The organism is Phenylobacterium sp., from assembly GCF_041913825.1.
Lineage (GTDB): Bacteria > Pseudomonadota > Alphaproteobacteria > Caulobacterales > Caulobacteraceae > Phenylobacterium.
The window spans coordinates 55,681-110,934 of the sequence record NZ_JAYSEO010000016.1; the positions used below are offsets into that span (position 1 = coordinate 55,681).

Below are 55,254 nucleotides of genomic sequence, written 5' to 3' on the forward strand. Positions count from 1 at the left end.
GCGGCGCGATCAACATCAACAGCAAGGGGCCGACGCCGGACAACGACGGCAGCCTCAGCGTCACCGTCGGCAACCGGTCCCGCGTGGGCGTCCGCGGGCACCTCAACCGCGCGTTCTCGGACCAGCTCGCCGGCCGGCTGTCGTTCCAGCGCGAGGAGGCCGACGGCTGGCTGAACAACGCCTTCCTCGGCAAGCGCAACGACGACACCGACATCGCCGAGGTGCGCGGCCAACTGCTGTTCACCCCGACCGACACCTTCAGCCTTCGAGGCCTCGTCGACTATACCCGCGACCGCAGCGATCCGGGCTTTGCCCAGATCCTCGGGCGCGCCGACCCGGCCCGCCCCACGGTCCCGGAAACCCCCGGCTACATCTACCCGCGGAACGACCCGGAGAACCTCACCTTCTACTTCAACGAGCCGAACCGCCGGGACGTGGAAAGCCTCCGCGCCACCGCCGTGGCGACCTGGGCCATCACCCCGGATGTCACCCTGACCTCCACCACGGGCTTCATCGATCACGAGATCGACCTGACCGACCTGGATGTCGACGCGACGCCCGCCAACACCTCTCGGTTCGACCTGATCGGCATCTATGCCCGGCAGGTGACGCAGGAACTCACCCTGACCGCCGACCTGGGGTCCAGGGCCGACCTCGTCGCCGGCGCCTTCTACATGCGCGGAGAGTCCAGCGAGCCCCTCTACCTGAGCCTCGCGACGTTCCGGAACTACCTGGTCTACCTGCCGGAAGAGAGGCTGGACTCCTACGCCGCCTACGCACAGTTCCGGTACCAGATCACCGACAAGCTTCGGGCCACGGTGGGGGCGCGGCACACCACCGACGACAAGTCCTACCAGATGGACTCCTCGGTCGGCGGCGCAGCCCGCCTGACCTCGGACTCCGGCAAGTTCAGCGCCTTCACCCCCCGCTTCGTGCTCGACTACACGCCCACCGACGAGACCCTGGTCTACGCCAGTGTCTCGCGGGGCTTCAAATCCGGCGGCTTCAACACGCTCGGCGACGTCAGCCTGCCCGTGAACCGGTTCAATCCGGAGTATGTCTGGAACTACGAGGTCGGGCTGAAGGCGATGATGCTCGATCGCCGGCTGCGCATGGGCCTAACCGGCTTCTACGCCGACTGCACCAACCTCCAGCAGACGGTGTTCCGGCTGAACGAGGCCACCCAGGTGCGCTTCCCACGGGTGGAGAACTCGACCGCCGCCACCATCAAAGGCGTGGAGTTCGAGGCCGAGGCGACACCGATCAGCGGCCTGCGGCTCACCGGCGCCCTGACCTGGCTGGACGCCGAGTTCGGCTTCTTCTGCAACAACGACCCGCTGTACCCGACCGCGCCCACGTCGCCGTCGTGCGTCGGGGTGAGCCGTGACGGCCAGCCGTTGCCCGCCGGCGCCGTGCAGTTGGAGGGCAATACCCTTACCCAGGCGCCACGCTGGCAGTACAACGTCTCGGCCCAGTACACCGTGCCGGTGTCGGATCGGCTGAACCTGACGGCGCGGGCCGACTACAAGTGGCAGAGCCGGACCTACTTCGACATCTACAACAATCCGCAAAATTCCCAGGGCGCCTACGGGCTGCTGAACGGCTCCCTCGAACTCGCCTCGCGGGACCGCGCCTGGGCGTTGCTGGCCTGGGTCCGGAACGCCACGGACAAGCGGTACGTCAGCCAGGGCTCGGCCGGATCCGGCGCCAACGCCGCGGTAACCGGCTCGCTGGGCCTGCCCCGGATGTATGGGGTCACCCTCAGTCACCAGTTCTGACGGCCGACGACACGGCTCAGCGACCTCCCGGCTGAGCTTCGGCCCCCCGGTCGGGGGCCGCTCGTGCGGGTGCGGGGCGACCCGCGCCCGCACCTCCTCGCCCGCCGCTGTCCGCCGGACGCTTCACAGGACCTCGCCATGCAAAGCCGCGACAGGGCCGACAATACACCCCAGTTCGCCCTCTATCGGACGTGGCTGGCCGAAACCTACGGGCTGCGGTTCCGCGACTACGCGGAGCTGTGGACCTGGTCGACCACCGAGCTCGAGCGGTTCTGGGAGAGCCTTTGGGCCTATGGCGCGCTGCAATCGCCTACGCCCTATGCGGCGGTCCTGCGCGGGGGCATGCCGGGCGCGGTGTGGTTCGAAGGCGCGCAGGTCAATTACGCCCGTCAGGTCTTCCGCCACGCCGAGGCGGCGGAGGCGGCTGGGCAGCCCGCTATCATCGCCGAAGACGAGCGCGGGCGGGTGGCGGAGGTCGGCTGGCGCGAGCTCCGGCGGCGGACCGCCTCCCTGGCGCTAGAACTCCGGCGGGCCGGCGTCGGGCGCGGGGACCGGGTTGCGGCCTACCTGCCGAACGCCCCGGAGGCCGTGGTCGCCCTGCTGGCCTGCGCCAGCCTGGGGGCGATCTGGACGCTCTGCTCGCCGGACATGGGCACGCCCGCCGTGCTCGACCGCTTCCGGCAGGTGACGCCGAAGGCGCTCATCGCCGTGGACGGCGTCCACTATGGCGGCCGGCCGCGCGACCGCAGCGCGGTGGTGCGGGAGATCCGCCGCGGCCTACCCAGCCTGCAGGCCGTCCTGGTGCTCCGCACCGGATATGGCGACCACCCGGTGGACGAGGCGATCGACCTCCTGTCCGCCCAGGCGCGGGACGACGACGAGGTCGCCGCCTTCGAGCCGGAGTGGCTGCCCTTCGATCACCCCCTGTGGATCCTCTATTCCAGCGGTACGACCGGCCTGCCGAAGGCGATCGTCCATGGTCATGGCGGCGTGGTGCTCGCCGGCTGCGCCGGCGCCCTGCATCTCGACCTCGGCCCAAGTTACGCGCCGAACACCTTCGGCGAGCGCTTCCACTGGTACAGCTCGACGGGCTGGGTGATGTGGAACGTGCAGGTCGGGGGGCTTCTGAGCGGGACCACCATCTGCCTGTTCGACGGATCTCCGGGCGGGGCACGACAGTCGGCCGACTGGGGAACCCTCTGGCGCTTCGCCGCCCGGCGCCGGGTGACCTGGTTCGGCGCCGGGGCGGCCTTCTTCATGAGCTGCCGCAAGGCAGGCCTGTCGCTGGCCGAGTCCGGCGACCTGGGGGCCATCCGAGCGCTGGGCAGCACCGGCTCGCCCTTGCCCGCCGAGGTGGAGGCCTGGGGCAGCCAGGCGTTCGCGCAGCTCGGCCGGCGCGACATCTGGTGGTGCAACATCTCGGGCGGCACCGACATCGCCGCCGCCTTCCTCTCCGGGAACCGGGAGCTGCCGTCCGCGCCGGGCAGGCTGCAGTGCCGACATCTCGGCGCCGCCGTCGAGGCCTGGGACGAGGATGGCCGCCCGGTCGTCGGTCGGGTCGGCGAGCTCGTCTGCACACGCCCCTTCCCGAGCATGCCGCTGTTCTTCTGGGGCGACGCGGACGGCCAGCGGTACCGGGCCTCGTACTTCGGCGAGTGGCCCGGCGTGTGGCGGCACGGCGACTGGCTGCAGATCGAGCCGGACGGGACCTGCTCGATCAGCGGGCGAAGCGACGCCACCATCAACCGGAACGGCCTTCGCATGGGTACGGCGGAACTCTACGCCGCCGTCGAGCGACTGCCGGAGGTGGCCGACAGCCTGGTGATCGACCTCGAGGACGGGCAGGGCGGGAGCCGGCTCCTGATGTTCGTGGTCCCCTCCGCCGGGCGAGCGGTCGACGAGGGGCTGCAGGCGGCGATGGCCGGGGCGATCCGGGATGCGCTGTCGCCGCGGTTCGTGCCCGACGCCTTCATCCAGGCTCCGGGCGTTCCCCGCACCCTGTCGGGCAAGAAGCAGGAGCTTCCCGTGAAGCGGCTGTTCCAGGGGTGGCCGTTGGCGAAGGTGATCAATGTCGACGGGATCGAGAACCCGGGCGTGGTCGCCTGGTACCAGGCCCAGGCGGAGGCCTGGCGGGGCGCCGATCGTGTGGCGAGCCGCGCGTCATCGGTCGGCATGGAATGAGCCGCCGCGCACCAACAAGCCCTTGGAGTCGCCGATGATTTCGCACACCCCTCGCGTGACCCGCCGCCCGGGCTCGGCCCGCCGCCCCCTCGCGTGGGCCGCCGGGCTGCTGGCCCTCGCCGTCGCCGGCCCGAGCGCGGCCTCCACCTGCGAGGCGCTGCGTGGCCTGAAACTGCCGGACACCGTGGTCACGAGCGCCGTGGTCGTCCCGGCCGGCGGCTTCGCCGAGATGGGCCCGCTCAGAGCGCCGGACCTGCCCGCCTTCTGCCGGGTGACGGCGTCGGTCCGCGCGAGGCCCGGGTCGGACGTCGGCGTCGAGGTCTGGCTGCCGCTGACTGGATGGCAGGGCGTCTTCCACGGCAACGGCAATGGCGGCTTCGGGGGCGTTCTCAGCGCCGGGTACGGCCCCATGTCCGCGGGCCTCAGGCGCGGCTACGCCACCGCCGTCACCGACACCGGGACGGCTCCGGCGACGCCCTTGGACGGGGATCCTCTGATCGGCCAGCCCGAGAAGTGGCGCGACTGGGGGCGCCGCTCGACCCACGCCATGACTGTCGCCGGGAAGGCCATCGCCCAGGCCTTCTACGGCGAGACCCCGCGGCGCGCCTACTACACCGGCTGCTCGACGGGCGGACAGGAGGGGCTGATCGAGGCGCTCTACTATCCAGACGACTACGACGGGGTGCTGGTCGGCGCGCCGGTGATCAACAGGACCTGGGGGCATGCCGCGGTCCTGTGGGACGACCTTGCCGCCCACCGCTCGCCGGGCCACCGGCTCTCCGACGCGAAGCTCCGCCTGCTCAGCCGCACGGCCCTGCGACAGTGCGGCGACAAGGGCAGCGGTCTGGCCGGCGACCCATTCATCGGCGATCCCAAGGCCTGCCGGTTCGATCCCGCGGTGCTCAGGTGTCGCGGCGCAGATCGCGCGGACTGCCTCACGGCGGCCGAGGTGGCGACGGCCCGGGCCTTCTATTCGGGCCCGACCGACCGCCGCGGCCGTGCGCTGTTCCACGGCTGGTTGCCGGGAAGCGAGGCGACGGGGTTCTTCGACTGGGCGTTCCTGCAGTCGCGTCCGAACAACGAGCCCGCGTTCGTAAGCCTCTTCAAGTGGGTGTTCGGCCGCCAATGGGACTGGTCGCGGTTCGAGCCGCAGCGTGACATGGCGAAGGTCGACGCCGCCCTCGGTCCGATCGTGAACGACGCCACGCGCGGCTCCTTGCGGGCGTTCCGGGAGCGAGGCGGCAAGCTGATCATCTATCACGGCTGGGCCGACAGCCTCGTGCCGCCGGACCAGACGGTCGCCTTCTACGATCGGGTGGCGCGGGAGGCGGGCGGCCTCGAGCAGGCCCAGGGTTTCGCGCGCCTGTTCATGGCGCCGGGGTTCTCCCACTGCGCCGGCGGTCCGGGCCCGGACGTGTTCAACTCGGCGACGGGGGCGGCCGTCCCGCCGCCGTCCTTGACCCCGCAGCACGACCTCCTGGCGGCCCTGACCCATTGGGTCGAAGGCGGGCCCCCGCCGCGCCAAGTCATCGCCACGCGGTATGTGGAGGGGACGCCCGCCAGGGGCGTGGCGATGCAGCGCCCCCTGTGCGCCTATCCGGCGAAGGCCTGGTGGCGCGGCGCCGGCGACCCCAATGCCGCGGCGAACTTCATCTGCGCGGTGTCGCGGCCGCCGCCCTCGTAGGCCGGGAAAGCGGCGCCGTCCCGAGGCTGTCACGGGGGCACGCGATCCTCCGGCCTGGGGTGGCGGGGGGGAGGGCGCTCGGCCCTTCCGCCCGCGCGTTAGGCCCCGGCTTCGGCGCGCGGCGCCGGTGACGACGGCGTGCCTTCCCGAGGTCAGCCGGCCACGGGGGCGACGTTGCGCGGCCCGCCCCGAACAGTCAGCCAGACGGCCGACACCAGGAAGTAGAAGGCGCCGAAGGCGGCGTAGGGCGCGATCGTGGTGACATCGAGGGGGATGCCAGCGGCCACACGCTTGAAGAAGAAGGCGCCCGCCAAGACCGACTGCGCGCCGCTCAGCACCATCGCCCACTGGGCGCCCGCCACCTTCCACCGGCGGATCCCCGTTGCGAACTGAAGCAGCCCGGAAAGAATCGCCCAGGCGCCGAACACCTCGATCGCGGCTGGCATGCCGATGGTGAGCGCGACCGCGACCCCTATGGCTGTGACGGCGCTGATGGCGATGTTGACGGTCTGGGTGGGGCTGGCCCGCAGGCCGCCGCTCCTGCGCGCATCGATCAAGTTCGCCAGCGCATCCCACGCGGGATAGGCCACGAACAGCAGGGCTCCGAAGACCGGCGAGCGGCTGCCGACCGCGACGGCCAGGCCGATCCAGGCGACCGAGACGCCGGCCCGCGTAAAATAATAGGTCCGCAGCCATTGCGTCTGCGGGGAGGCGGATGAGGACGGACGGCTCGACATGGCCAATCTCCTATTTGAACTACCTACTAGAAGGTAGGCTTCTACCAACTAGTAGGTAGGCGGGCGACTTGCAATGGCTTGGCTGCCGCTCGTGTCCGGGCGTGTGCGAGAGCTCTCTCGGACCCGCCTCAGCTGTGGTCGGTGCGCATCCGCGCCAGGAAGGCGTCGACGACGAAGTTGAACTTGCCAGGATCGTCGTAGGCCCGGGCCATCACCATCGCGCCGTAGATGGCGGTCTGGAAGAATTGGGCGGAGGTCGCCGGCTCGAGCTCCAGCTGGATGGCGCCCTGGCGGACGCCCAGCGCCATGACGCGCTTGAGCCACTCGCCGAGGTCGTTGAAGTGTCCACGCACGGCCACGCCCACCTCCTCGGGCAGGCCCGGCAGCTCGACCGCCAGCACGCCCGCCAGGCAAAACGGCTCCGACTGGTCCTCGATGCAGGCCTTCCAGTAGTTCACGTACGCCAGCAGCTGCGCCATGGCGTCAGGCTCATCATTCTCCAGCGCTGCAATCTGCTCGCGGATGGCGGCGCGCTGCTGTTCCACGACTGAGACCACCAGATCCACCTTGGAGGGGAAGTGATGGTGGATGCTCGCCTTACGGATGCCCAGTCGTTCCGCCAGGTGGGCGTAGCTGAACCCGTTGTACCCGGCCTTCACGATGAGGCGGCTGGCTTCATCAATCAGCTTCTCTGCAGTGTTCATGCAAAGTGATCTACCTTCTGGTAGGTCGATATAGCGTTGTCGGCTGCCGGGACAAGCCGCGCCGCCCGCACGCCGTCAGTGTCGAGGCCTTCGGATCAGAGCGGCGCGGTCGCCAGGTGATCGGTCACCGTCGCGATGAAGGCGCGCAGGCGCTGCAGTCGCCTGAGATCCCGATGGTAGCCCATCCAAATATCGCGACTGGGGGCGTCCGACGGCAGGCGCAGGCGGCGCAGCCCCGGCGCCTGGTCGCCCACGACCTGGGGCAGGACGGCGATCCCGACGCCCTGGCGGCAAAGCCACGCCTGGACGTTCCGATTGTTCGACGCCAGAACCGGACGAGCATTCGGAAAGCTATCCCGTAGCCAGGCTATATCGGGGAACTGCCCCGTCGAGGTATCCATGGTGATGAGGCGAAAGCCGGCTCCGTCGCCGAAGACGGGCTCAGGGAGGCCCGCCGCCACGTAGGCGCCGTACGCCACGCGGACCAGCCGTCGCTGAACGATGTCGGGCGCGTCGAAGGGGACGATCCGAAAGGCGATGTCGGCCTCGCGCTGCGCCAGACTGAACAGCCGCGTTCCGGTGAGAAGCTCGAGATCGACATCGGGGTAGGTCTTCACGAACTCGCTGATGATCGGTGGCAGAACATAAGCGCCGAACCAATCGGCCGACGAGATCCGCAGGCTGCCCTGGAGGTTCTGTTCGCCTCCCGCCAAGCGCCGCTCCATCGCCAGAGCGCCCTCTTCCATCTGCTCCGCCATAGAGGTGATGGCCATGCCTTCCTCAGTCGGCACCAGACCATCGGCGGTTCTCTGGAACAGCGTGTGGCCGGTGGCCTGCTCCAGTGCGCGGAGCCGGCGCCCGACCGTCGGATGACTCAGGCCCAGCGTCTTGGCCGCACCCGCAAGCGTCCCGGCGCGGGAGATCGCGAGGAATATCCTGACATCGCTCCACTCCACTTCGCCACCCGTACAATAATGAACGACGATCGATCATTACTGGCTCTTACCGAACAATTCCAACCACGTAGATTCCGTCTGCGCTTCCGGGCCGGGCCGCCTGACCGCCTGCTGCCGAACCGCACGCATGCAAACGCAAGAAGGAGTCGATGGTGAAAACTTGGCTGATCACAGGCTGCTCGAGCGGGCTGGGGAAGGCGCTTGCCGAATCCGTCGCCAACCGTGGCGATCGTCTCGTCGCGACCGCGCGATCCACCAAATCGTTGGAGACGCTGCGCGAGCGGTATCCTGACACTGTGCGCTGCGCGCGCCTCGACGTCACTCATCCTGGCGACGCCGCCGCGGCGGTCGCGCTCGCCGAGAGCGCCTTCGGCGGGTTGGACGTGCTGGTCAACAATGCCGGCTTCGGCTTCATCGGGGCGATCGAGGAGGCCGAGCCTGAGGAATACAGGCCGCTGTTCGAGGCCAACCTGTTCGGCCTCATCGAAACCACCCGCGCGGCGCTGCCCGCGCTGCGCCGGCGCCCGGGCTCGCGCGTCGTCAACCTGTCGTCGGGAGCCGGCCTCTTAGGCTCGGCGGGATTTGGCTACTACAACGCCACGAAGTTCGCGGTGGAGGGCCTGTCCGAAGCGCTCGCGGACGAGCTTCGTCCCCTGGGCGTCAAGGTCATCATCGCCGAGCCCGGCCCGTTCCGCACCGAGTTCCTCGGCCGCTCGATGGCCGCCGCGGCGCGCAGGATCGATGCCTATGCCGGCACGGCGCACGGGCGACTGCAATATCGCGACGCCAACGATGGGCGGCAGGCCGGCGATCCGGCCAAGGCCGTCGCTGTCATGCTGCGCGCGGTGGATGCGGAGAGTCCGCCTCTCCACCTCCCGCTCGGACCCGCCGCGCATGGCGTCGTCGAACGCAAATTCGCGGCGTTCCGTGCCGATGTAGCGGCCTGGCGCGACATCTCGATCGAGACCGATTTCGACGACCGACCCTGAGTGGTTTCCACGCGGCCCCGCAGCGAAACCCGATCGCTCGGGCGGCGGGCGCGACGCTCGCGCCCGCCCTCATGAGCCGCCGACCCTGGCGAAATTCACCCTGAGACTAGAAGGCGCCCCTCAGCATGAGCGGATTGCGACCCATAGGCCTTGCCCCGTCGGCGGCTACCGACCGCGCCCCGCCCGAACCCCGCCGCTGGGCGATGTTTGTCCTCCTGCTCGTCGGGGCATTCCTGCCGCCGCTGGACTTCTTCATCGTCAACGTCGCGCTTCCGTCGATCCAGAGGGACCTGGGCGCCTCGTCGTCGGCCGAACAGCTCGTCATCTCCTGCTATGCCGCCCTGTATGCGGTGACTCTGACCACCGGCGGGCGGCTTGGCGACCTCTACGGCCGCGGTCGCATGTTCTTAATCGGGCTGATTGGGTTCACGGTCGCGTCCGTGATCTGCGGGTTCGCAGGGTCGCCTTGGGCGCTGGTCGCGGGGCGCGCCTTGCAGGGCGTGACGGCGGCGATGATGGCGCCCCAGGCGCTCGCGTCGGCGCACGCGATCTTCCCCGAGCGAGAGAAGCCGCTGGCGCTCGGCGTCTACGGCGCCGTCTTCGGCTTGGCCTCAGTGATCGGCCAGGCCTTGGGGGGGCTCCTGATCTCCCTCGATCTCCTGGGGCTGGGCTGGCGGACGATCTTCCTGGTCAATGTGCCGGTGGCGGTCCTGGTCGTCTTCCTGGGCGTCCCGTTGCTGAAGGACACGCGGGCGCCCCATGCGAGCAGGCTGGATCTCGGCGGCGTGGCCTTCTCGATCGCGGCGCTCGGCGCCTTGATCCTGCCGTTGATTGAAGGACGCCAGGCCGGCTGGCCCTTGTGGGCGTGGCTGTCGCTGGCGGCATCCCCGATGCTGGCGCTGATCCTCTGGCGCCATGAGGCACGGCTCGCCCGTGCCGGCGGTGCGCCCCTTCTCGATCCGCTCGTGCTGCGAGCACCGGGACTGGGCCGCGCGCTGCTGATCGCGCTGCTGTTCTATGCGATCGGGGCCTTCTTCCTGCTGTTCTCGGTGTATCTGCAGGGCGCGCTGCACCTGACCCCGCTGCACGCGGGGGTCACGTTCCTGCCGTTCGGGGTCGGGTTCCTGTTGGGCCCGCTGTCGACGCCATTCTTCCGGCGCATCTTCGGCGACTACGTCAATCCGATCGGCCTCGGCTTGGAGACCTTAGGTTTCGCCGGGCTGGCCTGCCTCGTCGCCGTGACGCACGTCGGCGCCGCGCCCGCGCCCGCCCTGCTTTCCCCTGTCCTGTGCGCCATCGGGTTCGGCCAAGGACTGGGACTGCCGACACTGATGAGGATGGTCACCGAGCGCGTCGCCCCGGCGTTCTCGGGGATGATCGCCGGGCTCGTGAACTCCACCTTGCAGGTCGGCGCCGCCCTCAGCGTGGCGGTGATCGGTGGGATCTTCTATTCGGTCCTGGCACCGCGTCATGATCCAGCGGCGATCACGCAAGCGTTCGTCGTCGCACTGCTCTGCATCGCCGCCTGTCTCGGCGTCGGCTCGGCGCTCGGGCTCACGCTCGCGCGACCTCCTGCCTCTGCCGCGTCTCCCAAGACTCGATCGCAGCGCGGACAGCCTTAGCTCGGGATATGGACACCCTGAACCGGCAACGATGTTGGGACAACTTAAGAGTGGCCCGGGCTGCTCTCCCTGACGGGCCCGGCAACCACTTAGCAGGACGCTCGCCACCACCTACAACAGCAGACTCGCCCAAGGTCAGTTGCGGGCGGCGTCGCGAACTCCCTGTTCGGCGGCTTGGACACCGGCGCGTCACGCAGGAGCAAGGCCTATGGTGCGAACACCGCTCGCAGGCAGCCGTCTTCCTTGTGCTTGAACATGCGGTAGCCGGTTGGGCTGTCCTCGAGCGAGAAGCGATGGGTGGCCAAGGCGGCCGGGGTGAGTTCCCCGCGCTGCGCGTGCTCGAGCAGGCGCGGGACGTAGGCCTGGCCATGTTGCTGCGCCGTTCGAACCGTAACGCCCTTGTTCATCAGCAGTCCGAGCGGGAACTTGTCCATCAGCCCGTAGACGCCCAGGATCGACAGGGTGCCTCCCTTGCGGACCGCCAGCATCGCCTCCCGCAGCGCGGCGCCGCGATCCGTCTCCAGGCGGAGCGCCTGTTTCACCCGGTCGTAGGCTTCCTGAAGGCCTGTCCCGTCCGCCTCCATGCCGACCGCATCGATGCAGGCGTCGGGACCACGGCCGCCGGTGAGCTCCTTCAGGGCCTCGATTACATTGACCTTCGTATAGTCGAGCGGGATGGCGCCGAACGCCTCCGCCTTGGCCAGCCGCTCGGGATAGCGGTCGATGGCGACCACGCGTTCGGCGCCGAGGATCATGGCGCCCTGCTGCGCCATCAGGCCGACGCCGCCGCAGCCCCAGACGGCGACCACGTCGCCGCGCCGTATGTTGCAGAAGTCCGCGCCCATGAACCCCGTCGGCGCAGCGTCGGAGATGAACAGGGCGGTCTCGTCGGGGACGCCGTCGGGCACGAGGAAGCAGTCCGTCTCTGCGAAGGGCACCCGGACGTACTCCGCATGCGCGCCCGCATAGCCCCCGAAAGCATGCGAATAGGCGTAGATGCCGGCCGTGGGATAGCCGAGCATCGGTTCCTGCAACTCCGGCTTCGGGTGGCTCGTGTCGCAGAGCGAGTAGAGGTCGTGCTGGCAGTACCAGCACTGCCCACAGGAGATGAAGGAGGGGACCACGACCCGGTCGCCTCGCTTCACCTTCCGCACGTCGCGGCCCACGTCGACGATCTCGCCCATGAACTCGTGACCCATCACGTCGCCGGCCTTCATTGTCGGGATCAGGCCGTCGATCAGGTGCAGGTCCGACCCGCAGGTGGTCGAGAGCCGGACCTTGAGGATCACGTCTTGCGGATTCAGGATCTCGGGATCGGCGACGGTCTCGACGCGGAGATCGTTGACGCCGTTCCAGCAGAGTGCGCGCATCGCGTCGCTCCTAACGATCCGCGCCGTCCTGACGGGCGGCGGGCTGGGGATCTGTGGTGGGGATCTCGCCGGTCACGGCCAAGGCGCGGAAGTTGTAAAGCCCCTTGAGGACGATCTCGCGGGGCACGATGTGGAAGAGCTTGCTCACCGCCTCGCCTACGGCGCCGCCGGGCGGATCGAACCGCACGTCGAGGTGGAGTTCCGTGCCGCGCTGTCCAGGGGCGGAGCGAAATAGCAGCAAGCCCGCGTTGGCCACGTCAGCTCCCTCGAGGGTGGACCAGCGAACCTCGTTGGGGCCAATCGACTCTAAGACCGTGCGCCACCGATATTCGCGTCCCCCCGGCCCATGCGCGACCCAATCGGCGGTGCGGTCGTCCAACGCCCGCACGTCCGCGAAATGCGCCCAGATGCGGGACTGGGTGTCAGAACTCAGCCAAAGGTCCCGAAGCTCATCGGCTGGCCTGCCGATCGTGACGGACGCACGGGCGGCGGCGTCTAGCGCCGTATCGGCCTCCTGGGTCGCCATGCTGAACTCCTCCGGTCTGGGCGGCCAGACTATCCCCCCTTAGACGGAGCAGCGGGCACTCGGACGATCCCTAGGGAAGCTTCCGAGGGGAGAACCCGGCCACTGCGCGCGAGCGGCGAACCTGTGGCGTCGCACCCGCTGCACGAGCTCCCGCGGTCGCCGCGCCGAGCCCGGGGGCCCGAGGCGTCGGCAGTCCCAACGCGAGTGCGGTGATCGTGAATATCCTTAGGGATGGTCCGGATGTCCGGGTTGAGGCGCGGCGAGTTTCCCTTTGCGAACCCAAGCGCCATTAGCCCCCAAGGAGCACGCCTATGAGAGCCGTCGTCTACAACGGGCCGCGCGACGTGGCGGTGCAGGACGTGTCCGACGCGCGGATCGAGAGGCCCACCGACGTGCTCGTCCGGATCACGAGCACCAACATCTGCGGCTCCGACCTGCACATGTACGAGGGTCGAACCGATTTCCCGCAGGGCGGGGTGTTTGGGCACGAGAATCTCGGGCAGGTGGTCGAAGTCGGAGAGGCGGTGGACCGCGTGAAGGTCGGCGACTGGGTCGCTATCCCCTTCAACATCGGCTGCGGATTCTGCAAGAACTGCGAGCGCGGCCTGAGCGCGTTCTGCCTGACCTGCGCCGACCGAAGCGTGGTCCCGAACATGGCGGGCGCGGCTTACGGGTTCGCCGACATGGGCCCGTACCGTGGCGGCCAGGCCGATCTCCTGCGCGTGCCCTACGGAGACTACAATTGCCTGAAGCTGCCGCCGGACGCCGAGGAGCGGCAGAGCGACTATGTTATGCTGGCCGACATCTTCCCGACCGGCTGGCACGTGACGGAGCTGGCCGGACTGCGTCCCGGCGAGTCGGTGGTCATCTACGGCGCCGGGCCGGTCGGGCTCATGGCCGCCCACGCCGCCATGATCAAGGGCGCCTGCATGGTGTTGGTCGTCGACCGCCATCCCGACCGGCTGCGGCTTGCAGAGTCGATCGGCGCCGTGGCGATCGACGACTCGAAAGGCGATCCGGTCGAGCAGGTGATGGCCATCACGAACGGCCTCGGCACGGACCGCGGCTGCGAGTGTGTTGGCTATCAAGCGCACGACCCGGAGGGCCACGAGCACCCCAACATGACGATGAACAACCTGGTCAAGTCGGTGAAGTTCACCGGCGGCATCGGGGTGGTGGGCGTTTACGTGCCGCAAGACCCGGCTCCGCAGGACCCGCTCTACAAGCAGGGCGAAATGGTCTTCGACTACGGGATGTTCTGGTTCAAGGGTCAGGCGATCGGCACCGGGCAATGCAACGTCAAGGCGTATAACCGGCAGTTGCGCGACCTGATCTTCGCTGGGCGCGCCAAGCCGTCGTTCATCGTCTCGCACGAGTTGCCGCTGGCGCAGGCTCCGGACGCCTACCAGCACTTCGACGCGCGGGACGAGGGCTGGACCAAGGTGGTCCTCAAACCAGCTGCCTGAGCGACGCGAGCGGGCAAGCTCTGCTTGCCCGCGTCTGCGCGCCTTCTCGCACCAGTCGACTTAGTTCGAGGCCCCCATGCCCTTCTACGCCTTCGACTGCAGGATCTGCGGCCCATTCACGGCAATGCGGCCTATGGCTGAGTCCGCGGATCCGGGCGCCTGCCCGGAATGCGGCGGCTCCGCGCCACGGTCGCTCAGCGCCCCGGCGATCCTTCGCGGACCCGCCCGCGTCGCGGCCGACGCTGGAGCCGCGGCGGGGGGCGCAGAGCCGCCTCTGTCCAGGGCCGCACACCCCGCGGGCTGCGGCTGCTGCGTGCGTCGCTCGCCCGCCCTCGACAGCTTGGCGGCGGCGGGCGGACGTGTGTTCACCTCCAGCGGACCAAGGCGGGCCGAAGGGCTTTGATCCGAGGGGCAGGCGAACGGCCGCGCTCGCCGGCGTTCGCTGGCCGGTCAGCTCCGCTGGTGGGCTGGGCGAAGTCCCGCCCGCAGCGCCAGATGGAGCAGCTCGGCGAGGCTGGCCGCATTCAGCTTGGCCATGATCTGCCCCCGATGGAGCTCGACGGTCCGCGGGCTGAGCCCCAGTTGGAGCGCGATCGACTTGTTCGTCCCGCCGTCGATCAGGCCGCCCAGGACCTCGCGCTCGCGGGCGCTCAGCCGGGCCAGCCGCGCCGCGGGCTCGTCCGTCGCGGCCGGCTCGGGCGTCGCGCGCGTGTCCGCAGTCACGGCGGCGAGCTCAGTCGTCAGCGCCGCGTCCGTGAAGGGCGGCTGCAGGTAGTCCGCGGCGCCCGACTTCATCGCCTCGACCGCCACGGAGACGTCCCCGTCGCCGGAGCCGATCAGGACGGCTTTCAGGGGGATCGACCGTGCGCGCAGCTCGAGCGTGATGGCGGCGGTGTCGCGTGTGGAATGGCGCAGGTCGACCAGCACGCAGCCCGGTCCCAGGAAAGGGGCTATGTCCAGGAAGGCGTCGCTCTTGGAGAACGTCCTCGCGCGGAAACCGGCCCCGCGCAGCAGCCGCGCGAGCCGACGCTCCTCTCGCGGCGAGGCCCCCACGATGTAGACCTGCTTGCCGTCGTGACGGGTCAGGTCCTCGGCGATGCCGCCGATCCGCACCACGTCCCCAAGCGCATCGCGGATCGGGAAGCTGGTGTCGCGCAGCCAGCGCACTTCTCCGTCGCAGGGGCGGATGATCCGGTACTCGACGTGAGCCACCTCGCCGCTCTCCACCGCATGCATCGCCCGCCGCACGCGCGCCACGTCGTCGGGGTGCAGGTGGGCGTACCAGTCCTCGAGCCGTCGCGCCGCCTGCTCGCGCGGACCGCCCCAGATGCGCTCATAGGCCGGACTTCGGTATTCGATGTCGCCGGTTTGCGGGTCGGCGATCCAGAGCAGGTTGGAGCTGTGCTCTGCAAAGCTGCGGAACTGGGCTTCACGCGCCTGGATCGCCGCCTGGGCTTGGCGCAGCGCCGTCAGGTCGATCGCGGCGCCGATGAAGCTGGCAGCGCGGCCCTGGGAGAAGGTGGTCTGGCCAGAGGTGGCGATGTGGCGCGTGACGCCGTCGCCCCGCCCAATGACGCGGTACTCGATGCTGTAGCGCCCGTCTCCGGCCGGATCGACGCTGGCGGCGATGGCCTCTCGGACGCGGGGCAGGTCGCCCGGGTGGATGCCGGCCTCGAACACGGCGGTGTCGACCTCCGTCCCCGGCGGAAGGCCCCACATGGCCCGAAGGCGCTCATCCCAGTCGAAGGCCCCGGACTGCGGATCCCATGAGTAGATGCCCACGCCCACGAGCTCGGTGGCGGCGCGCAGGCGCGCCTCGCTCTGGCGCAAGGCTTCCTCGATCGCGCGGCGGGTGCTGGTGTCCCGGGACATCCCGACCACCAGCTCGACCGATCCGTCCTCGGCGCGGGCCGGACCCCAGCGGAACGCGAAATAAGCGGCCTGGCCTGTCGGGCTGCGGAAGAAGACCTCGTCATCGACCGTGACCCCCTCCTTGAAGATCAGGTCGATGTGCCGGTTGAGCTGCTCGGCGAGGCCGGGCGGGTAGTCGAGGTCGGCGAAGGTCTTGCCGATCATCTCGTCGGCCGAGAGCCCGAACAGGCCCAGCATGGCGGTGTTGACGTAGGCGAAGCGCCGCTGCCGGTCGAAGGCGTAGACGAAGTCCGGGATCGACGAGAAGTTCGCCTCCCAGAACCGCGACCGCTCAGCGAGCGCCTTGTCCGTGCTGAGCGCCGTCATCTGCGCCAACGACAGCGCCGCTGCGCGCGGCAGGGCGGCGCTCGGCAGGCCGAATGGAAGCGCGCCGGGCAAGCCGTCGGTGCTCGACGGTCGGGAGCGTCCATGGCGCGGGGCTCATTTCAGAGTGCGACCCTATGAGGTTAGCACAGCCGGCTGCGGCCCGCCCTCTCCTTTGTTAGGCGACGCCGACACTCGGCAGCCGCCCAGCGGGCCCCGGGCGCCCCCGTAATCCTCCCTAGGGATCGTCCGAGCGCTTTGGACGCGAGGACGGCGGTTTCCTGTCCACCGGCGCGGACCTGCAAGGCGAGCGGCCGGGAGTTGGCGCGAGCAGGAGACTGGCATGAGCGTAGCGGAATTCGGCGATCATCCCCGCATCAGGGCTGCGCCGCCTCCACCCGGGATGCAGACCAGGACGCCTGAAGCGTCGGCCTGGGAGAACTTCATGCGCTCGCCGCACACGGTCATCCGTGCGCCGGGCCGCCCCCCGATCCGCCTGGCGACCGACAACGTGCGAGCCAAGCCCGCGGTCACCCCCCAGGTCTCCATGATGATCGGCATGACCGCCCTTGGACTCGGCGTCTGGGGCGCTCTGTTCCCGAAGTCCGTGAAGCGAGCCTTCGGCATCAAGGCTCCGACCGCCGCTGTCGTCGGCCTGTTCGGCGCCCGGGAGCTCTGGAGCGGCTTCAGCCTGGCCGGCGACCCGACGCGGACGGACGTGCTGTGGGCCCGGGTCGGGGCGGACGTGTTCGACATCGCCGTGCTGAGCGCGCTGAACACCCCGGACAATCCCAAGCGTGGGAACGCCCGGCTGGCCTTGGGCGCCGTGCTGGCCATCACCGCCCTCGACGCCGTCACTGCGGTGCGCATGAGCGCCGTCCAACGCAACTGCGTCTGAAGGAGAACGGCGATGAAAGCGATCTGCTGGCAAGGCAAGAAGGATATGCGTTGCGAAGAAGTGCCCGATCCTCGGATCGAGCATCCCCGCGACGCCATCGTGAGGATCACGACCACCTGCATCTGCGGCTCGGACCTGCACCTCTACGATGGCCTGATCCCGACGATGTGCGCCGGCGACGTGATGGGGCACGAGCCCATGGGCGAGGTGGTGGAGGTGGGCCCCGAAGCCAGATCGCGCGGCCTCAAGGTCGGCGACCGGGTGGTCATCCCGTTCCAGATGACCTGCGGTGAATGCGAGCAGTGCCTGAAGGGCAACTTCTCCGTCTGCCAGACGACCAACCGCAACGCGGACCTCGCCAAGACCTTCTTCGGCGACACCACGGCGGGGCTGTTCGGCTACTCGCACATCACCGGCGGGTACGCCGGCGGCCAGGCCGAGTACCTGCGCGTGCCCTTCGCCGCGACCACGGCTGTGAAGCTGCCCAAGGACGGTCCGGACGAGCGCTACATCTTCCTGTCGGACATCCTGCCCACGGGATGGCAGGCGGCGGTCCAGGCCGACATTACGCCGGACGACACGGTGGCCGTCTGGGGTTGCGGGCCGGTCGGGCTCTTCGCCATCCATTCCGCCATCGTCCTGGGCGCCAAGCGCGTCATCGCCATAGACGACGTGGATGAGCGGCTGGAACGGGCCCGGAGCACGGGCGCGGAGGTGCTGGACCGCCGGAAGGTGGACAACGTGCTCGAGTACCTGCGCGCGACCACGAGGGGCCACGGACCCGACAAGTGCATCGACGCAGTCGGAATGGAGGCCCACGGACCGACCCCCGCCCTGGACTTCATCGACAAGGCCCAGACCGCGCTGAAGCTCGAGACGGAACGTCCGGCCGCGCTGCGCGAGGCGATCATGGCCTGTAAGGCGGCGGGCGTGGTGTCCGTCCCCGGCGTCTATGGCGGCCTGGCCAACATGATCCCGCTGGGCGCCCTGATGAACAAGGGGCTGACGCTGCGCACCGGCCAGACCCACGTCCGTCGCTGGACCGATGATCTCCTGCGCCGGATCGAGGAGGGGCAGATTAACTCCACCTTGCCCATCACCCACACGGTCCCGCTCGGGCGCGCGCCCGAGATGTACAAGACGTTCCGGGACAAGCAGGACGGCTGCATCAAGGTGCTGCTGAAGCCCTGACCGGAACGGCATCGTTGGACTTCATCGAATAGGTCGCCGGGGCGGCGGTCTTACCGCTCAGGCTATTGGACGTGTTCCTGACCGTCCTTTACGCCAGGGCAGGGGCCGGCGTCTTCAGCCGGGCCGTCACGGCCGGCTTCTGGCGAATGCTGCTGGCTGCATCCCGGATCGCCGGCCGGGCGCGGGGCAAGGTGTTGTCCTTCGGCGGACCTCTGAACCTCGCACTGTTCGTCTTGATCTGGGCGGCCATCCTGACGTTGGGCGCCGGCAGGATCCTTCATCCGGAGGGGGCGGGGTGCGTCTGAGCAGCGGCCCGGGCGCACAGCCTGGAGGTGGTCGACGACGCTGGGACCCAACACATCCTCCAGATGCGCGAGCCGGTTCTCCTGCCGCCGCCCCGGGCCTGGCGGCGCCGGCTTGACCGTCAGATCATCGGCAGTTCGCGGGGACGGGGACCCCGCGGGAAGGCGGCGTCGATCTGGGCGACCTCGGCCTGCGACAATCGTATGCCGGAAGCGGCGGCATTCTCTTCGGCATGCTCCACGCTGGACGCCTTGGGGATCGCGAAGACCGACGACTGGCGCGTCAGGAAGGCCAGCGCGATCTGGCGGTTGGTCGCCTGGTGCGCCTGCGCGATGCCGGCGAGCACGCGGCCGGCGGGGGTGTTCGTTGCTGGAAAATCGCCGTGCCCGAACGGACTGTAGGCCGTGACGGCGAGACCGTGCTGTTCGCACCATGGCAGGACGGCGTGTTCGATCGCGCGTTCCTGCAGATGGTAGAGTACCTGATTGCAGACGATGTCCGAGCCGCCAGCAGTGCTCCAGGCCTCCTCGAGATCCGGCGTGTCGAAGTTGCTCACGCCATAGGACAGGATTTTTCCCTCCTCGCGCAGCGCCTGGAAGGCCGCAAAGGTCTCCTCGAGCGGATGCGGTCCGCGCCAGTGCAGCAGGTAGCAATCCAGCCGATCTGTCTTGAGGTGGGTGAGCGATCGCTCGCAAGCGACCTTCGTCCCCCGCAGCGAGGCGTTCTGCGGCAGCACCTTGGAGAGCAGAAACACTTGGTCGCGCCGGCCAGCGATGGCCTGGCCGACCAGTTCTTCGGAGGCGCCGGCGCCATACATCTCGGCGGTGTCGATGTGGTTCATGCCGAGGTCGAGGCCTCGCCGCAACGCGGCGATCGCGCGGGCGCGGTCCCCTTCGTCGATGCGCCAGGTCCCCTGGCCGATGACGCCGACCTCGCACTGCAGCGGACCGAAGCGCCGCTGTTCGACGCCGGTCCGCGCCGTACGCCCGGCGTCAGGCGGCATGACGCCGCCCCCGCGCCCCGCTGAACAGCTTGATCATTTCCCGGTTGAACGCGGGGATATCGTTGGGATTTCGGCTCGTGACCAAGCCGTGGTCGACGACGGCCTCCTGGTCGACCCAGTCGGCGCCGGCGTTCCTGAGGTCGGTGGTGAGCGAGGGCCACGAGGTCATCCGGCGGCCCTGCGCCGCGCCGGTCTCAATGATGGTCCAGGGACCATGGCAGATCGCCGCCACGGGCTTTCCGGCGTCGAAGAACGCCTTGGCGAAGGCGACTGCGGCTGGCTGCATGCGAAGCGAGTCCGGGTTGATGACGCCGCCCGGCAGCAGCAACGCGTCGAAATCTTCCGGCCTGGCCTCATCGAGCGCTACGTCGACCGGCAACTCGATGCTCCAGTCGGTGAAGTTCCACGCCCTTACGCGTTCACCTTTGGGCGAAACGATCCTGGTCGTGGCGCCGGCTTCGTCCAAAGCCTTGCGCGGTTCGGTGAGTTCGACCTGCTCGAAGCCGTCGGTGACGAGGATCGCCACATGAATTCCTTGGAGAGTGTCGTTCGCCATGAGCTGGCTCCTTATGATCGAGGCGTCTTCGTGAACGCCGATTTGCGGCGGTGATTGGTCGTTTGGGGCGAGGCCTTCCGGAACTCGGCGCCGATCGAATTATTCGGGTTTGCGCCGCTGCCGCGCTCACGCGGGGTGTAAGGCTGCGGGCGCGCCGGGGGCGTGACGTTGGCCGCGCAGGCGGTAGGCCAGGACGAGCAGGCTGGCGCCGAAGACGATCGCGTAGGCGCCCAGCCACCAGGTGAGCACAAGGGCGCCGATGTTCGGGGCGATGGCGAGGAGGACGCCGCCCACCACGGAAAGGACCCCACTGAGGCCCAGCCACCAGCGGCCATGGTCCTGGCGCAGCCGCACGGCCGCAACGACCGCGAGGATCCCGCTCACGAACGCCCAGGCGGCGATCAGGTAGACGAAGGCGAGCACGGTCAGTCCGGGCGCGGCGATCGCCACGCCGGCGGCGATCAGGTCCGCGACGCCCAACAGTATGAGCGTTCCCCAGCGTTCATGGCGGCGGGCCGATCGCATCGCCGAGATGATGTTGAGGACGCCGTCCACCAGCATCAGGGCGGCGAAGACGAGCACGAGCGAGAGTAGTGTTGGGCCTGGCGTCAGCATGGCGAAGAGCCCGAACAAGATGGCCGCCGCGCCCCGAAGCGCGACAGCCCACCAGTTGCGGGCGAGGACGCCGCTCAGGGCGTCGTTGGCGACTTCGGCGGCGGTCATGTCATGTCTCCTCAGACTTCGAAAGTACGGGTGGACCAGGGATGTCCCGGGCAGCGCCGTGGCCCGCCCACGCGGGCGGATCGCTGCCGGGAAGGACTCTTCCAGGGCTTCCTCCACCGGGTTGGGCGCGGGGAGCTCCGGGGCGCGATTGGGTCTTCGCCGGGACACGGGTCAGGCTCCGGCTGCGGGCTGCGCGTCGCTGGCCGGCCGTGCAGCCGCTCTGCCTGCGTCAGCGCCATTTGGCTTGCGCGCCTCGCCCCGCCGCCGGGCGGACTTCTGCTCCGGTTCGTCCCGCTGGGGCTCCAGCACCAGCCGGTCTTCCACCGCGTCCCAGCGCGCCTGGACCCGGTCGCCGTCGTGGACCTCCCCGCCCAGCATGGCGCGGGCAAGTTCGGTTTCGAGCGTCCCACGGATCAGGCGGCGAAGTTCGCGCGCGCCGAACTCCGGCCGGTAGCCCTTGTCCGCGATATGGGCGACGAGGCTCTCGTCGATCTCCAGCTCGACGCCCTGGGCGCGCGCCGTGCGGCGCACGCGGTCCAGATTGAGCTCCACGATCTGGCGGATCTGATCGCGCCTGAGGGCGTGGAAGACGATGATCTCGTCCAGCCGGTTGATGAACTCAGGGCGGAAGTGGGCGCGGAGCGGCTCGTTCAGCTCCTCACGCAGCCTCGCGGGATCCTCCTCCGCCCCAGCGCGCAGCCGGCGCTGGATGATCTCGGAGCCGATGTTGCTTGTGGCGATGATGATGGCGTTGGTGAAGTCCACCACCCGGCCCTTGCCGTCGGTCAGCCGGCCGTCGTCGAAGACCTGCAGCAGGACGTTGTGAACGTCCGGGTGCGCCTTCTCGATCTCGTCGAGCAGCACCACGCTGAACGGCCTGCGCCGCACGCGCTCGGTGAGCTGGCCGCCTTCCTCGTAGCCCACGTACCCGGGCGGAGCGCCAATGAGCCGCGCCACGGTGTGGCGCTCCATGTACTCACTCATATCGATGCGGACCATGGCCTCCTCGGAGCCGAAAACAGAGTCGGCGAGCGCCTTGGCGAGCTCGGTCTTGCCGACGCCGGTGGGGCCGAGGAAGAGGAAGTTGGCGATGGGCCCGCGGCCTTCGCGCAGGCCCGCGCGCGCCAGCCGAACCGCGTCGGAGACCGCCTTCACCGCGTCGTCCTGACCAACCACGCGCCTGTGCAGCTGCTTTTCGAGCTGGACCAGGCGTTCCCGTTCCTCGACCGTCAGCTCCGAGACCGGCACGCCGGTGAGCTTGGAGACGATCTGGGCGATGTGCTCGACGCGGACCTCGGCCGCCCCCGTGCCGACTGTACGCCGCCAGCGCTCGGAGGCCTCCTCCAGCGCCTTGTTCTTCTCCTCGCAGCGCGCCTGGAGGTCGGTGACACGATCCTCTTGCTTGCGCGCCCGGGCGCTGTCGAGCTCGCGCTTGATCTGGCGCACCTCCTGCTCCAGCTCCATCACCTCCGGGGGGCGGGCGGTGGCGGAGATCTTCACCCGCGCCGCCGCCTGGTCGATCAGGTCGATGGCCTTGTCGGGCAGGAAGCGGTTGGTGATGTAGCGCTCGGAGAGCTCGGCCGCGGCGAGTATGGCCTCGTCCGTGATGGTGGCCTTGTGGTGCGCCTCCAGCGTGTCGCGCAGGCCGCGCAGGATCATGATGGTCTGGGCGATGGTCGGCTCAGCCACCAGCACTGGCTGGAAGCGGCGTTCGAGCGCCGCGTCCTTCTCGATGTGCTTCTGGTACTCGCTGAGGGTGGTGGCGCCGATCAGGTTCAGCTCTCCGCGGGCCAGCGCCGGCTTGAACACATTGGCGATGTCCAGTCCGCCTTCGCCGCCGCCCTGGCCCGCGCCCACGATGGTGTGGAGTTCGTCGATGAACAGGATGAGCTGGTCCTTCTGCTCGCCGACCTCCTGCAGGATCTGCTGCGCGCGCTCCTCGAATTCGCCGCGGTATTTCGAGCCGGCGACCATCGAGTTGATCGACAGCTCAACCAGCCGCTTGCCCCGCAGCGCGTCGGGCGCCTCCCCGGCGACGATGCGCTGCGCGAGGCCCTCGACAATGGCGGTCTTGCCGACGCCGGGCTCGCCGATCAGCACGGGGTTGTTCTTCTTGCGCCGGGCGAGCACCTCGATCGCGGTCTCGATCTCGTTCGCCCGGCCAATCACCGGGTCGAGCTTGCCGTCGCGGGCCAGTTGGGTGAGGTCTCGTCCGTACTTGTCGAGATTGGGCGTGTTCGTCGGCGTCTCGACGCGGCCTTCCTCAGCGCCGCGGCCGACGACCTTGACCACCTGCTGGCGCAACGCCTGGGGTGTCAGACCGTAGCGGCGCAGGACATCGCAGGCGATGCCTTCGCCCTCTTCGGCCAGGCCGACGAGCAGGTGTTCCGGCCCCACATAGGAGTGGCCGAGCTCGTGGGAGGCGGAAAAGGCCCGGCCGAGCGCGCTCTTCACCCGCGGCGTCACGCCGATTTCCCCGCCCTGGTCGCCAGCGTCGCCCCGGGGCGACTCCTGCTCGAGCTGCCGGCGAAGCTGATCGGCCGAGACCTTGAACTGCTCAAGCACGGTGCGCACGACGTCGCTCTCGGTTAGCGCGAAGAGCAGGTGCTCGGTGTCCACCTCGCGACGGCCGAACTGGACCGCCCGTTCGGCGGCTGCCCGAAGGATCTCCTTGGCGTGCTCGCTCAGGCGGTCCTCCGGTTCGCCGACCCGCCGCGCCGCCGCGCGAGCCGGCTCGCCGCCAGGAATCCGCTCCTGTCCGCCGCCACGGCGCGCGCCGAAGACGCCGCCGCTGTCGCCGAAGAAGTCGTCGAACAGGCTGCTGCGGCCGCCGAACAGCGACTCCAGCGGCGAGGAGGAGCGCTGCTGCGCCGCCAGCCGGCGATAGTCGACCTCGCACAGGTTGAGGGTTTCGCTCTTGCCGTTGCGCGTCACGCGCGCACGGACCGTAGCAGGACGCACGCCGCACAGATCGCAGAGCTCGGCCATGGTGATTGTCCTTCATGAGAATGCGCCGCCGTCGCCCGGCAGCCGGCTCGTCGTCCAGGGCAGTGTCCTGGGCCAGTGCGGCCCGTCGTCGTCATCGGCGCCGTTGGCGACGCGAAGCAGGTCCTTGCTGAGCAGCAGCACCTGGCGACCGATGTTGGATCTCCGTACGGGGCGATCCTGGGCTCCTAGGCCTCCGGCGCCATTCCGGAGCATCCCTAAGGACGAATACTCGGAACAAATTCGCAGCCCCTACTCGGGCGAGAACCTCACCGTCACGGTAATGGCCGGCTGGATCACGCTCGAGGGGGAGGCCAAGGGGGACTCTCTGCGTCAGCGCGCCGAGGGGGCGGCGCGGCGCGTCCGAGACGCGCCGGCGGACCGGCGGTTCCTGACCCGCTACGCCCACCGATTGAGCCACTCAGCTCCCACCATCAGGCGCGATCATCTGACCCAACGCCCGCCGCGTCGTTCGTAAGATCCCTAAGGGCGCCCCCGGGGCGCAGGGAGATCGGATGAAGGCCACTCACTGATCCGCGGCGGGCCGCGTGCGTCAGTCGTCGGCCCGCATGGCGAAAAGGTCGGGGTGCTGTCGCGGCTGCGAACGCAGATACTGGTCTGGTCCTCGCACGTTCGCCCCGAAGTGCGCCGCCGCGTGCCATGGCCAGCGCGGGTCGTAGAGGATGGCCCTCGCGAGAGCCACGAGGTCGGCGTCGCCCGTTCCGACGATCGCTTCCGCCTGCTCGAACCCAGTGATCAGGCCGACGCCGATCACCGGAAGGCTGGCGGCTTGCTTGACGGCGCGCGCCAGAGGGATCTGGTAACTCGGCCCCACAGGGATCTTCGCGTCCGGCGTCAGCCCGCCGCTGGAGACATGGACGGCGGCGCAGCCCCGCGCCTCGAGCATCTGCGCGAAAACGACCGTCTGCGCGATGTCCCAACCGCCGGGCGCCCAGTCCGTCGCAGACACGCGCATGGTCACCGGTCGGCTCGGGGGAAAGGCCTGCCGCACGGCGTCGAAGACTTCGAGGGGGAAGCGCATGCGGTTGTCGAGCGAGCCGCCGTAGGCGTCGTCGCGTCGGTTCGAGAGGGGCGAGAGGAACTGATGCAGCAGGTATCCGTGCGCGCCGTGCAGCTGGATCGCGTCGAGCCCGAGCCTGGCCGCCCGGCCCGCCGCCGCCACGAACGCCTCGCGCACGCGCACCAGGCCATCGCGGTCGAGGGCGATGGGCGCCTCCTCTCCCGGCGCGAAGGGCAGGGGAGAGGGCGCCTCTGTCCACCAGCCGCCTGCCGCGTCGGGCGGAATCTGGCCGCCGCCCTTCCAGGGAACCTCGGTCGAAGCCTTTCGGCCCGCGTGCGCCAGCTGGATCGCCACAGGCATGGGCGACCACCGCCGGACGCCTTCCAGCACCCGGCCCATCGCCCGTTCGCAGTCGTCCGAATAGAGGCCGACGTCGCCATAGGTGATCCGCCCCGCGGGCGTGACGGCGGTCGCCTCAATGGTCAGCAGGCCTGCGCCGGAAAGGGCGAGCTGACCCAGGTGGATCAGGTGCCAGTCGGTCATGCAGCCCTCGACGGCCGAGTACTGGCACATCGGTGCGATGACGATCCGGTTGGACAGCTTCAGCGCGCCGACTTCGCAGGAGGTAAACAGCTTGGCCGCGCTCATAGGCGCCTCCAGGGACCAGGGTCCGGGAGGTAACGCGCCGAGTGCGCTAAGGGGCGAGCTGTGCGTCAAATGAGGAGGCGCCGCCGCCATGCCCCGAACGCGACGAGAACGCCTGCTCCATGGCCCCAGCCTTGCCGTCCGCTCCTGAGCAAGGAGCCAACGTCCGCGATTGGCGCATGACTGACGGATTGCGCACATCGGATAGTGCTGGCGCCTGTTACGGTGATCCTACGGCGCGATCCCGCTCGAACGGCGGTCCCCCACTACTGAACTGCCGAGCGGCGTGAATTGAAAGGACGGCGACATGGCTTTGCTCGACGAGCTCAGAGCTGACCAACTGGCGGCCCGTAAGTTGAACGACCGTCTGAAGGCTGACCTGCTCACCACATTGATCGGCGAAGCGACGCAGATCACGACCGAAGAGTTCAAGCGCGGCGTGACGGAAGTCACTGATGAAAAGGTCGCCGCAACCCTCGCGAAGTTCCTGAAGAATACGAAACTGACGCTGGAGAACCTCGCGAGCGAGCGCGCGCGTCTGATCGAAGCCGGTAGCGATGTGTCGAAGGTCGATCAGCGCACCAAGGGCGCTGAAACCGAACTGGCGATCCTTTCCTCGTATGGCCCACAGCAGATGACGGACTCGGAATTGCGCGAGGCCATCAATGATTTCCGGGCCAACAACCCCGACGCCAACGTCGGAACCATCATGGCCCACCTGAAGGCTAGCTTCAGCGGTCGGTATGACGGCAAGGCAGCCAGCGCCTTGGCCAGGGGTTGAATATTGGGCGCCCCGCGATCGGGAGCTGAGCCCTCCGTTCGTCCGCAATGGCTGGAAGCGCCCCTTAACTGGCTTCGTGGCCAGGCTTAAGTGGTCTCGATACCCGCGTGGCGGCCCGGGAGGGAGTGCGGAAACCCTGAAGAATCCGCAGACTTAGAGTGTCAAACCCCCTCCGAACCGCTCATTGAATCCAAAGAGCTTCTAGACGGACTGTCAAACCCTTCTCCGCTGGACCGGCCCCTTGGCCTGACCCGCTTCACGAGCCGCGCCGCCCGCGAGAAACGGAAATTCCGTGTCAGCCTGCGGAACCTCGCGCCCAAGATCAAAGCACGGACTGCCGACCGGAAAGAGCGCCTTCCGTGGCTTAAGCTGGCGACCTTCGGGGACACCGCAACGCCAAAAGGAAGCCTCCGCAGCGACCGTAACGTCCGCACCATCGACGGGATTGAAGCGGACTACGACGGCGAGCGGATCACGGTCGCACAGGCCATCCGCAAGCTGCGGAAGGCGAACCTCGCGGCCCTGGTCTACACGAGCCCGAGCCACACGGCTGACGCGCCACGGTGGCGGGTTCTCTGTCCCGCTTCGAAGTCACTTCCGCCGGCCGAACGCCGCAAGCTGGTAGCCCGGCTCAACGGCGTCTTCGGCGGTGAACTGGCGCTGGAGTCCTTCACCCTCTCACAGGCCTATTACTATGGCAGCGTCGGCTACAATCCGGCTCACACCGTCGAGCTAGTTGACGGGCGCTACATCGATCAAGCCGCCGAGCTTCCCGAGGTTGGACCGCCCAGCGCCACGACGGAGCACGAGCCCGGCGATATTGCGAATGACCATAGCGCCGAAGACCCTGAGAAGCTGAGGAGCGCCCTTGAAGCGATCAGCGGCGAATGGCTGGACAGATACCAGCCGTGGCTCCGCGTCGGGATGGCACTGCACGCGGCGACGCACGGGGACGATGAGGGGCGCGAGCTTTGGGACGAGTTCTCCCGGCGCAGCGACCATTATGACCCTGACGAGATCGCGGAGAAGTGGGAGAGCTTCAGCCGAGACCGGCCGGGCGGCGTCGGCGCGGGCACGATCTATCGGGAAGCGAAAGCGCAAGGCTGGCGCGGCCTCTCCCTCGTCAAGTCGTCCGGCCGGCTCACCTTCCTGACGCCTGAGGAGTGCGCCGCTGCGCCGTCGCGCGGCTACATCATCAAGGGCTTGCTCGCGCCTCGTGACGTGGCCTGCATCTTCGGCCCGCCCGGCGCGGGGAAGTCCACCGTCGCTCCGTTCCTGGGGTACATGGTCGCTCAGGGGGAGCCCGCCTTTGCTCTCAGAACGCGCCAGGGCGGCGTCTTCTACGTCGCGGCAGAAGACGGCCACGGGCTCGCCAAGCGGGTTCAGGCGCTATCTCTGAGCCACGGCGACGCGCCCGGCTTCCTCGTGGTGCAAGGCGTCTCCGATCTCCATAGCGAGGACAGCGGCGACCTAGACGAGCTGCGGGCGGCGGTGGCTGAGCGGAAGCCGGCGCTGATCGTCATCGATACCCTCGCCGCCGCCTTTCCCGGCCTTGAGGAGAACCAATCCGACAGCATGGCCCGCGTCGTCAGCGTGGCGCGGGAGCTGACGGAGCACGGCGCGGCGGTGGTGCTCATCCACCACGGGACCAAGGCTGAAGGGACGACGCCTCGCGGTCACAGCGTGCTCAACGGTGCACTGGACGTGGCGCTCCAAGTTGAGGCTGCGGACACAGAGGGGATCGTCCGAGGCCGCCTGACCAAGAACCGGAATGGCCCGCCCACGATCGATATCGCATTCCGGATCGAGTCCTGTGTCTTGGGTGAGGACGAAGACGGCGACGCGATCACTGCCGCCCTGGTGGACGCGCTGCGACCCGGCCTAGCCCGCGAGCATCCCAAGCTCACCGCTCACGAGACCGAAGCGCTCGACGTGCTGCGAGAGGAGATCGGGCTGAAGGCGACCGTCCGCCCCAATGGGGAGCGTGCGGTCATGGAAGCCGAGTGGCGCAAGGAATGCCGGAACGAGCGGGTCTGCGCAGGCGGCACATACGAGGCCCGCAAAAAGGCGGTGAAGCGTGCTGCGGACGCCTTGATCGCGAAAGGCGTCGTGAGCGTGAAAGACGGTTGGGCGTGGATTTCGGAAGCGGGGGACAGCGGGGTCGAGTGGCCTGACTACACCGAGGAGGACGCGGAATGACCGGGACACAGGGACACGAGGGGACAAGGCGGGGACATGTCCCTTTCTGTCCCTCCCAGCAAACCGCTGAGCGATGGGGACGCAAAGGGACACACCCCTTTAGGGGTGTCCCCGTTGTCCCTCGTCGCGATGCTCCGCGCGAAGTCACTTCGGGTCCTTCCGTCAGGCGGCCGACTGCGGGGGCGCTGAGCCGCAGCTTTTCACCGGATGAGGTGAATCCGTGAGGCCTTCCGATTCTCAACTACTGGAACCGGAGAAGCTGGTCCGCGCCGTCGTACTGGCCGACGCCTTCGGGATTTCCGAGCGAGCTGTGCGCGCTCTTGCCGAAAAAGGGGTGATCAGCCGGACGCGTGGGAGTCTCTATCCGCTCAAGGAGTCGATCCGCGCTTACGCTCACCATCTGCGGGAGATCGCCGCCCGCCGGGACGGCACTGGCGCAGGATCGGCCCTGACCGTTCAGCGGGAGCGCGTGGCGCGGGAGCAAGCCGACGCACTGGCGATGAAGAACGCCGTCGCGCGCGGCGAGCTGATCCCAGCCGCCGAGGTCGAGCGTATGTGGGCCTCCATTTGCCGGGCGGTGCGCTCTCGGATGCTGGCGACGCCGGCCCGTGCCCACCAACGCCTTCCGCACCTCACTCCCCACGATCTCAGAATCTTCGATGACGAGATTCGGCGCTCGCTGACGGAGCTTGCCGATGACGAGCTTTAGTCCCGTCACGTGGCGCACTCGCGTTCGCGCCCTAGCGTCCCTCACGCCGCCGCCACGGCTCTCTCTGTCGGAGTGGATCGAGACGCACCTTCGCCTTCCTGAGGACGTGTCGGCGCTGCCCGGCGAGGTGCGTCTTTGGGCGTTTCAGCGGGGAATCGCGGACGCGATCTCTGACGCAGAGATCGAGCGCGTCACCCTCGTTAAGAGCGTGCGCGTGGGCCTTTCGACGCTGCTGACAGCGACGGTGGGGAGCTTCGTCGCGAACGAACCCTCTCCGATCCTGCTGCTACTGCCGACCGAAGCCGACTGTCGCGACTATGTGGTCAGCGATCTTGAGCCGATCTTCGCGGCGACCCCCGCGCTTCGTGGGCTGCTGTCTGCCGACAATGAGGAGGCGGGGCGCAATACCCTGCTGTCTCGGCGCTTCCCCGGCGGCTCGCTGAAGGTCATCGCGGCCAAGGCTCCTCGCAACCTGAGGCGTCACAACGTCCGCGTCCTTCTGATCGATGAGGCTGACGGCATGGAGCCCGGCCCCGAGGGGAGCCCCGTCGTCCTGGCCGAGAGGCGGACGCTGAGCTTCGCCAACCGCAAGATCGTCATGGGCTCAACGCCGACCATCGAGCAAACGTCAAACGTGCTGCGCTCGTACGAGCAAAGCGATCAGCGGGTCTTTGAAGTCCCGTGCCCCGAGTGCGGTGCGTTCACGGAGATCGCGTGGGAGCACATCGAATGGGAGCCGGATCGGCCTGAGACGGCGGCGTTCCGCTGTCCACATTGCGCGGAGCTGATCTCAGAGCGCCATAAGGCTGCGATGATGGAAGCCGGCCGATGGCGCGCGACCCGTCCTGAGGTTCGCGGCCATGCCGGGTTTCGGATCAACGCGCTCGTCTCGCCGCACGCAAACGCCGCTTGGGGCAAGCTCGCTGCTGAGTTCCTGACCGCTAAGGCTAGCCCCGACACGCTACAGGTCTTCGTCAATACGATCCTGGCGCAGGGCTGGCGGGAGTCTGCCGAGGAGGCCAATGAGCACGAGCTACAGGCCCGCGCTGAGCCGTTCAGCCTAGAGGCCATTCCGCCGGAAGTGCTGGTGATCACGGCGGGAGTGGACGTTCAGGACGACCGCGTTGAGCTGACGCTGGTCGGATGGTCGCGCGACGAAGCCCTGATCTTGGGACACACCGTCGTTTGGGGCTCGCCGGGCGACGACACGACCTGGGCTGAGGTTGACGACGTTCTGCGGACTACGTGGCCGCATCCCAAGGGCGGGACGCTGAAGGTTGACGCGGCGGTGGTCGACTCGGGCGACGGCGGCTGGACCGAGCGGGTCTATGCATTCTGCCGTCCCCGTTTCAGCCGGCGCGTCGTCGCCGGGAAGGGCGTGGCGGGCACGCGTCCGGCGATCACCGCATCGCAGGCCAAAGGCGGGAAGTTATTTCTGGTCGGCGTAGACGGATTGAAGTCGCAAATCCTGACCCGCCTCTCACGCGGGCGGACCATCCGTTTCAGCGGTCAGCTTGAGACCGCCTGGTTCGAACAGCTCGCCTCTGAGCGGCGCGTGGTACGGTACGTGCGCGGTCAGCCTGTTCGCCGGTTCGAGCGGAAGCCCGGCGTCCGCGCGGAAGCGCTGGACTGCACCGTGTACGCATTCGCCGCGCGCCACCTCGTGACCGTCAGCCTTGATCGGCGGGAGGAGGAGCTGAGCGCCGTCACCGTGCTTCCGCCGGTCGCAAGCCCCGTGATCCGATCTCGTTGGCTAGGGCGCTAGGGCTTGGGCTTCTTGCCGGAGAACTCGTAGCGCCCGACAAGCCGTCCTAGCTGCCAAAGTTCGAAGTTACCGTCAGCCTTGAGCGCCTTGGCCTGTACGATTGCGTGCGCGTCATCGTCGGCCGTGAGCACGTCAGGTGCTCCCAGCCGCGCGCCAAGCAGCGGATAGACTCGGTACTCAGGCATTCGGAATCCGGACGCTCCCGGCGGTGATAGGTGGTCTGCGCAGGTACGTTGTCAAGATCGCTCTGTCGTTTGACGGGGCGCGGCGAACGTCGCCCGCCTGCTACTTTACGGTGAGGCTTCTCCGGGCCATGCTGCCTCAGAGCTGTACGTTGGGGGACCATCATGGATTTGGCGACAAGGCTTGCTGAGCTTCAGAAGCGGACGACTGAACACCGCGAAGTGTTGCTAACAGAAGAAGCGGCGAAAACTGCTCTGGTGATGCCGTTTATTCAAGCGCTTGGGTATGACGTGTTCAATCCCTCCGAGGTGGTGCCTGAATACACCGCAGACGTAGGCACAAAGAAAGGTGAGAAGGTCGACTACGCCATCTGCGAAGGCGGCAAGGTCAAAATCCTGATCGAGTGTAAGCCCGCCTCAACGGCGCTCAATCTAAACCATGCCAGCCAGCTTTTTCGCTACTTTAGCGTTACGGACGCTCGTTTAGCCATCCTCACGAACGGCGTTGTATTCCAATTCTACTCAGACGTGGAAGCGCCGAACAAGATGGACGACAAGCCGTTCTTCACGTTCAGCATGGACGCACTGAAACCCGCTGACATAAAAACCATCGAGAAATTCTCGAAGTCTGCTTTCGACATTGAGAAGATTGTTCAGGAAGCGGGATTCCTGAAGCTTCAAAGCCTCCTCCGCAAGGAGTTGGAAAAGGAGTTCGCCGAACCCTCAGAGGAGTTCGTGCGGATGATGGCGAGCCGCGTTTATGAAGGCCGGATCACGCCGCAGGTTCGTGAGAACTTCACTAAGATGCTGGTGGCGGCGATTGCCACCTACGTCCGCGATCTCGTGAACGATCGCCTCTCCAACGCGATCAATGCCGCCTCGCCCATCCCTGAGGCTGAGCCCGCCACTCCTGAGGAGGAAGCCGAGGTCGTCACCACCGCCGAGGAAGTCTCAGGCTTCCACATCGTTCAAGCGATTGCGGCCAAGTGGGTAAACCCGAAGCGTGTAATCATGCGGGATGCGAAATCGTATTGTGCGATCCTGCTGGACGACAACAACAGAAAGAGCATCGCTCGTCTGCATTTTAACGGGCTCACGACCAAGTATTTTGGAACCTTCGTTGCGAAGGATGAGACTAAGCACGTCATCCACGAGCTGACCGATATCTACCAGTTTGCCGACCAAATCGGCGCTCGCCTTCAAGAGCTTGAAAAGCAGCTTGAGCCGGCCTGACGGAAGTTAGTTCCGAGGGAGAGCGGCAGTTATCCCGTTCTCCCTCGCGATGTCTGCGACGGCGCTTTCCTCAAGCCGGATCACGCAAGCCTCGTCGTCAGTCCATTCGAGGCTGAGCACCTTCCCGAGCTTCAGCATGTCGCGGGACCATACGTCGAATACCCGGCGCGTCCCGCCACGCTCAGCGATCTCCCAATACCAGAGCCACCAGCCTTCAAGACTTACGCGGCGGGCCTGTACGCCGAGGCGAGTGTTCCCGGCGGGGACCCCGTGTGCTCGCACGAGCGGGAGGAAGTAGGCGGCGATGGCCTGTGCGCGTGCGAGGCGGGATGCTGGCTCCACCGTGCTCTCCGCATGACGAAGACCGGGTGAGCATCAGCCCACCCGGTCCCCCGTACCGAACGACGACCAGTCTTCTCCGCCTTTGGGATCACGGAGGAGGTTTAACCGCGTGTGCCCTACGCGGCGGCAGAGCAAACATAGCAGCGTAGTTGAAACTTGCAACTAGATTCGTCGTCGCAAGTTTGTTAGGGTGATCGCGTCCAGAGGGAGAGCACCCGGAATGCGCACCTACACCTTGCGTCAGATGGCTGAGCTGATCGGAGCTGCGGATGGCCGCAATGCCGAAGGCGTCGCCTATCTCCACCAGCAGCTTAGGAACCTGCACGCCAAGGGTTTCCTGATCGCGGGTGAGCGGCGCGGCATCGGGCGGACTAGCAGCAGCCTGTTCGATGAGGTGGAGCTGTGCCGGGCCCGGCTTCTCTCGATCCTGTACGACCTGGGCTTTGACGCGCGGATGCTGCGGGAGGCGTCAGACCGTATGTCCCCGAGCGCGAGTGGTGTTCGCGTCTCGACAGGCTCCGACGGAGAACGCCGGGAAGACTACTATTGGGACGATCCGCACTCGGCTGAGCGCCACCTGGACAAACTTCCGGCGGCTGTCCGCGAAGGTGAGATTTGGACACTGCGTCTCAAGCTGATCTCTCAGCACGGACGCAAGGGGATCAGCGGCGGCTTCCATGCCGCTCAAGACCCGCAGCCTTCCGCCGAGGAGGAGCGAGCGGTTGCCGCCTTTTATGAGCACCAAGAGCTTCAGGTTCAGGCGACGCTGACTCTCCCGGCGTCCGATCTGGTCGCGCCCCTCGTGGTCGAGGAGCGCTGAGCCATGAACCTCGTTCAGCGCGGGATCGCGAAGTTGTTTCGCCTGAACACCCGGCGCTTCGAAGCGGCGAGCGGGCGGCGCTGGACGGCATCTGGCGACGTGCGGTTCGGGAGCTATGGGCCTGAGACGCTGGGCGCGACTGACGCGGTTCGCCGCCGGGCACGAGCGGCGGTTGCGAACAACGCTTGGATTGCGAATGGCGTGGCGGCCCTGGTGAGCAACATCATCGGCGCGGGGATCACGCCCACGTCACAGCACCCTGGCGCGGTCGCCAGGAAGCTTGCGCAGAAGGCCTTCGCACGTTGGGCGGTGTCCTGTGACGCGGACGGGCTGACCGACTTCTACGGGCTTCAGGCGGCCGCTGTGCGGGCCATGATCATCGATGGGGAGTCGTTCGTTCAGCTCATTGCGACCGAGGCGGGGCTAAGGTTGCGCCTTATCCCGGCTGAGCTGATCGATCTGGGCCACACCGTCGAGCTAGGCGGCGGCGCTCGTGTCGTCGCCGGGGTCGAGTTCGACTCGGCCGGCGTTCGCACCGCCTATTGGGTTAGGCCTATCGACCCCACTTCCGTTTACGAGAGCTACGGGCCGCCCGTTCGCGTTCCTGCCGCTGACATGCTCCACCTGTTCCGGCCGCTTGGCCCCGGTCAGGTGCGCGGCATCTCGTGGCTTGCGCCGATCCTGATCCGCTCGGGAGAGCTGGACCAGCTTGAGGACGCCTTGCTCGTCGGCGCGAAGGTCGCGGCCATGCACGCCGGCTTCCTGATCGATCAGAACGGCACCGCCGCGAGCGGAACGCCGTACGAGGGGATCGGGCTCGGATCGATCCTCGAGACGGGGCTTGAGCCGGGCACGCTGAAGGTTCTCCCCGGCGGCTATGACGTTCGGTTCTCGACGCCTCAGCAGGCGCAGCAGACAGTTGAGTTCGCCAAGCTTGAGCTACGCGGGATCGCGGCCGGGCTAGGTGTCCCTGAGTTCCTGCTGACTGGCGATCTCAGCGGCGCGAACTACGGCAGTCAGCGCGGCGGGCTTGTTGAGTTCCGCAAGCGCAACGAAGCCATTCAGTTTCACACGGTCATTCCGCAACTGCTGCGGCCGATCTGGGACCGCTTCGTTCTGTTCGCTGTTCTGTCGGGCGGCCTAGACGGAAGTGACTTCTCCGCGACCGTCGAGGAGCACCAAGCCTGCGAGTGGATACCGCCGGCTCAGGAGTGGATCGATCCCGCCAAAGACGCTCAGGCGACGGCTACCATGATCGGCTCAGGGCTCATGTCCCGGCGGCAGGCTGTCGCCGCGCGCGGCTACTCCGTTGAGGACTTGGACGCGGAGATCGCGGCTGACCGGGAGCGCGAAGAGGGCCTTGGACTCGCCTTCACACCGACCGGAGAACGGGAGGCCGCCAATGCCCCGGCGTAACCCGTTCGACTACTTCGGCTGTCCTGAGTTCATGGTGGTGATCACCCGGTGGGACGGTAAGGACACTAAGCCGGTCGAGGTGTTCCGGTCCTACGCGGAGGAATGCACGTGGGATGAGGCCGCGAACGGCTTCGCCAAGCAACTCCGGGAGTCCGCGAAAGAGAACAAGGGCGCTCTCCGCCCCAAGCTGAGGAGGGCGTTGCATGTCAACCCTCGCCGCTGATCTGCTTACCCGCAACCTGGCGCTCCGTCCGGAGACGCTGAACGTCAAGGACGGGACGGTTGATGTTGTTCTGACGACCGGCGCGCCCGTTCGGCGTGGCGGCTACATCGAACGGCTCGCCATCGGTCCTGAAAATGTCAGCGTTGCCGCGCGAGTCCCGCTGCTCGATGCGCACCGTCAGACCAGCATCAAGGATATCAAGGGACGCGTCGCGAACGTCCGGCACGAGGCCGGGCAAATCGTGGCGACCCTCTATGTCACCGACCCGGAAGCTCTTGCCGCCATCGAGCGCGGCGACGTGACGGGCGTGAGCGTCGGCTATCGCGTGTCGAAGTGGACGGAGTCCCGTGACCCGCGAACCGGCGAGCTAACCCGTACCGCGACGACGTGGGAGCTAATCGAAGCGTCCCTTGTGCCTGTGCCCGCAGACCCCGCCGCAATCATCAGAGGTGCAGCCTTGGACCCCGAAACTGTCGAGAACCCCACGCCGGAAGTGACTTCCGGCGATCCGCCGCCCACGCAAACGCGGGCACAGGTGAACGCCGAAATCCGGAGCATCGCCACGACGGCCGGACTCACGTCCGCCTTCGCTGACGGTCTCATCGACCGCGAAGCGACCGTGGAGCAAGCCCGCGCCGCAGCGTTCGAGGAGATGCAGCGCCGCTCGGCTCAGCCGATCACGACCAACCGAGTCGGCCCGTCCGCTGAGGACCCCGCTGAGGTGCATACCCGGATGGCCGAAGCGCTGGCCTGCCGCATGAACGGCGGCACTCCTAGCGATCAGGCCCGGCCCTACATGAGCATGGGACTCGCTGACATGGCCCGCGCGGCGCTGATCCGCCGTGGCGAGCCGGGCGTGGCGATGCTCAGCCGTGAGGAGGTGCTGACGCGTGCCATGCATACGACCAGCGACTTCCCGCTTCTGCTGCAAGGCGCGGGCAACCGCGTTCTCCTGCCGGCCTATCAGGCGGCGTCTTCGCCGCTGAAGGCGCTCGCGCGGCAGACCACGGCTGACGACTTCCGCCCGGTCTCGCTGATCCGGGTTGGCGAGTTCGGCAAGCTGAAGAAGGTGACTGAGGCGGGCGAGATCAAAGCGCTCACCACGGGCGAGGCGGCCGAAGGGTACGCCCTCGAAACCTATGGCGGCATCTTCAGCCTCAGCCGCAAGGCCATGATCAACGACGACCTGGGGGCGTTCTCCCGTTGGGCCGCCATGATGGGCCGCGCGGCTGCGGAGACGGAGGCTGATCAGCTTGTTCAGCTCCTCCGCGAGGCGAACGGGGCCGGGCCGGTCATGGGCGACGGAAAGCGTCTGTTCCATGCCGATCACGGCAACATCGCCGCCGCTGGTGCTGATCCGAGCGTGGACACCTTGTCTGAGGCTCGCCAAGCCCTACGCCGCCAAACCGGCCTGGACGGTCAGTCCCCAATCAACGCCGCGCCGAAGTACCTAGTCGTCGCCGCTGATCTTGAGACGAAGGCCGAGCAGGTGCTCGCGGAGCTTTCAGCGACGACTGTTGGAGAGACCAACCCGTTCGCCGGCAAGCTGACGCTCGCTGTTGAGCCGCGCCTCCCCGATGGGGATTGGTACGTCTTCGCAGACCCCGCGATCCTGCCGGTTCTTGAGTACGCCTACCTCAGCAGCGCTCAAGGCCCGCAGATGGCCTCACGCGACGGCTGGGACGTGCTTGGCCGTGAGTTCCGCGTGGTGCTCGACTTCGGCTGCGGCGCTGTCGATTGGCGCGGCGCTTACCGCAATCCGGGGGCGGCTGACCTGTAATGGCGACGCTGGCCCAACTTCAGGATTGGCGAGAGTCCCTCCTGGCCGCTCGGATGCGGGGCGTTCGCAGCCTCCGCGATCAGAACGGCGAGGAGGTGACGTTCTCGTCTGACCGCGAGATGGCCGCAGCCATTGCCGCTTGTGACCGCGAGATCGCCGGCCTCACGAGCACCGCTCCCAAGACAATCATCTTCCGGACCACGAAAGGTCTCTGAGAATGCGTAACTACGTTCAACGGGGAAAAACCCTGACTGTCCCGGCTCCCCGCGATGTAACTTCCGGCGAGGGCGTTGTGGTGGGTTCGATCTTCGGCGTCGCTAATGAGGACGCTGCTGAAGGTGAGCCCGTCGATCTCGATACGGTGGGCGTCTTCAACCTGCCGAAGCTTGCCGCCGACGCCTACCAAGTGGGCGAGCCCGTCTTCTGGGATGACGCCGCCCGCCTTGTGACGACGGACGGCACTGACAAGCGGATCGGCGTCGCCACCGAGGCGCGCCCTGCTCAAAGCGCGGAAGTGCCCGTCCGCCTCAACGGGACCTTCTGACTCTCCGTACCGACGACGCCATGCCCAACCCCCACGTTCTCCCTACGAGTCTGCCACCGCGCGGTTTGTCCCGCGTGATGGCGGCTCAGTATGTGAACGTGTCGCCTACGAAGTTCGATGAGATGGTGGCGGACGGCAGAATGCCGCCCCCCAAGCGAATCGACTCCCGCAAGGTTTGGGACAGAGTGGCGTTGGACCACGCTTTCGAGGCATTGCCGGATGACGGCGACACCTCAGAACCCAACCCTTGGGACTCGGTTCTCTCCAATGAGCAAAGTTGAGCTTCGCTACGTTCAGGCCTTCCGAGATCGCCACGGCAAGCGCCGATATTACTTCCGCCGCCCTGGCTTCAAACGCATCCCGCTTCCCGGCCTGCCCGGCACACCCGACTTCATGGGTGCGTATCAGGCCGCGATGGCCGGCGAGACCGCGCCAGCACGTCAGGTCGGGGAGGAGCGCACCAAGGCCGGCACGTTCGCTGCGCTCATCGTGGCCTACTATGGATCGGCGGACTTCAAGACGCTCTCAGCGAGCACCCGGCAAAGCCGGCGCGGCGTCATCGAAGGTTTCCGCGCCAAGCACGGCGACAAGCCGGTCTCACAGATGCAGGCCAAGCATATCCGCGCATTGCTAGACGAGAAGGCGGCGACCCCGGCCGCCGCGAACAACCTTCTGAAGGCGCTGCGGACGCTCATGCGCTTCGCGGTGGAGCGGGGATGGCGCGACGATGATCCCACCGTCCACGTCCGCAAGGTCAGCAACCGAACTGACGGTTTCCATAGCTGGACCGAGGAGGAGATTGCGGCCTTCGAAAAGAAGTGGCCGCTCGGCTCCCGCGCTCGTCTCGCGATGGCGTTGCTCCTCTACACGGCGCAGCGCCGATCTGACGTGGTGACGATGGGACGGCAGCACGTCCGCGACGGTTCGATTCAGGTCTGTCAGCAGAAGACGAGCACGCGCCTAGCGATCCCGATCCATCCCGAGCTGAAGAAGGCGCTCGACGCGACGCCGGCCGACAACATGACCTTCCTCGTCACCGCGTACGGGAAGCCGTTCAGCCCGGCCGGCTTCACCAACTGGTTCAGGGAGTGCGTTCGCGAGGCCGGGCTGTCGGACGAATGCTCGCCTCACGGGCTCCGGAAAGCGGCCTCCCGGCGGCTCGCTGAGGCCGGCGCATCGCCGCACCAAATCATGGCGGTGACAGGCCACAAGAGCCTCAAAGAGGTGGTGGTCTATACCGCTGCGGCCAATCAGGAACAGCTCGCCAAAGCGGCTCTTGCAACCATCACCGGAACAGAGCGGGAAGCTCACAAATGAGAGTGACTCGCAAATGTGAAGGGCTGACCGGCACGAAGATGGAACGTCGAGTGTCAAACCCTAGGAACTGGTTTGACAAAAATCGCCGAAAGGCACGTGAAAACAATGCCCGATAACAGCGCGTGGCGGCCCGGGAGGGACTCGAACCCCCGACCTTGGCTTTAGGAAAGCCCTGCTCTATCCGGCTGAGCTACCGGGCCACGCGGAGCGCGTGATAGCCTAAGCGGGCGGGCGTGCAAAACGCCGATGAGGGGAGTGGGCGTTTTGGGGATCTTCCGTCACCTGCGCGTGCTCTACGTCCAGGTGTTGATCGCGGTGGTGCTGGGCATCGCCGTGGGGGCCATGTGGCCGGTGTTCGGGGCTTCGCTGAAGCCGCTGGGCGACGCCTTCATCAAGCTGATCAAGATGGCCGTGGCGCCGGTGATCTTCTGCACCGTGGCGGCCGGCATCGCCCGCATGGGCGACATGAAGGCCTTCGGCCGGCTGGGCGCCAAGACCCTGATCTACTTCGAGGTGGTCTCGACGGTCGCCCTGTTGGTGGGCCTGATCGTCGGGCGCACCCTGCAGCCGGGGGCGGGCTTCAACGTCGACCCGGCGGCGCTCGATCCCTCCATCGCCGCGGGCTATGTGGAGAAGGCCAAGCACGGCGACACCCTGGTCGACTACCTGCTGCACCTGATCCCCGACGCCTTCTTCGGCGCCTTCGCCGAGGGCAATCTGCTGCAGGTGCTGGTGATCGCCATCCTGACCGGCTTCGCCTGCACGCGGATGGGCGACTTCGGCGACCGGGTGGCGGGCGTGCTGGAAGACGTCTCGAAGCTGTTCTTCGGGATCATCGGTGTGATCGTGAAGCTCGCGCCGGTGGGCGCCTTCGGGGCCATGGCCTTCACCATCGGCCGCTACGGCGTGGACGCCCTGATCAATCTCGGCGCCCTGATCCTGACCTTCTACGCGACCAGCCTGATCTTCGTCCTGGTGGTGCTGGGCGCCATCGCGGCCCTGGCTGGGTTCTCGATCCTGAAGTTCATCCGCTACATCCGCGAGGAGCTGCTGATCGTGCTCGGCACGTCGTCGTCGGAGAGCGTGCTGCCGCAGATGATGCTGAAGCTGCAGCGGCTCGGCGCCGGGAAAGGGACCGTCGGCCTGGTGATCCCCACGGGCTACAGCTTCAACCTCGACGGCACCAACATCTACATGACGCTCGCGACCCTGTTCCTGGCCCAGGCCACGAACACGCCGCTGACGCTGACCCAGGAGCTGACGCTGCTGGGCGTGGCCATGCTGACCTCGAAGGGCGCGAGCGGCGTGACGGGGGCGGGGTTCATCACGCTCGCCGCCACCCTGGCGGTGATCCCGGACCTGCCGATCGCGGCGCTGGCCCTGCTGGTCGGGGTCGACCGGTTCATGAGCGAGTGCCGCGCGCTCACCAACCTGGTGGGCAACGGGGTGGCGACCCTGGTCATCGCCCGCTGGGAGGGCGACCTGGATCGCGAGACCCTGCGCGCCCAGCTCGCCGCCGGGCCGGACGAGCGTCGCCCGCCGGTCCTGGCCAACGCCGAGGCGGACTAGGGCCTGAAAACCAAAACGCCCGCCGGCGGACCGGCGGGCGTCTCGGGTTCGGTCTGTCGGACCGGCTTAGGCGGCGACCGCCTTCACCAGCGACTTGTTCAGGATGCCGATGGCGGCTTCGCGGTCGATGCGCTCGATGGCGGCGACCTCGCGGGCCATGCGGTCCAGCGCCGATTCATAGAGCTGGCGCTCGGAGTAGGACTGCTCGGGCTGGTTCTCGGCGCGGTGCAGGTCACGGACGACCTCGGCGATGGAGATCAGGTCGCCCGAGTTGATCTTGGCTTCGTACTCCTGGGCGCGGCGCGACCACATGGTGCGCTTCACCCGGGCGCGGCCCTTCAGGGTGGTCAGCGCCTGGGAGACCACATTGGTCTCGGCCAGCGGACGCAGGCCGGCGGTCTTGGCCTTGGCGGTGGGCACGCGCAGCGTCATCTTCTCGTGGTCGAAGGTGATGACATAGACCTCAAGCTTCAGACCGGCGACTTCCTGGGTCTCGATCCCTTGCACCTGGCCCACGCCGTGGGCCGGGTAGACGACGTGATCGCCAACCGAGAAATCCGTACCGTTCTTGCTCATCGCGAACCCTCTCAAAAAATCCGTTCGACCCTGACGACGCCGTCGGACGCGGGCGGACCGGCAGACAACAAGACGACGCTCTCCGCGAGGGCGGCGGCGGCTTCTCGACTGACCGAAACTTTGACCTCTAGGACACCCTTCGCCTTTTCCCGGGATATCCGCCGGGACGGCTGTTCTTCAGGATGACGGGCAGGCGAAAAGCCTCATCGCCACGTCACCTGTGACGATATCATAAAATTCAGCCGAAAGAAAGGGTTGGGCTGGCGGACCTGCGGGCCGTTGTCAAGCCGGTCAGGAGCCGCGGCCTGGCTTTTCGGAGAAGTACTTCTCGAACTTGCCGCTCTCGCGCTCGTACTGCTCGGCGTCGGCGGGGGGCTCGCCCTTCACGGTGATATTCGGCCAGACGCGGCTGTACTCGGAGTTGATCCGCAGCCACTTGCCGTCCGGATCGTCCTCGGTGTCGGGCTTGATGGCGTCCACCGGGCACTCCGGCTCGCACACCCCGCAGTCGATGCATTCGTCGGGGTTGATCGCCAGGAAGTTCTCGCCCTCGTAGAAGCAGTCGACCGGGCAGACCTCCACGCAATCCATGAACTTACATTTGATGCAGGGATCGGTGACGATGTAGGTCATCGGAAGAAATGAGGCTCCGGCCCGACGCTGAAGGCGGGCGGGTTTTCGGGGGATGGCGGCGCAAAGTCAATGCCGCGAAGCCCCACGGCGGGGGCAGGAATTCTGCAAGCCCGCTCAGCGGCCGATGACCCCGCCTCTCAGGTTTCGGTCGCCTCGTCCAGGCTGGAGTAGAGCGTCCGCGCCTCTGCGGGCGGGCCACGGCGTTCGCCGAGCGCCTCGACGGTCACCGCGATCAGCCGCCCGCCGACGGCGAAGACCAGGCGGTCGCCGGGCTTCACGGGGCGCGAGGGCTTGTCGAGGCGGGTCTCTTCCAGACCGCCGCGGGTCAGGCGGACGCGGCCTTCCTCGATGAACCTCGCGGACAGCGAGCGCGTCTTGAAAAAGCGCGCGCGCCACAGCCAGACGTCGGCGCGGCAGGCGTCCTCGCTCATGCGCTGATCGCCTGGGGCTTGCGCCGGCGTCGGGGGCGGCGGCGCTGGACGGGCGGAGCGGGGGCCGCCGGGGCGGAAGCCGGCGCGGGCTGGGCCTTGAGCGCGGCGAGGGCGGCAAAGGGCGAGTGGGGGCGGACGGGCTCGGGCCGTCCCTGGGGCGTCCGCTCGCCACGGCGGCGCCAGGCGATCTGGTCGCCGTCCTTTGGCCGGTTCACGGGCGCGAAGCCCAGGCCGCGCAGGATGTCCTTGGCCTCGGCATCGCTCCAGCCTAGCTCGTTCCGGGCCTGGTCGGTGAGGACCGAGCCGCCGGCCAGCTTCGGGCCCTCGCGCAGCAGCTCGTCGAGCCGCTCGAGCTGTTCCACCGGGATGCCGCGGTCGCGGACGGCGCGCAGGCCGTAGGCCGACAGCGTGCGGGCCGGCGGCGTGGGCTGGGGCAGGCGAACCAGGCCCTCGGCCGGCCGCCAGTCCGGCGTCTCGCGCTGGGCGTAGGCCTGGGCGAGCGCCCGGGCATGGGGCTTCAGCAGCGAGGGCATGAAGATCGAAAAGGCGCCCAGCCGGACGCCCAGGCCCCGGAGCATGCGGCGCTCCACCTGGCTGAGCTGCTTCGCCTCCTGGCGCACGACGCTGCGGTCGAGCACGCCGCCGTTCTCCACCAGGCGGTAGGCGATGCCGCGCGCCAGGCCCTTCACCCGGCCGTCGGCCACGGCGGCCTCAAGCTTGCGGAGCGCGCCCAGTCGGCGGCCCGCCTCGCCGGCGGCGAAGGCCTCGAGGCGGCGCGCGGCGCGCTGGCGGGCGGCTTCCGGCCCGAGCTCGCCGAACAGGCGCACGCGTGGGCTGAACGGCTGGCCGCCACTGATCGCGCCAGCCGCTTCGCCGCGCCACAGGACGGTCCCGTCCGGGGTCAGGGCGAAGGCTTCGTCCGGCTCGGCCGCGAGCTGACCCAGGCGGCGGGCGATCTCCGGCCCCACCGCATGAGTGGCGGCGGCGCGCAGGGCCTTCTCCTCCAGCACGGACGAGCCCTGGGCCGCCTCGAAGCGCACGCCGGTCAGCTTTCCCACAAAGTGGCCTTCTACGGTCACGGAGCCGTCGCCGGCGACGCCGGCCATCATCTCCTCGCGCACCCTAAGGCCACGCATCAGCGCGCTGGTCCGCCGGTCCACGAACCGCGCCATCAGCTTCTCGTGCAGGGTGTCGGAGAGCCGGTCCTCCAGCCCGCGCGTGCGGCCCTGCCAGTCGGCGGGATCGCGGAGCCAGTCCGGGCGGTTGGCGACGTAGGCGAGGGTGCGGACACTCGCCAGCCGAGCCGCCAGCGCGTCGATCTCGCCGTCCGTGCGATCGAGGTGGGCGTACTGGCGGGCGATCCAGTCGTCGCTCATCCGGCCACCCTTGCCGGTGAGCTGGAAGAAGAAGTCCTTCACCAGGCCGACGTGCTCGTCGAGGGCCACCTTGCGGAAGTCGGGCGTCTGACAGACGTCCCACAGGCGCATCACCGTGCCGCGGCCACGGGCCCGGTCGGCCACATCAGGATCCTCGGCGAGCCGGCGGAGCGTGGTCTCGTCCAGGGCCTCCGCTGCGAGCTTCAGGCCCTCGCGCTCGGGCGGTCTGGCCAGCGACCGCAGGAGGACGGGCAGGCTGTCGAAGTCGAGTCTGTGGTTACGCCACTCCGCCCCGACGATGGGCTCGAACTGGTGGTGCTCGACGGCCTCGACGATCTCCGGGTCGATCTCCTCGGCCTCGCCGGTGACCCCGAAGGTCCCGTCGCGCATATAGCGCCCGGCGCGGCCGGCGATCTGGCCGATCTCCTGCGGGTGCAGCCAGCGGGTGCGTCGGCCGTCGAACTTGCGCAGGCCCGCGAAGGCCACATGGTCGACGTCCATGTTGAGGCCCATGCCGATGGCGTCGGTGGCCACCAGGAAGTCCACCTCACCCGATTGGTAGAGCTCCACCTGGGCATTCCGGGTGCGCGGGCTCAGCGATCCCATGACCACGGCCGCACCGCCGCGCTGGCGGCGGATCAGCTCGGCGATGGCGTAGACCTGGTCGGCCGAGAAGGCGACGATGGCCGAGCGCCTCGGCAGCCGCGTGAGCTTCTTGGACCCGGCGTAGGTCAGGTTCGAGAACCGGTCGCGGCCGACGATCTCGGCGTGCGGCAGCATGCGACGGACCAGCGGCGCCATCGTGGCGGCGCCCAGCAGCATGGTCTCGCAGGTCCCGCGCGCGTGCAGCAGGCGTTGGGTGAAGACGTGGCCGCGCTCGGGATCCGCGCAGAGCTGGATCTCGTCGATGGCCATGAACTCCACCTCGCGGGAGAGCGGCATGGCCTCCACCGTGCAGACGAAGTAGGCCGGCCGCGGTGGGATGATCTTCTCCTCGCCGGTGATCAGCGCGACCGAGCGCGCGCCCCGCAGCTTGACGATCTTGTCGTAGACCTCGCGCGCCAGGAGGCGCAGCGGCAGGCCGATCATGCCCGAGGCGTGGCCGAGCATGCGCTCCACCGCCAGGTGGGTCTTGCCGGTGTTGGTGGGGCCCAGCACCGCGACCAGCCGCGGCGGGGCCGCGCCAGAGGGACGGTCGCTCATGGTCTGAAAATGGGGTTGGGCGGGGAGTCGGACAAGCGAAGCTGCAAGCCGGGGTAGGTCTGGGCAGGAACAGCCTCGAAACCGGCCAACGCCTTCGGACTCCTACGCAATCATCTGCACCGTGAGAAAGGACGCGCGAACGGCGACGGTGTTCCGGGAGCGATCAAATGGTGGGACGGCTAGAGCCGGAACCCGAGGGGGAGGAGGGCCTCGATCGTGTGGCGTTCCTCGCCGCCGTCCGCGTCGAAGGAGATGACCTCGCAGTCTGGGGTGGCGAACTCCCAGATCTTCTGGCGGCAGCCGCCGCAGGGCCAGATGAACCCGGGGAGGCTGGAGGCCAGGTAGACCCGGCGGATCGCCTTGCCGCCGTTGGTCACCATGTCCGAGATGGCGCTCGCCTCCGCGCAGACCCCCTGCGGATAGGCGGCGTTCTCCACGTTGACCCCGAGGTGCAGCCGGCCGTCCTCGCCCTCCACGGCGGCGGCGACATGCACGCCGGAGTAGGGCGCGTGCGCATTGGAGAGCAGGCGCCGGAGCTGGTCGGCGAGGGCGGGCGCGAGCGGCGGGGTCATGCGGGAGGAGTGTCCCTGGACGTCGAAGGGACGACGGAGAGTAGCGGGCCGGCGGGCGGCGTCTACTGCCGTCTGGCGGCGAGCTCCTCCAGCAGGGGCAGGAGGTCGCCGATCCTGGGGTCGCCCTCGTCGGCGGGCTTGGCCCAGACCAGGCGATCCTCCTTGAAGGTTGCGTCCGGCGCGGCCTTCAGCTTCGTCGGCGCGCCGTCCCGGAGCGTCAGCGCCAGGGCCTTCGGTCCCGCATCGATGCGCAGGACGCCGGCGGCCTGGGCGAGTGTGCGCAGCCGGGCGCGGTCGAGGAGGGCGGCGGTCTCGGGCGGCAGGGCGCCGAACCGGTCCTCCAGTTCCTCGGCGAAGTCGTCCACCTCGGGGGGCTCGGCCATCCGGGCCAGGCGGGCGTAGAGGTTGAGCCGTGTCGTGGGATCGGGGACGTAGGCCTCGGGGATCGCGCCGGTGAGCGGCAGGTTCAGCTCCGGCTCCCAGTCGGGGCCGGTGATCTCGCCCTTGGCGACCCGCACCGCGCGGGTCAGCAGGCGCTGGTAAAGGCTGGTGCCGATCAGCTTCATGTGGCCGGCCTGCTCCTCCCCCACCAGGTCGCCGGCTCCGCGGATCTCCAGGTCACGGGCGCTGATGGCGAGGCCCGAGCCCAGTCGGTCGAAGGCGACCAGGGTGGAGAGGCGGGCGCGCGTGGTCTCGGCGATCTCCTCCTGAGGGTCGGTGAGCAGGTAGGTGATGCCCTGGGTGCGGCCGCGGCCCACGCGCCCGCGGAGCTGGTGAAGCTGCGAGAGGCCGAAGCGGTCGGCCCGCCAGACCAGCATGGTGTTGGCGCGGGGCACGTCCAGGCCGCTCTCGATGATGTTGGTGGCGAGCAGGACGTCGCCGTCGCCGGAGGCGAAGCCGACCATCACCTCGTCCACCGCGTCGGGCGGCAGCTCGCCGTGGGCGACGACGGTCTTCAGCTCGGGGGCCACCCGGGCCAGCTCCTCGGTCATCGGGCCGATGTCCTCGATCCGCGGGACGACCAGGAAGCTCTGGCCGCCGCGGCGCTTCTCCCGCAGCAGGGCGGTGCGGGCGGTGGCGGCGTCGTACGGCGACAGGAAGGTGCGCACCGGGCGTCGGCGGGCCGGCGGGGTGGCGATGACGCTGACGTCCTCCACGCCCACCATGGCGAGCTGCAGGGTGCGCGGGATCGGCGTGGCCGTCATGGTCAGCAGGTGGACGCCCGGGGCGAGGTCCTTGAGCTGCTGCTTGAGCTTGGCCCCGAACCGCTGCTCCTCGTCGATGATCAGCAGGCCGAGGTCGGCGAAGGCGACGTCCTTGCCGGCCAGCGCGTGGGTGCCGACCACGACGCGGATCGAGCCGTCGGCGAGGCCCGCCTTCACCCGCTTGGCTTCGGCGGGGGAGACCAGGCGGGAGAGCCGCCCGACCTCGATGTCGAAGCCGGCGAAGCGGCGGCGGAAGCTCTCGTAGTGCTGGGGGGCCAGCACGGTGGTGGGGGCGACCACGGCCACCTGCTTGCCGGCCAGGGCGGCCGCGGCGGCGGCCCGCAGCGCCACTTCCGTCTTGCCGAAGCCGACGTCGCCGCAGACCAGCCGGTTCATGACGCGCCCCGAGGCCATGTCGCCCAGCACCGCCTCGATGGCGGCGGCCTGGTCGGGAGTCTCGGGATAGGGGAAGCGGGCGGCGAACCGGGCATAGGCGGCCTTTGGCGGCTCCAGAGCCTCACCCTTCAGCTCGCCGCGGGTGCGGGCGACCTGCACCAGGTGCTCGGCCACGCGGTCGATGTCGGCGGAGAGCTCGACGCGGCGCCTGGCCCAGGCGTCGGTGTGCAGCCGGTCGAGGGTGACGGCCTCGGCCTCGCCACCGTAGCGCCACAGCCGGCCGAACTCCTCCACGGGGACGAGGAGGCCCGCGCCGCCGTGGTACTCGAGCCGGACCGCGTCGCGCGCTTCGCCCGCGACCTCGACGGTCTCCAACGCCTGCAGCACCCCCAGGCCGTGGTCCTCGTGGATGACCACGTCGCCCACCCGCAGGTCCGGGTCCGCCAGCAGGCTCTCGGCGCTCTGGCCGCCGCGGGTCGCCACCCGCCCGCCGAGCACGTCCGAGGCGGTGACCACCACGAGGCCGCGGGCGGCGTCCTCGAAGCCCCCCTCTAGGTCGGCCGCCAGCGACAGCAGCGCGCCCGCGGGGGAGCCCCGCGCGCTCGACCAGTCCTGGACGGGCTCGGGCCCGCGGCCGAGGCCGCGCTGGACGGCGCGCGAGAGCGAGCGCAGCTCATGCGGCAGGCCGGCCAGCACCACACGGGCGCCGCCCTCCAGCCGGTCCTTCACGAAGTCGGAGAACGCCCGGCCAGGGTTGCGTTCGAGCGCGAACCTGGGAACCCGCGGCGCCTCGCCCTCGAGCGTCACCGCCTCCAGCTTGCGCACCGCGCGGTCGAAGTCCTTTGCAGTCAGGTAGAGGGCGTCAGGCGCCGGCAGGGCGGCCTCGCCGAGCGACCGGTTGGCCTCGTAGGCCTCGGCGATCTGGTCGGTGAGGTCGTCCACGCGGCGCGCGACCTTGGCGTCGATGGCGCACGCGGCCTCCCCCAGCAGGGCGAAGACGGTCTGCATCCGTCCGTAGAGGGCCGGGGCGCGGTGCTCGATGCCGGGCGTGCGCTCGGTCTCGGGGTCGTCGAGGATCGCCTCCGAGGCGGGGCCCAGCAGGACCTCGGGGATCTCGTCCTCGCTGCGCTGGCTGAGCGGGTCGTAGCGGCGGATCGCGCCCACCACCTCGTCCTCGCCCAGGCTGAAGCGGACCGGGGCGTCGGCGGCGGCGGGGAAGACGTCCACGACCTCGCCCAGGATGGCGATCTCGCCGGGTTCGTCGATGCGATCGTCGGTGACGTAGCCGGTGCGCCGGGCGAAGGCCTCCAGCGCCTCGCGGGACAGGCGCTCGCCGTCGCGCACGCAGAGAAAGGCGTTCTTCAGCGCCTTCTTCGGGGGGACCTTCTGCAGCAGGGCCTCGGCGCTCGCCACCAGCACGCGGGGCGCCTCGGCCGGTTCGGCGAGCCTCGCCAGCACCGCCATGCGCCGGCCCATGGCCTCGCGGGACGGCGAGGCGCGGTCGTAGGGCAGGCAGTCCCAGGGCGGCAGGACGAGCACCTCAACCTGCGGCGCGAACTGGCGCAGCGCCCGGCCGATCTCGTCCGCGCGCCGCTCGCTGGAGGCGACGTAGAGCAGGGTCCCGTGCGCAGGCGCGGCGTCGGCCAGACGGTCGGCGACCCAGGCGGTCGGCGGCTGCGGGCTTTCGCCCTGGGCCTCCTCACGTTCGGGGGGCGCGGCCGGCGCTGGCGCAAGCTGGGCGTCGGCGTGCGCCGGGTGGTGGTCGTTGAAGGAGGTCGCGTCGTCCATGGGGTCCCCCGCCGCTGGCGGAACGCCAACTCACGGACGGGGCGGGCGTTCCCCGCTTACCGGACGGCGATGATCTCCACCTCGGCGCCGTTGACCTCGGCCGTGTCGCCGACGGACTTCCCGAGCAGCGCCTTGGCCAGGGGCGAAGCGTAGAAGATGGTCCCCCTGGCCGGATCGGCCTCGTCCTCGCCGACGATGCGGAAGGCCTGCCGGCGCCCCTCCTCGCGCTCGATTTCGACGGTGCGGCCGAACTGGACCTTGCCGGCCTCCGGGGCCGGTTCGGTGAGCTGGGCGGTTGACCGGCGGGCGGACCAGTAGCGCAGGTCGCGGGTGGCGCGCGCCATGGCGGTGCGGTCGGCGCTCACGTCGCCCTGGGCCTGCGCAGCCTGGTAGGCCGCGCGCGCGGCGGCGAGCTCGGCCTCGAGGGCCGCCAGGCCCGAGGCGGTGACGAGGTTCGGATGCGACGAGATCGGCCGGTCCGGCAGGTCCGCGGCCTGGCTCTCGTAGTCTTCTTCCTTGGTGAATGCGACGGCCATGGGTTCCTACCTAGGGGCTGAATGGCCAAGGCGGAAGGCGCGTTCCCTAGTCCAGCGTGCGGCGGTAGCGGGCCATGGCGAGGGCGGTGACGATGCAGACGAAGGCGGTGAGCGCCGCGAGCTCGCGCCACATGTCGCCGAAGCCCTGCCCCTTCAGCAGGGTGCCGCGGACCACGCGCAGGAAGTGGGTGACGGGGATCGCCTCGCCGACCGCCTGGGCCCAGGCCGGCATGCCGCGGAAAGGGAACATGAAGCCGGACAGCAGGATCGAGGGCAGGATGTAGAAGACGCTCATCTGCATCGCCTGGAGCTGCGAGCGGGCGGCGGTGGAGATCAGGAAGCCGAGCGCCAGCGAGCCCACGATGAACAGGGCGACGCCGATCGAGAGCCCCGCCCAGCCGCCCTGGAACGGCACGCCGAACAGCAGGCGGGCGAGCGTCAGGATGAGGGTGGTCTGGACGACGCCGATCAGCACATAGGGCGCGAGCTTGCCGACCATCACCTCAAGCGGTTCGACGGGAGTGGCGAGCAGGCTCTCCATGGTGCCGCGCTCGGTCTCGCGGGTGACGGACAGCGCGGTCATCATCACCAGCGTCATGGACAGGATCACGCCCAAGAGCCCCGGCACGATGTTGTAGGCCGTGACGGCCTCTGGATTGTAGCGGCGGTGCACGACGACCTCGAAGGGCGGGAGCGCCTGGGCACGGGCGGCGAGGCCGCCCTTGAGGTCGTGGGCCAGCGCTTGCTGTGGGAGGGCGGCCAGCGCGGCCACCGCGCCGCCGGTGGCCGAGGGGTCGGTGGCGTCGGCCTCCACCAGCACCTGGGCGCGGTCCCCGCGCGCCACGCGGCGCGTGAAGTCGCCGGGCACGATCACCGCGAACTGCACGTCGCCGCGGCGGATCATGTCGTCGAGCTCGGCTGTCGAGCGGGCCTGGGCCTTGAGGTCGAAGAAGGCGCTGCGCTGGAGCGCGCCCACCAGCGAACGGGCGAACACCGAATCCTCGTGCACCAGCACCGCCGTCGGCAGGTGGCGCGGCTCGGCGTTGATGGCGTAGCCGAACAGCAGGAGTTGGATCACCGGGATCGCCAGCATCATGGCGTAGGTGAGCCGGTCGCGGGTGAGCTGCTTGAACTCCTTGATCATCACCGCTGCGACACGCGTCGCGGAGAAGCCGGCGCTCATCGGAAGTTGTCCTGCGAGCGACCCATGAGCTGGATGAACACGTCCTCCAGCGTAGGCTCGACCTCGGACCAACGGAACGGCGGCCGTCGCCACGGGGCGAGGGCGGCCTCCAGCGCCGCGCGGTCCGTGCCGCTCACGTGCAGGGCGGCGCCGAACGGGGCGGCGGTCTCGACCCCGGGCAGGCCGGCGATCTCGCCCGAGAGTCGGTCGACGCCGGGCCCCTCGCCGCGCAGGGTGACAAGCCTGGAGCCCTTCACCACCTCCTCGGCCGTGCCCCGGGCGATCAATCGGCCATAGCTGATGTAGGCGATCTCGTGGCAGCGCTCGGCCTCGTCCATGTAGTGGGTGGAGACCAGGACGGTCAGGCCCTCGGCAGACAGCGCGTGGATCTCGTCCCAGAAGGTGCGCCGGGCCTTCGGATCGACCCCGGCGGTGGGCTCGTCGAGCAGCAGGAGGCGGGGCTCGTGCAGGGTGGCGGACGCCAGCGCCAGCCGCTGCTTCCAGCCGCCGGAGAGCGTGCCGGCGAGCTGGCCGCGCCGTTCCTTCAGGCCCAGGCGCTCGATGGCGCGGTCGACGCGCTCGCGCCGGCGATCCAGCTCGTGGACGCGGGCGGCGAACTCAAGGTTCTCGGCGATGGTCAGGTCCTCGTAGAGCGAGAACCGCTGGGTCATGTAGCCGGTGCGCCGCTTGATCTCGCCGGCCTCGCGGATGATGTCGAAGCCGAGCGCCGTGCCTTCGCCGCTGTCGGGGGTAAGCAGGCCGCAGAGCATCCGGAGCGTGGTGGTCTTGCCCGAGCCATTGGGCCCGAGGAAGCCGCAGATCCGACCTTCCTCCACGGCCATGTCCACGTCCTGCACGACGTGCTTGTCGCCGAAGCTCTTGTTCAGCCCGCGCACGTCGATGGCGAGCGTCATCTCAGCGGCTCCACGTCCACGGGCTGGCCAGGGTTGAGCTGCGCGGAAGGGTGGGCCTCGACGAGGTAGACGAGCCGGTCGCGAGCGTCCTTCGAGTAGATCACTGGCGGGGTGAACTCGGGCCTCGGGCTCACGTACACGATGCGGGCGGTGAGACCCCTGGCGCAGCCGTCGCAGCCGAAGCGGACGACCGCGCCCGGTCGATAGGCGGCCAGGTTCCGCTCTGGCACGAAGAAGCGCAGCTTGATCCTGTCGTGCGGCAGCAGCGAGACGATCGGCTGGTTCGCCCCCGCCCACTCGCCCTGCTGGAAGAACACCTCCTCCACGCGAGCCGCGGAGGGGGCCACAGGCGAGGTGTCGGCGAGCCGGGCCTCCGCGCCCGCCAACGCCGCGCGGGCCTGGGCGACCCGGCTGTCGGCGGCGCGTATCAGGTCGTCCCGGGCGCCCAATGTCGCGGCCTCGCGCTGGCGCCGCGAGGCCGCGAGCTGAGCCTCAGCGGCCTGGGCGGCGGCGCGGGCGTCGTCCATCCGGGCCGGGGCGTAGATACCGCGCCGGACCAGGGGCTCGATGCGGCGCAGGTCGGCGCGGGCGTCGCGGGCGCGCGCCTCGGCGGCGGCGATGTTGGCCTCGTAGACGGCCAGCTCGGTCGGCCTGAGGCCCTTGCGGGCGTCGGCGGCCTGGGCCTCGGCAGCGGCCATCTCGGCGCGGGCCTGATCGCGTTGGGCGGCGGGCTGGGCCGGATCGACCACGAACAGGCGCTGGCCGGCGGTGACCTCCTGGCCGCGGACGACGGACATCTGCGCCACGCGGCCGGAGACCGGGGCGGCGAGGTAGAGCGGCTCGCCCTCAACATAGCCGGTCAGGGTCTCGTGCGCCGCGATCCGGGGCAGGACGACCAGCAGGGCGACGATGGCCAGGCCCGCGAGGGCGAGGGCGGCGACGAGCGTCCGCTGCGGGCTCATGGCGCAATCCCCCTAAGGTAGGTCTCCACGTGCTGATCGATGAGGCGCGGGATGTCGAAACCGGGCGCGCCCACTGGCACGAAGGTCTCGCGCCAGATCACGGCGATCAGCAGGGGGGCGATGAGCTGCAGGGCGTAGGCGCGCGGGTCGCCCGCTCGGACCTCGCCGCGGCCTTGGGCTTGTTCCACGGAGGCGGCGAAGGCGCCGAGCATGTGGGCCACCAGCTCGTCGTGCCAGATCCGGGCGAGCTCGGGGAAGTTGCGCGCTTCGCCGATGACCATCTTGGCCACCCCGCCGATGGCGGTGGTCTGGATGAGACCGCCGACCACGCCGGCCAGGGTGCGCACGAGATCCGGGAACGGGCCAGGATGGGCGGCCAGCATGGCTCGGGCCGATTGCATGTTGGGCGCGATGGCCTGCTCGACCACCGCCCGGAAGATGTCCTCCTTGGTGTCGAAGTAGAGATAGAGCCCGCCCTTGGAGACCCGGGCCCGGGCGGCGATGTCGTCGAGCCTGGCGGCGGCGAAGCCCTTCTCGGCGAACACATGCATGGCCGCCTGCACGATCTCGGCAGGACGCTCCGCCTTGCGGCGTCGGAACTTGGGCTCGCCGGGCGGCAGCATGCGGGCTCCTGATAACTGACTGGTCAGTCATATACTCCGCTTGGGCACAGCTTGGCAAGACGCCGGTATGCGGGTGGCGGCGTGTCGCATCGCAAGCCGTTGAAAAGCGCCCATATTCCGCCCGGATGCTCCGGTAGCGATCGGAGCGTCCCCAAGCGGACCCGCGGCGCAGGCCGCCGCGATGAAGACCAGAAAGCATCACGCGAGCCACGAAACCGGCGTTCCGTCCGGTGCGGCCGCATCGTTCGAGAGAGAAGGGCGGACCACATGCTGCGCATGCGCTTGCGCGCCGCGGAGACGGCGAAGGAACGGCTGGCCCAGGCCGTGGCGGTTGCGGCGGTGCTGGCCGGCACGGCGGCGCTGGCCATGCCCATGGCGCGCGACGCCGGGGTGCGGGTGACCAAGGCCTCGGTGGGCGCGGTCCAGCAGATCGACCTGCGCCAGTCGCTGTTCCCCGCCGTCCAGCCCACGCGGCTGGTGTGGGACGGTCAGGATGTGGACGGCGACGGGCAGGCCGACTTCGCCAACCCGACCGGGCAGGCGCCGCGCACCCACGACGCCTATGGCTATGGCGAGTTCGGCGCCTCGCGCGACGGCGGCTCGCGCCGCCACGAGGGCGTCGACTTCATGGCCGACGCCGGTCAGACGGTGGTGGCGCCGCTCTCCGGCTACGTGACCAAGATCGGCTACGCCTATGCTGGCGACCACGACCTGAAGTTCGTGGAGATCACCAACCCGGCGCTGCGTTTTGCGGCGCGGGTGTTCTATGTGAACCCGAGCGTGGAGGTCGGCGAGACCGTCGCCGTCGGGCGCCCGATCGGCGCGGCCCACAGCCTGCAGCAGAAGTACCCGGGCGGCATGACCGACCACGTGCACCTGGAGGTCCTGGAGAAGGGCCGGCGCATCGACGCCAGCGAGGTGCTGGTCGCTCGCTACGAGCCGGCGGCCGATAGCCTGGCCGCCGACTGAGGCGCCGAGGGGGCGGGGCCGACGCCGTCGGCCCGCCCCTGATCGATCAGTGGTCCTTATCGACCTGACGGTGCATGGCGTCCGACTGGCCGTCAGCGGCGTTCTCGACCGCATCCGCCTGGCGGTTCAGGGCGGTCTCCTGCGCCTCGTTGTCGGTGGCCGCGGCCTGCCGCTCCAACGCGTCGGCCTGGCGTTCGCCGGCCGCGTCCACGGCGTCGGCCCGTTCGTGAGCGGCGTCCTCGGCCGGGCCGCTGCAGGCGGCGAGCGAGGCGGCGGCGGCGAGGGCGATGGCGGAAACGATGGCGCGCATGGGATCTCCTGAGTGGCGTTTCCGACTGCAACGCTTTGGCCGAAGAAAGGTCCCACGAACTCGGCCGCGGGCCCGGACCGCCGGAGATGAAGGCGACGCGGGAACTTGAGGAACGGGCGCAAAACGAATCAGGACCGAATCGCTGACTCCCCAGGATTCGATCTTTGTTCCCTACTAGCTATTGTAGTCGAGTCGCAGCGAGCCACAACGAGGGTGGCGGGCCGGTGCGGCGGCATGCTCGGACGGAACGGGCGCGGGAGATGTCATGCTGGAAGGGTCTTGTCACTGCGGGGCGGCGGGCTGGAGCCTGAGTGGCGATCCCGGGTCGATCACCGCCTGCAACTGCACGCTCTGCCGCCGCTACGGGGCGCTGTGGGCCTACGACTACGAGGGCGAGCGGATCGCGATCCGCGGCGCGCCGGCGGCCTATCGGCGGCCGGGCAAGGCCGACCCGGCGCTGGAGATGCTGTTCTGTCCCGCCTGCGCCTGCGTGCTGAGCTGGCGCGGGCTGCGGCTGGAGGCCGACGGGCGGCGGCGGATGGCGGTCAACCTGCGGCTCGCGCCGCCCGACGCGGTGGCCGACCTGCCCATCGATCATTTCGACGGCCTGGACACGTTCGAGGACCTGCCGCCGAGCGGCCGTTGCGTGCGCGACCTATGGGCCTAGGCGTGCTGCGGCCCCTCGCCCTCCTGGCCGGGCTGGCGATGGCCGGTTGCCAGACGCAGACGCCGGTCGGCCACGTTGCAGCGCGAGGCGCACGGCTCATCCGCCGATCCAAGCCGGGGCAGACCCGCGTCCTGGCGGCCTACCACTAGGCCGGACCAGGCGACGCCTCGTCCTCCGCCGGCTCGATCATCGCCACCCGAGCCGCGTGGCGACCGCCGTCGAAGGCGGCGGCGAGGAAGGCGTCGACGACGTCGAGCGCCAGGCCCGCGCCGACCACGCGGGCGCCGAGGGCCAGCATGTTGGCGTCGTTGTGCTGGCGGATCATCCGGGCCGAGAAGGTGTCGGCGCAGACGCCGCAGCGGATCCCCGCGACCTTGTTGGCCGCCATCATGATCCCCTGGCCTGTGCCGCACAGGACGACGCCGAAGCGGCAGTCGCCGGACGCCACCAGGCGGGC

Annotated in this window: 50 protein-coding genes and 1 tRNA gene (2 of these 51 cut by a window edge); 25 read left to right on the top strand and 26 right to left on the bottom strand. The window is 68.9% G+C overall.

All coding sequences use genetic code 11. The features are described from left to right. From ACE3Q8_RS14640 to ACE3Q8_RS14650, 3 genes are all read left to right on the top strand, one after another. Positions 1-1,778, top strand: partial view of a TonB-dependent receptor gene (locus ACE3Q8_RS14640; protein ID WP_374471022.1) — the 3' portion only. The gene continues 472 nt to the left of window position 1, outside the view; the window shows 1,778 of its 2,250 coding nt (coding positions 473-2,250); the start codon falls outside the window, past its left edge; the stop codon is at positions 1,776-1,778. A 138-nt stretch (positions 1,779-1,916) separates the two neighbouring features. Beyond that, entirely contained in the window at positions 1,917-3,959 is a 2,043-nt protein-coding gene (locus ACE3Q8_RS14645) for an acetoacetate--CoA ligase (RefSeq protein ID WP_374471023.1), read from the top strand. A gap of 34 nt (positions 3,960-3,993) precedes the next feature. Next, positions 3,994-5,643 carry a tannase/feruloyl esterase family alpha/beta hydrolase gene (locus tag ACE3Q8_RS14650; protein WP_374471024.1) on the top strand — a complete coding sequence of 550 codons (1,650 nt, stop codon included), beginning with the start codon at positions 3,994-3,996 and terminating at the stop codon, positions 5,641-5,643. A gap of 152 nt (positions 5,644-5,795) precedes the next feature. Here ACE3Q8_RS14650 and ACE3Q8_RS14655 read toward each other — a convergent pair whose 3' ends face one another. The 3 genes from ACE3Q8_RS14655 to ACE3Q8_RS14665 form a co-directional block, all read right to left on the bottom strand. After that, positions 5,796-6,380, bottom strand: a complete 585-nt coding sequence (locus ACE3Q8_RS14655; RefSeq protein WP_374471072.1) for a DUF308 domain-containing protein — start codon at positions 6,378-6,380, stop codon at positions 5,796-5,798. Positions 6,381-6,508: 128 nt separating this feature from the next. Next, positions 6,509-7,084, bottom strand: coding sequence for a TetR/AcrR family transcriptional regulator (locus tag ACE3Q8_RS14660; RefSeq protein WP_374471025.1), 576 nt, complete (start codon positions 7,082-7,084; stop codon positions 6,509-6,511). A gap of 95 nt (positions 7,085-7,179) precedes the next feature. Then, positions 7,180-8,040, bottom strand: coding sequence for a LysR family transcriptional regulator (locus ACE3Q8_RS14665; protein WP_374471026.1), 861 nt, complete (start codon positions 8,038-8,040; stop codon positions 7,180-7,182). Between the two features lie 149 nt (positions 8,041-8,189). On the opposite strand from ACE3Q8_RS14665, the gene ACE3Q8_RS14670 reads away from it, so the two are divergent. Both ACE3Q8_RS14670 and ACE3Q8_RS14675 read left to right on the top strand, forming a co-directional pair. Beyond that, positions 8,190-9,029: an oxidoreductase gene (locus tag ACE3Q8_RS14670; RefSeq protein ID WP_374471027.1), complete on the top strand. Its 840-nt coding sequence runs from the start codon at positions 8,190-8,192 to the stop codon at positions 9,027-9,029. Positions 9,030-9,232: 203 nt separating this feature from the next. Next, positions 9,233-10,651, top strand: coding sequence for an MFS transporter (locus ACE3Q8_RS14675; protein WP_374471028.1), 1,419 nt, complete (start codon positions 9,233-9,235; stop codon positions 10,649-10,651). A gap of 206 nt (positions 10,652-10,857) precedes the next feature. On the opposite strand, the gene ACE3Q8_RS14680 is transcribed toward ACE3Q8_RS14675, so the two are convergent. Then, positions 10,858-12,021: a zinc-dependent alcohol dehydrogenase gene (locus ACE3Q8_RS14680; protein ID WP_374471029.1), complete on the bottom strand. Its 1,164-nt coding sequence runs from the start codon at positions 12,019-12,021 to the stop codon at positions 10,858-10,860. A gap of 10 nt (positions 12,022-12,031) precedes the next feature. After that, positions 12,032-12,547, bottom strand: coding sequence for a hypothetical protein (locus ACE3Q8_RS14685; protein WP_374471030.1), 516 nt, complete (start codon positions 12,545-12,547; stop codon positions 12,032-12,034). Positions 12,548-12,858: 311 nt separating this feature from the next. Here ACE3Q8_RS14685 and ACE3Q8_RS14690 point away from each other — a divergent pair, with 311 nt between their 5' ends. Continuing rightward, positions 12,859-14,013, top strand: coding sequence for a glutathione-independent formaldehyde dehydrogenase (locus ACE3Q8_RS14690; protein WP_374471031.1), 1,155 nt, complete (start codon positions 12,859-12,861; stop codon positions 14,011-14,013). 76 nt (positions 14,014-14,089) lie between these two features. Further along, positions 14,090-14,416, top strand: coding sequence for an FmdB family zinc ribbon protein (locus ACE3Q8_RS14695; protein WP_374471032.1), 327 nt, complete (start codon positions 14,090-14,092; stop codon positions 14,414-14,416). Between the two features lie 47 nt (positions 14,417-14,463). Here the strand turns inward: ACE3Q8_RS14695 and ACE3Q8_RS14700 are convergent, their stop codons facing one another. Continuing rightward, positions 14,464-16,323, bottom strand: a complete 1,860-nt coding sequence (locus ACE3Q8_RS14700) for a PAS domain S-box protein (RefSeq protein WP_374471033.1) — start codon at positions 16,321-16,323, stop codon at positions 14,464-14,466. A gap of 268 nt (positions 16,324-16,591) precedes the next feature. On the opposite strand from ACE3Q8_RS14700, the gene ACE3Q8_RS14705 reads away from it, so the two are divergent. The 3 genes from ACE3Q8_RS14705 (at position 16,592) to ACE3Q8_RS14715 (ending at position 18,642) form a co-directional block, all read left to right on the top strand. Further along, positions 16,592-17,146, top strand: coding sequence for a hypothetical protein (locus ACE3Q8_RS14705; RefSeq protein ID WP_374471034.1), 555 nt, complete (start codon positions 16,592-16,594; stop codon positions 17,144-17,146). A 12-nt stretch (positions 17,147-17,158) separates the two neighbouring features. Next, the gene (locus ACE3Q8_RS14710) at positions 17,159-18,337 is read left to right on the top strand and encodes a zinc-dependent alcohol dehydrogenase (protein WP_374471035.1); all 1,179 of its coding nucleotides are present in this window, start codon (positions 17,159-17,161) and stop codon (positions 18,335-18,337) included. A 71-nt stretch (positions 18,338-18,408) separates the two neighbouring features. Beyond that, the gene (locus tag ACE3Q8_RS14715) at positions 18,409-18,642 is read left to right on the top strand and encodes a hypothetical protein (protein WP_374471036.1); all 234 of its coding nucleotides are present in this window, start codon (positions 18,409-18,411) and stop codon (positions 18,640-18,642) included. A 119-nt stretch (positions 18,643-18,761) separates the two neighbouring features. On the opposite strand, the gene ACE3Q8_RS14720 is transcribed toward ACE3Q8_RS14715, so the two are convergent. From ACE3Q8_RS14720 to ACE3Q8_RS14740, 5 genes are all read right to left on the bottom strand, one after another. Continuing rightward, positions 18,762-19,643: an aldo/keto reductase gene (locus ACE3Q8_RS14720; protein ID WP_374471037.1), complete on the bottom strand. Its 882-nt coding sequence runs from the start codon at positions 19,641-19,643 to the stop codon at positions 18,762-18,764. Then, a complete protein-coding gene (locus ACE3Q8_RS14725) occupies positions 19,633-20,199 on the bottom strand; it encodes a type 1 glutamine amidotransferase domain-containing protein (RefSeq protein WP_374471038.1) in 567 nt (188 codons plus the stop codon). Before ACE3Q8_RS14725 ends, ACE3Q8_RS14720 begins: the two co-directional genes overlap by 11 nt. Before the next feature lie 126 nt (positions 20,200-20,325). After that, a complete protein-coding gene (locus tag ACE3Q8_RS14730; RefSeq protein WP_374471039.1) occupies positions 20,326-20,922 on the bottom strand; it encodes an HdeD family acid-resistance protein in 597 nt (198 codons plus the stop codon). Between the two features lie 171 nt (positions 20,923-21,093). Further along, the gene (locus ACE3Q8_RS14735; RefSeq protein WP_374471040.1) at positions 21,094-23,910 is read right to left on the bottom strand and encodes an AAA family ATPase; all 2,817 of its coding nucleotides are present in this window, start codon (positions 23,908-23,910) and stop codon (positions 21,094-21,096) included. Positions 23,911-24,460: 550 nt separating this feature from the next. Then, positions 24,461-25,576, bottom strand: coding sequence for an NADH:flavin oxidoreductase/NADH oxidase (locus tag ACE3Q8_RS14740; protein ID WP_374471041.1), 1,116 nt, complete (start codon positions 25,574-25,576; stop codon positions 24,461-24,463). Positions 25,577-25,880: 304 nt separating this feature from the next. Here ACE3Q8_RS14740 and ACE3Q8_RS14745 point away from each other — a divergent pair, with 304 nt between their 5' ends. The 4 genes from ACE3Q8_RS14745 to ACE3Q8_RS14760 all read left to right on the top strand — a co-directional run bounded on the left by ACE3Q8_RS14745 (position 25,881) and on the right by ACE3Q8_RS14760 (position 31,027). Then, on the top strand, positions 25,881-26,354 hold the full coding sequence (locus tag ACE3Q8_RS14745) for a GatB/YqeY domain-containing protein (protein WP_374471042.1): 474 nt from the start codon (positions 25,881-25,883) through the stop codon (positions 26,352-26,354). 90 nt (positions 26,355-26,444) lie between these two features. Further along, positions 26,445-28,553, top strand: a complete 2,109-nt coding sequence (locus ACE3Q8_RS14750; protein ID WP_374471043.1) for an AAA family ATPase — start codon at positions 26,445-26,447, stop codon at positions 28,551-28,553. Positions 28,554-28,773: 220 nt separating this feature from the next. Next, the gene (locus ACE3Q8_RS14755; RefSeq protein WP_374471044.1) at positions 28,774-29,262 is read left to right on the top strand and encodes a hypothetical protein; all 489 of its coding nucleotides are present in this window, start codon (positions 28,774-28,776) and stop codon (positions 29,260-29,262) included. Positions 29,263-29,368: 106 nt separating this feature from the next. Then, positions 29,369-31,027 (top strand): phage terminase large subunit family protein, encoded by a 1,659-nt coding sequence (locus ACE3Q8_RS14760; RefSeq protein WP_374471045.1) that lies wholly within the window; start codon positions 29,369-29,371, stop codon positions 31,025-31,027. Here ACE3Q8_RS14760 and ACE3Q8_RS14765 read toward each other — a convergent pair. Then, positions 31,024-31,212 (bottom strand): hypothetical protein, encoded by a 189-nt coding sequence (locus ACE3Q8_RS14765; protein WP_374471046.1) that lies wholly within the window; start codon positions 31,210-31,212, stop codon positions 31,024-31,026. The two genes, ACE3Q8_RS14760 and ACE3Q8_RS14765, sit on opposite strands and share 4 nt — an antisense overlap. 162 nt (positions 31,213-31,374) lie before the next feature. On the opposite strand from ACE3Q8_RS14765, the gene ACE3Q8_RS14770 reads away from it, so the two are divergent. From ACE3Q8_RS14770 to ACE3Q8_RS14805, 8 genes are all read left to right on the top strand, one after another. Beyond that, positions 31,375-32,442 carry a type I restriction endonuclease gene (locus tag ACE3Q8_RS14770; RefSeq protein ID WP_374471047.1) on the top strand — a complete coding sequence of 356 codons (1,068 nt, stop codon included), beginning with the start codon at positions 31,375-31,377 and terminating at the stop codon, positions 32,440-32,442. Positions 32,443-33,004: 562 nt separating this feature from the next. Next, positions 33,005-33,604: a hypothetical protein gene (locus ACE3Q8_RS14775; protein WP_374471048.1), complete on the top strand. Its 600-nt coding sequence runs from the start codon at positions 33,005-33,007 to the stop codon at positions 33,602-33,604. A 3-nt stretch (positions 33,605-33,607) separates the two neighbouring features. Then, positions 33,608-35,020, top strand: coding sequence for a phage portal protein (locus ACE3Q8_RS14780; RefSeq protein ID WP_374471049.1), 1,413 nt, complete (start codon positions 33,608-33,610; stop codon positions 35,018-35,020). Continuing rightward, positions 35,007-35,243: a hypothetical protein gene (locus ACE3Q8_RS14785; protein WP_374471050.1), complete on the top strand. Its 237-nt coding sequence runs from the start codon at positions 35,007-35,009 to the stop codon at positions 35,241-35,243. The genes ACE3Q8_RS14780 and ACE3Q8_RS14785 overlap by 14 nt, the downstream gene beginning before the upstream one ends. Continuing rightward, on the top strand, positions 35,224-37,023 hold the full coding sequence (locus tag ACE3Q8_RS14790; protein ID WP_374471051.1) for a prohead protease/major capsid protein fusion protein: 1,800 nt from the start codon (positions 35,224-35,226) through the stop codon (positions 37,021-37,023). The genes ACE3Q8_RS14785 and ACE3Q8_RS14790 overlap by 20 nt, the downstream gene beginning before the upstream one ends. After that, positions 37,023-37,238 (top strand): phage head-tail joining protein, encoded by a 216-nt coding sequence (locus tag ACE3Q8_RS14795; protein ID WP_374471052.1) that lies wholly within the window; start codon positions 37,023-37,025, stop codon positions 37,236-37,238. The genes ACE3Q8_RS14790 and ACE3Q8_RS14795 overlap by 1 nt, the downstream gene beginning before the upstream one ends. Positions 37,239-37,240: 2 nt before the next feature. After that, a complete protein-coding gene (locus tag ACE3Q8_RS14800; RefSeq protein ID WP_374471053.1) occupies positions 37,241-37,567 on the top strand; it encodes a DUF2190 family protein in 327 nt (108 codons plus the stop codon). 267 nt (positions 37,568-37,834) lie between these two features. Beyond that, entirely contained in the window at positions 37,835-38,884 is a 1,050-nt protein-coding gene (locus ACE3Q8_RS14805; RefSeq protein ID WP_374471054.1) for a tyrosine-type recombinase/integrase, read from the top strand. A 123-nt stretch (positions 38,885-39,007) separates the two neighbouring features. Here the strand turns inward: ACE3Q8_RS14805 and ACE3Q8_RS14810 are convergent. Further along, a tRNA-Arg gene (locus ACE3Q8_RS14810) sits at positions 39,008-39,084 on the bottom strand. Positions 39,085-39,166: 82 nt separating this feature from the next. Here ACE3Q8_RS14810 and ACE3Q8_RS14815 point away from each other — a divergent pair. Further along, positions 39,167-40,453 carry a dicarboxylate/amino acid:cation symporter gene (locus ACE3Q8_RS14815; RefSeq protein WP_374471073.1) on the top strand — a complete coding sequence of 429 codons (1,287 nt, stop codon included), beginning with the start codon at positions 39,167-39,169 and terminating at the stop codon, positions 40,451-40,453. Between the two features lie 66 nt (positions 40,454-40,519). Here ACE3Q8_RS14815 and ACE3Q8_RS14820 read toward each other — a convergent pair whose 3' ends face one another. From ACE3Q8_RS14820 to ACE3Q8_RS14870, 11 genes are all read right to left on the bottom strand, one after another. Then, positions 40,520-41,029, bottom strand: a complete 510-nt coding sequence (locus tag ACE3Q8_RS14820; RefSeq protein WP_332048711.1) for a CarD family transcriptional regulator — start codon at positions 41,027-41,029, stop codon at positions 40,520-40,522. 291 nt (positions 41,030-41,320) lie between these two features. Beyond that, positions 41,321-41,662 carry a ferredoxin FdxA gene (gene fdxA, locus ACE3Q8_RS14825; protein WP_374471055.1) on the bottom strand — a complete coding sequence of 114 codons (342 nt, stop codon included), beginning with the start codon at positions 41,660-41,662 and terminating at the stop codon, positions 41,321-41,323. A 137-nt stretch (positions 41,663-41,799) separates the two neighbouring features. Further along, entirely contained in the window at positions 41,800-42,093 is a 294-nt protein-coding gene (locus ACE3Q8_RS14830; protein ID WP_374471056.1) for an RNA-binding S4 domain-containing protein, read from the bottom strand. Further along, a complete protein-coding gene (locus ACE3Q8_RS14835) occupies positions 42,090-44,672 on the bottom strand; it encodes a helicase-related protein (protein WP_374471057.1) in 2,583 nt (860 codons plus the stop codon). Before ACE3Q8_RS14835 ends, ACE3Q8_RS14830 begins: the two co-directional genes overlap by 4 nt. Positions 44,673-44,851: 179 nt before the next feature. Then, positions 44,852-45,244: a cytidine deaminase gene (cdd, locus tag ACE3Q8_RS14840; protein ID WP_374471058.1), complete on the bottom strand. Its 393-nt coding sequence runs from the start codon at positions 45,242-45,244 to the stop codon at positions 44,852-44,854. 62 nt (positions 45,245-45,306) lie between these two features. Then, positions 45,307-48,633, bottom strand: a complete 3,327-nt coding sequence (locus tag ACE3Q8_RS14845) for a transcription-repair coupling factor (protein ID WP_374471059.1) — start codon at positions 48,631-48,633, stop codon at positions 45,307-45,309. Between the two features lie 56 nt (positions 48,634-48,689). Continuing rightward, complete coding sequence (gene greA / locus ACE3Q8_RS14850) at positions 48,690-49,169, bottom strand: transcription elongation factor GreA (protein WP_374471060.1); 480 nt, start codon at positions 49,167-49,169, stop codon at positions 48,690-48,692. 46 nt (positions 49,170-49,215) lie between these two features. Continuing rightward, positions 49,216-50,352, bottom strand: a complete 1,137-nt coding sequence (locus ACE3Q8_RS14855; protein ID WP_374471061.1) for an ABC transporter permease — start codon at positions 50,350-50,352, stop codon at positions 49,216-49,218. Then, on the bottom strand, positions 50,349-51,266 hold the full coding sequence (locus ACE3Q8_RS14860; protein ID WP_374471062.1) for an ABC transporter ATP-binding protein: 918 nt from the start codon (positions 51,264-51,266) through the stop codon (positions 50,349-50,351). Before ACE3Q8_RS14860 ends, ACE3Q8_RS14855 begins: the two co-directional genes overlap by 4 nt. Continuing rightward, entirely contained in the window at positions 51,263-52,228 is a 966-nt protein-coding gene (locus ACE3Q8_RS14865; protein WP_374471063.1) for an HlyD family secretion protein, read from the bottom strand. Before ACE3Q8_RS14865 ends, ACE3Q8_RS14860 begins: the two co-directional genes overlap by 4 nt. Next, complete coding sequence (locus tag ACE3Q8_RS14870) at positions 52,225-52,851, bottom strand: TetR/AcrR family transcriptional regulator (protein ID WP_374471064.1); 627 nt, start codon at positions 52,849-52,851, stop codon at positions 52,225-52,227. Before ACE3Q8_RS14870 ends, ACE3Q8_RS14865 begins: the two co-directional genes overlap by 4 nt. A gap of 267 nt (positions 52,852-53,118) precedes the next feature. Between ACE3Q8_RS14870 and ACE3Q8_RS14875 the strand changes: the two genes are divergently transcribed. Continuing rightward, positions 53,119-53,820 carry a M23 family metallopeptidase gene (locus ACE3Q8_RS14875; protein WP_374471065.1) on the top strand — a complete coding sequence of 234 codons (702 nt, stop codon included), beginning with the start codon at positions 53,119-53,121 and terminating at the stop codon, positions 53,818-53,820. Positions 53,821-53,866: 46 nt separating this feature from the next. Here ACE3Q8_RS14875 and ACE3Q8_RS14880 read toward each other — a convergent pair whose 3' ends face one another. After that, a complete protein-coding gene (locus ACE3Q8_RS14880; protein ID WP_374471066.1) occupies positions 53,867-54,130 on the bottom strand; it encodes a hypothetical protein in 264 nt (87 codons plus the stop codon). 265 nt (positions 54,131-54,395) lie between these two features. Here ACE3Q8_RS14880 and ACE3Q8_RS14885 point away from each other — a divergent pair, with 265 nt between their 5' ends. Then, positions 54,396-54,797: a GFA family protein gene (locus ACE3Q8_RS14885; protein ID WP_374471067.1), complete on the top strand. Its 402-nt coding sequence runs from the start codon at positions 54,396-54,398 to the stop codon at positions 54,795-54,797. Positions 54,798-54,942: 145 nt separating this feature from the next. On the opposite strand, the gene rpiB is transcribed toward ACE3Q8_RS14885, so the two are convergent. Next, positions 54,943-55,254, bottom strand: the 3' portion of a protein-coding gene (gene rpiB, locus ACE3Q8_RS14890) for a ribose 5-phosphate isomerase B (protein ID WP_374471068.1). Its footprint extends 159 nt past the window's final position; 312 of the gene's 471 nt are visible here — the last part of the coding sequence; its start codon lies beyond the right edge, outside the window — the gene reads right to left on this strand; it ends in the stop codon at positions 54,943-54,945.

What these genes read in the sequence shown, in the direction of transcription:
- ACE3Q8_RS14645 (WP_374471023.1), top strand. Translation starts at nt 1,917, where the DNA reads ATGCAAAGCCGCGACAGGGCCGACAATACACCCCAGTTCGCCCTCTAT.
- ACE3Q8_RS14680 (WP_374471029.1), bottom strand. Translation starts at nt 12,021, where the DNA reads ATGCGCGCACTCTGCTGGAACGGCGTCAACGATCTCCGCGTCGAGACC.
- fdxA (WP_374471055.1), bottom strand. Translation starts at nt 41,662, where the DNA reads ATGACCTACATCGTCACCGATCCCTGCATCAAATGTAAGTTCATGGAT.
- ACE3Q8_RS14650 (WP_374471024.1), top strand. Translation starts at nt 3,994, where the DNA reads ATGATTTCGCACACCCCTCGCGTGACCCGCCGCCCGGGCTCGGCCCGC.
- ACE3Q8_RS14865 (WP_374471063.1), bottom strand. Translation starts at nt 52,228, where the DNA reads ATGAGCCCGCAGCGGACGCTCGTCGCCGCCCTCGCCCTCGCGGGCCTG.
- ACE3Q8_RS14870 (WP_374471064.1), bottom strand. Translation starts at nt 52,851, where the DNA reads ATGCTGCCGCCCGGCGAGCCCAAGTTCCGACGCCGCAAGGCGGAGCGT.
- ACE3Q8_RS14705 (WP_374471034.1), top strand. Translation starts at nt 16,592, where the DNA reads ATGAGCGTAGCGGAATTCGGCGATCATCCCCGCATCAGGGCTGCGCCG.
- ACE3Q8_RS14695 (WP_374471032.1), top strand. Translation starts at nt 14,090, where the DNA reads ATGCCCTTCTACGCCTTCGACTGCAGGATCTGCGGCCCATTCACGGCA.
- greA (WP_374471060.1), bottom strand. Translation starts at nt 49,169, where the DNA reads ATGGCCGTCGCATTCACCAAGGAAGAAGACTACGAGAGCCAGGCCGCG.
- ACE3Q8_RS14775 (WP_374471048.1), top strand. Translation starts at nt 33,005, where the DNA reads ATGCGCACCTACACCTTGCGTCAGATGGCTGAGCTGATCGGAGCTGCG.
- ACE3Q8_RS14820 (WP_332048711.1), bottom strand. Translation starts at nt 41,029, where the DNA reads ATGAGCAAGAACGGTACGGATTTCTCGGTTGGCGATCACGTCGTCTAC.
- ACE3Q8_RS14765 (WP_374471046.1), bottom strand. Translation starts at nt 31,212, where the DNA reads ATGCCTGAGTACCGAGTCTATCCGCTGCTTGGCGCGCGGCTGGGAGCA.
- ACE3Q8_RS14655 (WP_374471072.1), bottom strand. Translation starts at nt 6,380, where the DNA reads ATGTCGAGCCGTCCGTCCTCATCCGCCTCCCCGCAGACGCAATGGCTG.
- ACE3Q8_RS14860 (WP_374471062.1), bottom strand. Translation starts at nt 51,266, where the DNA reads ATGACGCTCGCCATCGACGTGCGCGGGCTGAACAAGAGCTTCGGCGAC.
- ACE3Q8_RS14690 (WP_374471031.1), top strand. Translation starts at nt 12,859, where the DNA reads ATGAGAGCCGTCGTCTACAACGGGCCGCGCGACGTGGCGGTGCAGGAC.
- ACE3Q8_RS14785 (WP_374471050.1), top strand. Translation starts at nt 35,007, where the DNA reads ATGCCCCGGCGTAACCCGTTCGACTACTTCGGCTGTCCTGAGTTCATG.
- ACE3Q8_RS14685 (WP_374471030.1), bottom strand. Translation starts at nt 12,547, where the DNA reads ATGGCGACCCAGGAGGCCGATACGGCGCTAGACGCCGCCGCCCGTGCG.
- ACE3Q8_RS14790 (WP_374471051.1), top strand. Translation starts at nt 35,224, where the DNA reads ATGTCAACCCTCGCCGCTGATCTGCTTACCCGCAACCTGGCGCTCCGT.
- ACE3Q8_RS14855 (WP_374471061.1), bottom strand. Translation starts at nt 50,352, where the DNA reads ATGAGCGCCGGCTTCTCCGCGACGCGTGTCGCAGCGGTGATGATCAAG.
- ACE3Q8_RS14875 (WP_374471065.1), top strand. Translation starts at nt 53,119, where the DNA reads ATGCTGCGCATGCGCTTGCGCGCCGCGGAGACGGCGAAGGAACGGCTG.
- ACE3Q8_RS14880 (WP_374471066.1), bottom strand. Translation starts at nt 54,130, where the DNA reads ATGCGCGCCATCGTTTCCGCCATCGCCCTCGCCGCCGCCGCCTCGCTC.
- ACE3Q8_RS14885 (WP_374471067.1), top strand. Translation starts at nt 54,396, where the DNA reads ATGCTGGAAGGGTCTTGTCACTGCGGGGCGGCGGGCTGGAGCCTGAGT.
- cdd (WP_374471058.1), bottom strand. Translation starts at nt 45,244, where the DNA reads ATGACCCCGCCGCTCGCGCCCGCCCTCGCCGACCAGCTCCGGCGCCTG.
- ACE3Q8_RS14660 (WP_374471025.1), bottom strand. Translation starts at nt 7,084, where the DNA reads ATGAACACTGCAGAGAAGCTGATTGATGAAGCCAGCCGCCTCATCGTG.
- ACE3Q8_RS14725 (WP_374471038.1), bottom strand. Translation starts at nt 20,199, where the DNA reads ATGGCGAACGACACTCTCCAAGGAATTCATGTGGCGATCCTCGTCACC.
- ACE3Q8_RS14670 (WP_374471027.1), top strand. Translation starts at nt 8,190, where the DNA reads ATGGTGAAAACTTGGCTGATCACAGGCTGCTCGAGCGGGCTGGGGAAG.
- ACE3Q8_RS14675 (WP_374471028.1), top strand. Translation starts at nt 9,233, where the DNA reads ATGTTTGTCCTCCTGCTCGTCGGGGCATTCCTGCCGCCGCTGGACTTC.
- ACE3Q8_RS14845 (WP_374471059.1), bottom strand. Translation starts at nt 48,633, where the DNA reads ATGGACGACGCGACCTCCTTCAACGACCACCACCCGGCGCACGCCGAC.
- ACE3Q8_RS14770 (WP_374471047.1), top strand. Translation starts at nt 31,375, where the DNA reads ATGGATTTGGCGACAAGGCTTGCTGAGCTTCAGAAGCGGACGACTGAA.
- ACE3Q8_RS14800 (WP_374471053.1), top strand. Translation starts at nt 37,241, where the DNA reads ATGCGTAACTACGTTCAACGGGGAAAAACCCTGACTGTCCCGGCTCCC.
- ACE3Q8_RS14780 (WP_374471049.1), top strand. Translation starts at nt 33,608, where the DNA reads ATGAACCTCGTTCAGCGCGGGATCGCGAAGTTGTTTCGCCTGAACACC.
- ACE3Q8_RS14720 (WP_374471037.1), bottom strand. Translation starts at nt 19,643, where the DNA reads ATGCCGCCTGACGCCGGGCGTACGGCGCGGACCGGCGTCGAACAGCGG.
- ACE3Q8_RS14835 (WP_374471057.1), bottom strand. Translation starts at nt 44,672, where the DNA reads ATGAGCGACCGTCCCTCTGGCGCGGCCCCGCCGCGGCTGGTCGCGGTG.
- ACE3Q8_RS14730 (WP_374471039.1), bottom strand. Translation starts at nt 20,922, where the DNA reads ATGACCGCCGCCGAAGTCGCCAACGACGCCCTGAGCGGCGTCCTCGCC.
- ACE3Q8_RS14740 (WP_374471041.1), bottom strand. Translation starts at nt 25,576, where the DNA reads ATGAGCGCGGCCAAGCTGTTTACCTCCTGCGAAGTCGGCGCGCTGAAG.
- ACE3Q8_RS14745 (WP_374471042.1), top strand. Translation starts at nt 25,881, where the DNA reads ATGGCTTTGCTCGACGAGCTCAGAGCTGACCAACTGGCGGCCCGTAAG.
- ACE3Q8_RS14735 (WP_374471040.1), bottom strand. Translation starts at nt 23,910, where the DNA reads ATGGCCGAGCTCTGCGATCTGTGCGGCGTGCGTCCTGCTACGGTCCGT.
- ACE3Q8_RS14805 (WP_374471054.1), top strand. Translation starts at nt 37,835, where the DNA reads ATGAGCAAAGTTGAGCTTCGCTACGTTCAGGCCTTCCGAGATCGCCAC.
- ACE3Q8_RS14830 (WP_374471056.1), bottom strand. Translation starts at nt 42,093, where the DNA reads ATGAGCGAGGACGCCTGCCGCGCCGACGTCTGGCTGTGGCGCGCGCGC.
- ACE3Q8_RS14795 (WP_374471052.1), top strand. Translation starts at nt 37,023, where the DNA reads ATGGCGACGCTGGCCCAACTTCAGGATTGGCGAGAGTCCCTCCTGGCC.
- ACE3Q8_RS14710 (WP_374471035.1), top strand. Translation starts at nt 17,159, where the DNA reads ATGAAAGCGATCTGCTGGCAAGGCAAGAAGGATATGCGTTGCGAAGAA.